Source organism: Commensalibacter sp. A3DC, assembly GCF_047307945.1.
In the GTDB taxonomy this organism is placed as follows: domain Bacteria; phylum Pseudomonadota; class Alphaproteobacteria; order Acetobacterales; family Acetobacteraceae; genus Commensalibacter; species Commensalibacter melissae.
On sequence record NZ_JAXOQA010000011.1, the window covers coordinates 1 to 41,535 of the forward strand.

42 protein-coding genes and 3 tRNA genes are annotated in these 41,535 nt (G+C 38.6%); 23 read left to right on the top strand and 22 right to left on the bottom strand.

The window, feature by feature from the left end; genetic code table 11:
* Nucleotides 1-269 precede the first annotated feature (269 nt).
* The gene (locus tag U0839_RS02290) at nucleotides 270-2,546 is read left to right on the top strand and encodes a Hint domain-containing protein (RefSeq protein ID WP_413550001.1); all 2,277 of its coding nucleotides are present in this window, start codon (nucleotides 270-272) and stop codon (nucleotides 2,544-2,546) included.
* A 53-nt stretch (nucleotides 2,547-2,599) separates the two neighbouring features.
* On the opposite strand, the gene U0839_RS02295 is transcribed toward U0839_RS02290, so the two are convergent.
* Complete coding sequence (locus U0839_RS02295; protein ID WP_370533577.1) at nucleotides 2,600-3,559, bottom strand: SDR family NAD(P)-dependent oxidoreductase; 960 nt, start codon at nucleotides 3,557-3,559, stop codon at nucleotides 2,600-2,602.
* 234 nt (nucleotides 3,560-3,793) lie between these two features.
* Between U0839_RS02295 and dps the strand changes: the two genes are divergently transcribed.
* Nucleotides 3,794-4,312 carry a DNA starvation/stationary phase protection protein Dps gene (gene dps / locus U0839_RS02300; RefSeq protein ID WP_155564929.1) on the top strand — a complete coding sequence of 173 codons (519 nt, stop codon included), beginning with the start codon at nucleotides 3,794-3,796 and terminating at the stop codon, nucleotides 4,310-4,312.
* 88 nt (nucleotides 4,313-4,400) lie between these two features.
* Here dps and U0839_RS02305 read toward each other — a convergent pair whose 3' ends face one another.
* Together U0839_RS02305 and U0839_RS02310 are read right to left on the bottom strand one after the other, a co-directional pair.
* The gene (locus tag U0839_RS02305; protein ID WP_155564935.1) at nucleotides 4,401-4,880 is read right to left on the bottom strand and encodes a DUF192 domain-containing protein; all 480 of its coding nucleotides are present in this window, start codon (nucleotides 4,878-4,880) and stop codon (nucleotides 4,401-4,403) included.
* Nucleotides 4,881-4,961: 81 nt separating this feature from the next.
* On the bottom strand, nucleotides 4,962-5,624 hold the full coding sequence (locus U0839_RS02310) for an MBL fold metallo-hydrolase (RefSeq protein WP_155564928.1): 663 nt from the start codon (nucleotides 5,622-5,624) through the stop codon (nucleotides 4,962-4,964).
* A 263-nt stretch (nucleotides 5,625-5,887) separates the two neighbouring features.
* Between U0839_RS02310 and U0839_RS02315 the strand changes: the two genes are divergently transcribed.
* Nucleotides 5,888-6,649 (top strand): CHAP domain-containing protein, encoded by a 762-nt coding sequence (locus tag U0839_RS02315; protein WP_155564927.1) that lies wholly within the window; start codon nucleotides 5,888-5,890, stop codon nucleotides 6,647-6,649.
* 1 nt (nucleotide 6,650) lies between these two features.
* On the opposite strand, the gene U0839_RS02320 is transcribed toward U0839_RS02315, so the two are convergent.
* Genes U0839_RS02320 through U0839_RS02350 form a run of 7 tightly spaced genes read right to left on the bottom strand, consistent with a single transcriptional unit; the run spans nucleotide 6,651 to nucleotide 11,847 of the window.
* A complete protein-coding gene (locus tag U0839_RS02320) occupies nucleotides 6,651-7,109 on the bottom strand; it encodes a 23S rRNA (pseudouridine(1915)-N(3))-methyltransferase RlmH (RefSeq protein WP_155564926.1) in 459 nt (152 codons plus the stop codon).
* A 7-nt stretch (nucleotides 7,110-7,116) separates the two neighbouring features.
* Nucleotides 7,117-7,545 (bottom strand): ribosome silencing factor, encoded by a 429-nt coding sequence (gene rsfS, locus U0839_RS02325; protein ID WP_110439582.1) that lies wholly within the window; start codon nucleotides 7,543-7,545, stop codon nucleotides 7,117-7,119.
* A 41-nt stretch (nucleotides 7,546-7,586) separates the two neighbouring features.
* Nucleotides 7,587-8,195, bottom strand: coding sequence for a nicotinate-nucleotide adenylyltransferase (locus U0839_RS02330; protein WP_155564925.1), 609 nt, complete (start codon nucleotides 8,193-8,195; stop codon nucleotides 7,587-7,589).
* Nucleotides 8,192-9,460 (bottom strand): glutamate-5-semialdehyde dehydrogenase, encoded by a 1,269-nt coding sequence (locus U0839_RS02335; RefSeq protein WP_370533576.1) that lies wholly within the window; start codon nucleotides 9,458-9,460, stop codon nucleotides 8,192-8,194. The genes U0839_RS02330 and U0839_RS02335 overlap by 4 nt, the downstream gene beginning before the upstream one ends.
* Before the next feature lie 44 nt (nucleotides 9,461-9,504).
* Nucleotides 9,505-10,599 carry a redox-regulated ATPase YchF gene (gene ychF / locus U0839_RS02340; RefSeq protein ID WP_413550005.1) on the bottom strand — a complete coding sequence of 365 codons (1,095 nt, stop codon included), beginning with the start codon at nucleotides 10,597-10,599 and terminating at the stop codon, nucleotides 9,505-9,507.
* 8 nt (nucleotides 10,600-10,607) lie between these two features.
* The gene (gene pth, locus U0839_RS02345) at nucleotides 10,608-11,180 is read right to left on the bottom strand and encodes an aminoacyl-tRNA hydrolase (RefSeq protein WP_155564923.1); all 573 of its coding nucleotides are present in this window, start codon (nucleotides 11,178-11,180) and stop codon (nucleotides 10,608-10,610) included.
* Between the two features lie 19 nt (nucleotides 11,181-11,199).
* Nucleotides 11,200-11,847, bottom strand: a complete 648-nt coding sequence (locus U0839_RS02350) for a 50S ribosomal protein L25/general stress protein Ctc (RefSeq protein WP_255412384.1) — start codon at nucleotides 11,845-11,847, stop codon at nucleotides 11,200-11,202.
* Between the two features lie 204 nt (nucleotides 11,848-12,051).
* Between U0839_RS02350 and U0839_RS02355 the strand changes: the two genes are divergently transcribed.
* Nucleotides 12,052-14,199, top strand: coding sequence for a TonB-dependent siderophore receptor (locus U0839_RS02355; RefSeq protein ID WP_413550007.1), 2,148 nt, complete (start codon nucleotides 12,052-12,054; stop codon nucleotides 14,197-14,199).
* Between the two features lie 42 nt (nucleotides 14,200-14,241).
* Complete coding sequence (locus U0839_RS02360; protein ID WP_155564921.1) at nucleotides 14,242-15,186, top strand: alpha/beta hydrolase; 945 nt, start codon at nucleotides 14,242-14,244, stop codon at nucleotides 15,184-15,186.
* 52 nt (nucleotides 15,187-15,238) lie between these two features.
* Here the strand turns inward: U0839_RS02360 and U0839_RS02365 are convergent, their stop codons facing one another.
* The 7 genes from U0839_RS02365 to rfaD all read right to left on the bottom strand — a co-directional run bounded on the left by U0839_RS02365 (nucleotide 15,239) and on the right by rfaD (nucleotide 21,558).
* Entirely contained in the window at nucleotides 15,239-15,853 is a 615-nt protein-coding gene (locus U0839_RS02365) for a histidine phosphatase family protein (RefSeq protein WP_155564920.1), read from the bottom strand.
* Between the two features lie 21 nt (nucleotides 15,854-15,874).
* Nucleotides 15,875-16,810, bottom strand: coding sequence for a ribose-phosphate pyrophosphokinase (locus U0839_RS02370; RefSeq protein ID WP_110439573.1), 936 nt, complete (start codon nucleotides 16,808-16,810; stop codon nucleotides 15,875-15,877).
* A 55-nt stretch (nucleotides 16,811-16,865) separates the two neighbouring features.
* A complete protein-coding gene (locus tag U0839_RS02375; protein WP_155564919.1) occupies nucleotides 16,866-17,840 on the bottom strand; it encodes a hypothetical protein in 975 nt (324 codons plus the stop codon).
* Nucleotides 17,841-17,854: 14 nt separating this feature from the next.
* Entirely contained in the window at nucleotides 17,855-18,631 is a 777-nt protein-coding gene (gene pgeF, locus U0839_RS02380; protein WP_155564918.1) for a peptidoglycan editing factor PgeF, read from the bottom strand.
* A gap of 63 nt (nucleotides 18,632-18,694) precedes the next feature.
* Nucleotides 18,695-19,708: a class I SAM-dependent methyltransferase gene (locus tag U0839_RS02385; RefSeq protein WP_155564917.1), complete on the bottom strand. Its 1,014-nt coding sequence runs from the start codon at nucleotides 19,706-19,708 to the stop codon at nucleotides 18,695-18,697.
* Between the two features lie 8 nt (nucleotides 19,709-19,716).
* On the bottom strand, nucleotides 19,717-20,544 hold the full coding sequence (lgt, locus tag U0839_RS02390; RefSeq protein WP_155564916.1) for a prolipoprotein diacylglyceryl transferase: 828 nt from the start codon (nucleotides 20,542-20,544) through the stop codon (nucleotides 19,717-19,719).
* Nucleotides 20,545-20,574: 30 nt separating this feature from the next.
* Nucleotides 20,575-21,558, bottom strand: coding sequence for an ADP-glyceromanno-heptose 6-epimerase (gene rfaD, locus U0839_RS02395; RefSeq protein ID WP_155564915.1), 984 nt, complete (start codon nucleotides 21,556-21,558; stop codon nucleotides 20,575-20,577).
* A 118-nt stretch (nucleotides 21,559-21,676) separates the two neighbouring features.
* On the opposite strand from rfaD, the gene U0839_RS02400 reads away from it, so the two are divergent.
* The 8 genes from U0839_RS02400 (at nucleotide 21,677) to U0839_RS02435 (ending at nucleotide 25,828) form a co-directional block, all read left to right on the top strand.
* A complete protein-coding gene (locus U0839_RS02400; RefSeq protein WP_122122936.1) occupies nucleotides 21,677-21,946 on the top strand; it encodes an accessory factor UbiK family protein in 270 nt (89 codons plus the stop codon).
* Between the two features lie 69 nt (nucleotides 21,947-22,015).
* Nucleotides 22,016-22,348, top strand: coding sequence for a tRNA-binding protein (locus tag U0839_RS02405; RefSeq protein WP_155564914.1), 333 nt, complete (start codon nucleotides 22,016-22,018; stop codon nucleotides 22,346-22,348).
* 81 nt (nucleotides 22,349-22,429) lie between these two features.
* Entirely contained in the window at nucleotides 22,430-23,326 is an 897-nt protein-coding gene (locus U0839_RS02410; protein ID WP_155564913.1) for an arginase family protein, read from the top strand.
* 166 nt (nucleotides 23,327-23,492) lie between these two features.
* Entirely contained in the window at nucleotides 23,493-24,290 is a 798-nt protein-coding gene (proC, locus tag U0839_RS02415) for a pyrroline-5-carboxylate reductase (protein WP_155564912.1), read from the top strand.
* A 23-nt stretch (nucleotides 24,291-24,313) separates the two neighbouring features.
* Nucleotides 24,314-24,958 (top strand): TetR/AcrR family transcriptional regulator, encoded by a 645-nt coding sequence (locus U0839_RS02420; RefSeq protein WP_155564911.1) that lies wholly within the window; start codon nucleotides 24,314-24,316, stop codon nucleotides 24,956-24,958.
* Nucleotides 24,959-25,030: 72 nt separating this feature from the next.
* Nucleotides 25,031-25,105 (top strand) — tRNA-Gln (locus tag U0839_RS02425).
* Between the two features lie 44 nt (nucleotides 25,106-25,149).
* Nucleotides 25,150-25,611, top strand: coding sequence for a YgjP-like metallopeptidase domain-containing protein (locus U0839_RS02430; protein ID WP_196424821.1), 462 nt, complete (start codon nucleotides 25,150-25,152; stop codon nucleotides 25,609-25,611).
* A gap of 34 nt (nucleotides 25,612-25,645) precedes the next feature.
* Nucleotides 25,646-25,828, top strand: a complete 183-nt coding sequence (locus U0839_RS02435) for a M48 family metallopeptidase (protein ID WP_196424897.1) — start codon at nucleotides 25,646-25,648, stop codon at nucleotides 25,826-25,828.
* A gap of 72 nt (nucleotides 25,829-25,900) precedes the next feature.
* Here U0839_RS02435 and U0839_RS02440 read toward each other — a convergent pair whose 3' ends face one another.
* On the bottom strand, nucleotides 25,901-26,458 hold the full coding sequence (locus U0839_RS02440; protein ID WP_155564910.1) for a DUF4385 domain-containing protein: 558 nt from the start codon (nucleotides 26,456-26,458) through the stop codon (nucleotides 25,901-25,903).
* Between the two features lie 148 nt (nucleotides 26,459-26,606).
* Here U0839_RS02440 and U0839_RS02445 point away from each other — a divergent pair, with 148 nt between their 5' ends.
* On the top strand, nucleotides 26,607-27,503 hold the full coding sequence (locus U0839_RS02445) for a D-hexose-6-phosphate mutarotase (RefSeq protein ID WP_155564909.1): 897 nt from the start codon (nucleotides 26,607-26,609) through the stop codon (nucleotides 27,501-27,503).
* A gap of 281 nt (nucleotides 27,504-27,784) precedes the next feature.
* Here U0839_RS02445 and U0839_RS02450 read toward each other — a convergent pair.
* Nucleotides 27,785-27,860 (bottom strand) — tRNA-Asn (locus tag U0839_RS02450).
* A gap of 94 nt (nucleotides 27,861-27,954) precedes the next feature.
* Between U0839_RS02450 and U0839_RS02455 the strand changes: the two genes are divergently transcribed.
* Nucleotides 27,955-28,998, top strand: coding sequence for an ABC transporter substrate-binding protein (locus tag U0839_RS02455; RefSeq protein WP_413550010.1), 1,044 nt, complete (start codon nucleotides 27,955-27,957; stop codon nucleotides 28,996-28,998).
* Nucleotides 28,999-29,038: 40 nt separating this feature from the next.
* Here the strand turns inward: U0839_RS02455 and U0839_RS02460 are convergent, their stop codons facing one another.
* Together U0839_RS02460 and U0839_RS02465 are read right to left on the bottom strand one after the other, a co-directional pair.
* Entirely contained in the window at nucleotides 29,039-30,031 is a 993-nt protein-coding gene (locus tag U0839_RS02460; RefSeq protein ID WP_413550011.1) for a ferritin-like domain-containing protein, read from the bottom strand.
* A 43-nt stretch (nucleotides 30,032-30,074) separates the two neighbouring features.
* The gene (locus U0839_RS02465; RefSeq protein WP_110439590.1) at nucleotides 30,075-30,719 is read right to left on the bottom strand and encodes an ATP-dependent Clp protease proteolytic subunit; all 645 of its coding nucleotides are present in this window, start codon (nucleotides 30,717-30,719) and stop codon (nucleotides 30,075-30,077) included.
* Between the two features lie 403 nt (nucleotides 30,720-31,122).
* Between U0839_RS02465 and U0839_RS02470 the strand changes: the two genes are divergently transcribed.
* The 7 genes from U0839_RS02470 to U0839_RS02500 all read left to right on the top strand — a co-directional run bounded on the left by U0839_RS02470 (nucleotide 31,123) and on the right by U0839_RS02500 (nucleotide 38,671).
* Nucleotides 31,123-32,058 (top strand): hypothetical protein, encoded by a 936-nt coding sequence (locus U0839_RS02470; protein WP_413550012.1) that lies wholly within the window; start codon nucleotides 31,123-31,125, stop codon nucleotides 32,056-32,058.
* Between the two features lie 48 nt (nucleotides 32,059-32,106).
* Nucleotides 32,107-33,291: an LL-diaminopimelate aminotransferase gene (locus U0839_RS02475; RefSeq protein ID WP_198185541.1), complete on the top strand. Its 1,185-nt coding sequence runs from the start codon at nucleotides 32,107-32,109 to the stop codon at nucleotides 33,289-33,291.
* A gap of 51 nt (nucleotides 33,292-33,342) precedes the next feature.
* On the top strand, nucleotides 33,343-34,665 hold the full coding sequence (locus tag U0839_RS02480) for a homoserine dehydrogenase (RefSeq protein ID WP_198196889.1): 1,323 nt from the start codon (nucleotides 33,343-33,345) through the stop codon (nucleotides 34,663-34,665).
* Nucleotides 34,666-34,692: 27 nt separating this feature from the next.
* Nucleotides 34,693-35,688 carry a class II fructose-bisphosphatase gene (gene glpX, locus U0839_RS02485; RefSeq protein WP_198196888.1) on the top strand — a complete coding sequence of 332 codons (996 nt, stop codon included), beginning with the start codon at nucleotides 34,693-34,695 and terminating at the stop codon, nucleotides 35,686-35,688.
* A gap of 15 nt (nucleotides 35,689-35,703) precedes the next feature.
* Nucleotides 35,704-37,509, top strand: coding sequence for a single-stranded-DNA-specific exonuclease RecJ (recJ, locus tag U0839_RS02490; RefSeq protein WP_155564902.1), 1,806 nt, complete (start codon nucleotides 35,704-35,706; stop codon nucleotides 37,507-37,509).
* A 55-nt stretch (nucleotides 37,510-37,564) separates the two neighbouring features.
* Nucleotides 37,565-37,640 (top strand) — tRNA-Glu (locus tag U0839_RS02495).
* 140 nt (nucleotides 37,641-37,780) lie between these two features.
* Entirely contained in the window at nucleotides 37,781-38,671 is an 891-nt protein-coding gene (locus U0839_RS02500) for a glycosyltransferase (RefSeq protein ID WP_155564901.1), read from the top strand.
* Nucleotides 38,672-38,774: 103 nt separating this feature from the next.
* Here the strand turns inward: U0839_RS02500 and ilvD are convergent, their stop codons facing one another.
* Nucleotides 38,775-40,610, bottom strand: a complete 1,836-nt coding sequence (ilvD, locus tag U0839_RS02505) for a dihydroxy-acid dehydratase (RefSeq protein WP_155564900.1) — start codon at nucleotides 40,608-40,610, stop codon at nucleotides 38,775-38,777.
* Between the two features lie 271 nt (nucleotides 40,611-40,881).
* Between ilvD and U0839_RS02510 the strand changes: the two genes are divergently transcribed.
* Nucleotides 40,882-41,418, top strand: coding sequence for a D-glycero-alpha-D-manno-heptose-1,7-bisphosphate 7-phosphatase (locus U0839_RS02510; RefSeq protein ID WP_155564899.1), 537 nt, complete (start codon nucleotides 40,882-40,884; stop codon nucleotides 41,416-41,418).
* The last annotated feature ends 117 nt before the right edge of the window (nucleotides 41,419-41,535 follow it).

The following is a 41,535-nucleotide window of genomic DNA, read 5'->3' on the forward strand; positions in this document are numbered from 1 at the left end:
TAACTCTCAATTTTATTAAATTATTTTTTTAAAAATTTTATTAATATTCATAATGTTATAAGAAACTACACTTACAGAATCAAATAAATGCCAAGCCTTTTATAAAGTAACCATGTTTTTTTAAATATATATGCCTTTAATAATTATTATTCTGTTTACAAAATGTTATAAATACGTAAATATTACTTATAAAGAATTATAAATATTAAATAAACTGCAACGATATTGCAGAAATTGTTTCGAAACATTTTAGAAAGAATTAATATATAATGGCAGACAATAATAAATCCTCAAAAATAGAGGAAGAAATTATACAAGATAGAAATTATCATATTACTCGTAGAATGGTAACCATTCATAACCAGAATACCACCTTCGTCAATGCGACAATTCATGCTTATTATGACCAGGCAACCGGAAAAACCATGTACAAAGTCACCGGTGCTGATACTTGTTTTGGCGCACCTGATGGTATTTATGAAGGACCCATCAATATATCTGGAGGTAAATTAATTGTAGAGAATGGTGCGGTTGCCACTGATTTGATAGTAATTACCAGTGATGGGCAATGGCCAACCGTTGACATTCAAAATGGTGGAATACTTCAAAATTCAAATGTTTATAACGCCTGGTTAAATATTGAAGATGGTGGTTTATCTCAAAACAACACGTATACATCAATAAATATGGCAGACATATGCAAGGGTATCCAAGGCATTTCAAAAAATGATACTTTTGGTGGATATAATAACGGGCAGATTTATGATTCACATCTTATCTCTGCGAATGGTGCCTATCATTTTACACCTGACAATGGCATTGTCAGTGGGTTCAATTTACTGAATAATGCCAAAATAATAAATCCTATTATCAAAGGTGAACCAACGGTTGGTAATTTCACATTAAATGGCGGTACAGAATTTGGAAATATAGATGTAAAAAATAATTATATAAATAATATAAACCAAACATTGGTAAGATTGAATGAAAATCCTGTTTTTATCGGTGGAGACTGGGTTGCAAGCCTGGATCCGGATACTGGAAGAACAGTTTATACAAATAATATCACGAAAATTATCGTTGAAGGCCCTATCAATCTTGTGGACATTAATTCCTTGACCATCAATAAAGGAGCTATTGTTGAACATCTCAGGGTAACAATAAATACAAGATCAGCTGATTCCACTATTAACAATTATGGGACTCTTAAAGATTCCATATTATCAAACAGCACCATTAATAATCACGTTGGCGCAGTAACAGAAAATAACACCTTTTATTCCATAAATTACAATGGCGCAAAAGGCTCTGTTACTAAGCATGATTTTTTCTATCAGTCTGCCACCGCTCCTTTTTGCGCATCAGATTCGAACGGTCAGAACCGAGTTGTCGATTTAACACAAGGGGGTGTTTTTGATGGATCTTATGTTGGTGTTGACAAGGGTGCCGGAACATACCAGGTATTGGTAAACGGTGGTATAATCAACAACCAGGACAATTCCGATCCTTGTTTCTTGGAAGGCACAATGATAGCCAGCCCTAAAGGTTTAATAGCCGTTGAACATATTAAAGAGGGGGACCAAATAATCACCTATCTTGACGGTAAAGAAAAACCGTCTCCTGTTATTTGGGTAGGTCATCGTACAATCAAAGTCAAAACAACCCTTAATGACGAGAATGCCGGATATCCTGTACGTATTATCAAAAATGCGATCACTGATGGTGTTCCTTTTAAGGATATGTTGATTACAGCCGAACATTGCATGTTCTTTAAGAATCATTTCATTCCGGTTCGCATGCTGATTAATGGATCCACCATCTTTTATGATCATTCAATTAAAGAATATACCTATTATCACATTGAAACTGAAGAACACGCAATCATCAAAGCTGATGGCGCTCTGACTGAAAGCTATCTGGATACAGGACATCGCTCCGTATTCAATCACGACCAAAAAGTGATCAGCATTATCAATCGGGGAAAAAGCTGGAATATTGATTCAGCAGCTCCCTTGGGAACAACAAAGGAATTGGTTGAGCCTATTTTCAGTCAGTTAATGAATAGGGCTAAAGATTTAGGTTATAAAATTGAACTGCCTGAAAAAAGCATCACCAATGACAGTGCATTGCGCCTGGTAACCAATACTGGAACAACTTTGACCAAACTATATCAAAAAGAAGGATATGTTGCTTTTAAGATTCCACCAGACACCGTATATGTACGTTTAGTTTCTCGTGCGAGCTGCCCAAACCGGGTTATCGGTCCCTACATTGATGACCGTCGCATACTCGGTGTTTTAATTGGAAATGTGACGCTTTTGCGTAAAAACCAAGCATTCTCCCTAACAGAGCACCTCTCCTCTCATACCTTGGATGGCTGGCATACACGGGAAAATGCCAATGCTCGCTGGACTAATGGTAATGCTGTAATAAATATTGACAATGGCAAAGCTGACAAACCCGGCATATTGATAATCCAAGTACTATCCCATGATTATTATATTAATGAAAAATCAGAGTATCAACAACAATTACATATAGCCTGATTTATTTAGAGTTTAAGATTTGGACAATAATTCAGTCCAAATCTTAATCGATATTAAATATACCCCTTGAACCATCTGACAAAATATTCGACACCGTTTTTTAGGTTTGTTTTGGGTAACCAGCCCGTTTTTTGTTTGATTTTGCCAATATCTGAAAGTGTCGCCTCAATATCCGTATTAGGGCGAGTTACATAATTGATCAATGCTTTCTTACCAAGATAATTTTCCAAATATACAATAAGTTTTTCAACCCGTTCCTGACAATTATTCCCGATATTATATACGTCATAATCCTCCAGGGTGGAACAATCAAATAAACTTGTTAATGCACCCACTACATCATCAATGTAGGTAAAATCACGTGAAAGATTATCCCCTGTATATAATGTGATTGGCTGTTGATGTTCAATTGCCCTTGCAAATATATAGTATGCCATATCAGGTCTACCCCATGGACCATATACTGTAAAAAACCGTAATCCCGTTTGTTTCAGGCCATAAACATGACTGTAACTATAGGACAATAATTCGGCAGACCTTTTGGAAGCCGCGTAAACCGAACCCGGTTTATCGACGCGATCTTTTTCACTGAAAGGAATCTTTTTATTCAACCCGTAGACAGAAGAAGATGAAGCATAAAAAATGCGCTCCAGTTTTTCCAATCTACGTGCTTCCTCTAATATAACCAACTGTCCTGTAACATTAGTCTGGATATAGGCAAAAGGATTTTTCAGGGAATATCTTACCCCCGCTTGTGCGGCTAAATGAACTATATAATTAATATCTCTATATTTGTCGAATAATAAGGTTATCGCCTCTTGATCAGAAATATCAACTTGATGAAAAATAAAATTTTTATATTCTTTTAATCTGTCACATCGAGCATTTTTTAAACCGATGGAATAGTAATCATTAAGATTATCCAAACCAATAACCGTTTCACCACGTTCTAACAATTTTTTTGAAATATGAAAACCGATAAATCCTGCCGCACCCGTAATCAAAAAAATCACTTTTGAGCTCTTGTCACTTAAAATTATAAAAAACGGATTATAATCAGAATTTTCCCAGATCTTCAAGTCTGAAGCCCTGCTTAATTATTTTCTAAAAACTTAACTTTACCATAAATAAATATTAATTAATTATTAAATATAATCGACAACTCATAATTAAAAATAAACTATTATTGTATCATTACTTAAAATATTTTATAATTCTTACAAATAATTATTTTAGGAGATAGTCTAATGACCAAAACAAAATACCCGCTACATCCTACTCGTAATAATTTGCATTCCAATACTAAAACCGTTGTTATCCAACTATTAAATGCCCGTCTTGCGGATGGTCTTGATATCGCGCTTATTACCAAACAGGCCCACTGGAATATGAAAGGACACAATTTTATAGGCGTTCATAAAATGATGGATGATTTCCGCAGTGAACAAAACGAGCTGAATGATAAAATGGCTGAAAGAATTGCCGCCATCGGTGGAACAGCCTTGGGAACAACTCAGGAAATCGCCAAGAATTCAAGCATTGCTGAATATCCAACAGATATCATCAGTGTCGATGACCATCTGACCGCACTTTCTGAACGATTTGCAATCTATGCCAATGCCCTTCGCAAAGCTATTGATGAAGCTGATGAGGCTGGTGATGCGGATACTTCTGACTTGTTTACCGAGGTGTCCCGTGCAATGGATCAACAACTATGGTTCCTGGAGGCACATAAACCCTATCCATCCAAGTTACACGCCAAGTAGCTTTTATCTGAAATTTTGTTTTACATAATTTGTTTTATAATCTGCTGGTATTTTTTCCAGCAGATTTTTTTATTTTCTAAAACTGTTATTATTGATTTTGTACAGATTTTTTTTCATTTGATATGGAATTATCAAAAATTGCACTATCAACCACATCCCCTACCTTGATCCCCAATTTTTCTGTTATCCCACCTTTCAACTCCAAGGTGGCGATGACCGGACCCTGGCTACTGACAGGAGCCAAACTATATGGAACCGTATTTTCAGCAATTGCTTGAATATGATGATCTACACCAATAAAAACCATATCCAGGGAAACAAGTGTATTTTTCATCCACATCATGCTACGTTGCGGGGCTGGCCACATAAACAACATTCCGCCATTTTCAGGAATTGAAGTTCTAAACATCTCCCCTACCTCTTGCTCTTTAGGGGTTTTCGCAACTTCTATTATAAAACTATGCTTTCTTCCATCTTTAGAGGAAATTGTCAGAGGTTCTTTTGCCAATTCAGCCTGCGCTTTATTTATTACATGATCGGGATTTTCTGCAACAACCTCCCGGCTCATTCCTGTAAATAATCCTACAATTCCTATTAATACTGAACTATAGCGGAAAAAAAATTTTTTCATTTTAGACATCCTGAATTTTTAAGTTAATAATGGATTAGTCTTTTTTTCAACACCAATGGTGCTACCCATTCCATGTCCGGGTATAAAGTAAATATCATCTCCCAATGTTAATAAACGCTCTTTGATGCTTTTGATCAACAGAGCTCCATTACCATATTCCCAATCAGAACGTCCTATCGTGCCCTTAAAAAGAGTATCTCCGGTAATTAACAAACGTGCAGAAGGTTCAAAATAAACTATATGACCTGGCGTATGACCAGGAATATGAATAACTTCAAAATTTATTCCATCAAATGTCAAACGCTCTTTATCCTTTAAAAAACGCGATGGTTTAACATCTCGAATCTCTGAAGTGGGAAAACCGAAATGGTTACAGTTTTCAACAACTTTACTTAACAAGAACAAATCCTCTTTTGATGGACCAAGAAGAGGAACTGCCCTATTATATATTTGCCCAAGTTTTTCCTGTAACAACATAGCCCCACCAACATGATCAAAATGACCATGCGTTAACAAAATAGCCTGTATATCTATATGATTGGTTTGAATTGCAGAAAGAATCGTATCAACATATGCACCCGGATCTATTGCAACTCCAATATTATTATCCTTGTTCCAAACTAGTGTACAATTTTGATAGATGGGTGTAACTGGAATAATTTCTATTTTCAAACTGGACATTTCTAAAAACAAAGCGTGTTCACCCTCAATATTTATAGCTTGTTACTTCAACAATATTCATTCTTTATACAAATATAAATAAATATTCAAATAATAACCTTAACCATACGATCGTTGCTATTTTGCACCATAACAGAACACATTTGGAGAAATTTTTCTAAAAAAATAAAAAACTCCCAAATTAATATTGCCCTTGATATACAGATCAGTATAAGTAAATTTTGTTCGTCGTAAAATCCAAGCCCTAACCTACCAGGATTCCAATGGAAAAGATTCAACCAGTTATTCCCAGAAGAATTAAAATTCTACTTTTTTCCCTTGTATCTTTTTACACTGTGTCAACAAATGTCGAGGCACGTTCCCCTGTTCATCATACACATAAAAGAATCCATAAAAAAGCGAATGTTCACAAGGTTTCTGCCACTCATCATACAAGAAATTCACATTTCAGAACCCGAACCTATAAATTCAAACACAAATCTTATGGTCATGTCATCCAGTGTGTCGCTTTTGCCCGGTCCGCTTCTGACATTCAGCTGAAGGGAAATGCAAGGGACTGGTGGAATAATGCGGAAGGCGTCTATAAACGTGGAAACACTCCGGAAGCAAATAGTGTTTTGAGTTTTCGTCCAACCAGAAGAATGCCCCTGGGACATGTTGCCGTCGTAAAACAAGTGGTTGATTCGCGAACAATCATAATCGACCAATCTCATTGGGCGCAAAGAGGCATCAGTCATAATACACCTGTCATAGACGTATCCGCAAACAATGACTGGTCAGCCGTTCGTGTGGCTTTAAATGGCAATAAAAATGCCTTTGGAAGTATCTATCCTACTCATGGATTTATATATCCATCCACTCAGGAAACAACCCACCCTATTATTCGTGAAAATACAAAAGGAAATATACGGACGTGGACAGCTGACGCCGCTACAGCAAAAACAACAACTGAAGTTGCATTGGCGCCAAACATTTCTGACAGTGATCTCTTTGGATCTGACGCCCCTAACCGCTCTTTAAAATAGCCTACGGACGACCCTGTCGGTGATAGGGGTGTCCCGACAAGATCATTTGAGCCCTGTAGATTTGTTCAGTTAACAAGATTCTGGCGATCATATGAGGCCAGGTTAACTTTCCCAAGGAAATAACAGAGTGAGAGGTCTTGATTGCAGAAGCGTGCAATCCCTCTGCCCCGCCAATTAAAAATGAAATTGATTTAGATAATTCCAAACACTTTTGCATATGCATTGCAAAATCAAAACTGTTATAACTTTTTCCACCCTCATCCAAACTAATGATCAAGGATTTTTCTGGAACTGCCTTCAAAAGATTTTGAGCGTCCTTTATCTTGGTCTCAATAGGCTGACCTTTGCTTTCATTAATTTCGATTAGATCCAAACTGGGACGAATACGTTTGGCATAACGATTGAATAAATCCAGTTCTGCCTTATCCCGCATTTTGCCAATGGCAATAATTGAAAACATAGAAAAATTAGACTTGATCAGGTTCAGAAAATTCAGGAATTTCAACCCCCCAAATACGTTCAATATTATAATATTCTCTTGCCTCTGCTCGAAACAAATGAACTATAATATCTCCTGTATCTAATAAAACCCAATCACTGCTTTTTTCTATTGCGATCTTTCTTATTCCCTGTTCATACAAAATCTTGTCAAGATGTTCAGCCATCGCCATGATCTGGCGATCCACCATACCTGTTGCAATAACCATACGATCTGCAAATGAAGCTTTTCCCACCAAATCAATGACAACAATATTCTCCGCCTTATCTCCTTCCAAAGATTCAATAATCAAATTGACGCATTTCTGCAATTTTTCGATATCTATAATCGTTTTGTCATTGATATTATGTTGTTGTCTGTTTTGTTGTAATGTTTCCGATAAATTATTTTGATTCATTAATAACTCTATTTCTATTGTTTAATATTTACATGTAACCGTTATAAACCTGATCTTCCTTGAGCCCTTAAAGCTGTGGCTGAAATTTTGTTTTCTGGAGATGGAACAAATACCCAAGCTGGCGGCTTATAACTGGCCAAAACCGAAGCTTTCTGTGAGGGCAATCGATATGAGCGGGCCCATTGTGCAGCCTTTCCGTTTAAAGCCTTATAAATATAAGGAGGGCGTGGAAAAATTGCTATAGGCACGAGCCGTAAAATCTTTTGCCATCTTGACCAGAATACCATTTGTGACAATCCATCAGCGCCCATCAGCCAAACAAATTTACAATTTGGGAAGCGCTGATATAATTTTTTCAACGTATCGTAACTATACCGTGTATGTAACCGGCTTTCTATATCTGTCGCAATGATATGCCGACCATCAACGCATTTTTGTACCCCTTGAAAACGTTCCGAAAAAGAAGCCATTTCTTTTCCGGTTTTCAAAGGATTCCCCGGAGATACCATCAACCATACCTGATCCAATTGTAAAATTGTAAAAGCCCGACGAGCCAGTTGTAAATGACCACTATGAACAGGATTAAAGGATCCGCCTAATAATCCAACCTTTATATTTCTATGATCACCCCATGTCGGTATTGATATCATACAGGTCTCACCTGTCCATTTCCAATAACTTCATAACGATAACTTGTTAATTGTTCAACTCCAACAGGTCCTCGTGCATGTAAACGACCTGTAGCAATGCCAATTTCGGCTCCAAACCCAAATTCACCTCCATCACAAAATTGCGTGGAGGCATTCCACATAACAACAGCACTCTCAACATGATCCATAAAATAACGAGCAGCCTCTTTATCCTCGGTTAAAATAGCCTCGGTATGCCCACTACCATATTTTAATATATGCTGAATTGCCTGATAAATATTTTTAACTACCTTAACTGATAACACCGAATCCAGCCATTCTGTGGCAAAATCATTTTCTTTTGCCACACCGATACGGGAATCAATTTTCACTGCCATAGTGTCTCCGACCAGACGGCATCCCAACTCAATTAAATCATCGGCTAATTTAGGTAAATATTGTCTGGCTACAGCTTGATCAATCAATAAAGTTTCAGTGGCACCACAAATCCCTGTTCGACGCATTTTTGCATTTATTAAAACAGCACGTGCTTTCTCGAAATCCGCTAACCCATGTATATAGGTGTGACATAATCCAGCTGCATGAGCCAAAACAGGTATACGGGCCTCTTTCTGAATAAATTCAACAAGGGATCGTCCCCCACGAGGGATTAAAACATCAATTAATCCAACGGCCTGCAACATGTCTTTCACATGTTGACGATTATTATCCGGTGCCATGGCTATTATATCAGGATCAAGGCCGGCCTCCTGAACACCCTTTTGCATGGCCTGATGGATTAGAATTGCCGTTTGATAGCATTCGGAACCACCTCGTAATATAACACCATTACCAGATTTGATACAAATCCCTGCCGCATCAGCACCAACATTCGGACGACTTTCATAAATCATGCCAATAACACCCAGAGGAACGGTAACTCGTCTAATTTCTAGTCCATTTGGTCTTGTCCAGCAAGCCTGCTCTTTTCCTAAAGGATCAGGTAACGTCGCAATCGCCTCCAAGCCCTGCGCCATTGCCTCCAACCGGTTTTCATTCAATGTCATACGATCCTTAAAGGCTTCACCAACTTCTGTTTTCTCCACTTCCTCGGAATTAACAGACAGGATGGCATTCATTGAAGCACGCAGCGCTTCTGCTGCACAAAGCAAAGCTTTGTTACGCTGTTGAAATGAACTGTGAGCCAATGAATAAGAAGCTTTTTTAACCTTTCTAGCCAATTGTTGGATCGAGTTCGATTGAGATAAGGTAGAATTACGATTCACTCCACCTACTCCTTAATAATTTTAAACAAATAAATTATTGCAGATTATACATTAAATCTGAACAATAAAATATCTCCATCATGAACGATATAGTCTTTTCCTTCAATTCGAACTTTACCGGCCTCTTTTGCTCCAGCTTCCCCCTTATATTTAACATAATCATCATAAGCGATCGTTTCACAGGCAATAAATCCCCGTTCAAAGTCATTGTGAATAACTGCCGCCGCTTGCGGGGCCTTGGTTCCTTCTGAAATTGTCCAAGCACGGGTTTCTTTTGGACCACATGTAAAATAGGTAATCAGATTTAACAATCTGTATCCTGCAGCAATAACACGATCGAGACCACTATTTTCCAAACCCAGACCCGATAAAAATTCTGTCTGATCCTCTTTACCCAACTGACTGACCTCTGCCTCGATGTCAGCAGAAACAATAACAACTTCAGCCCCCTGTTTTCTTGCCATTTCAATAACCTGCCGAGAATACTCATTCCCAGTTGCAACGGCTTCTTCGTTAACATTACACACATATAAAACAGGTTTGCTCGTTAGAAGCTGTAATCGGGCGATGGCCTTCTCCTCGCCAACAGGAATGACATCCCTAACCGGCTTACCATCCTGCAGGGCCTTGATCAAAGGTTCAATTAATTCAAGAGTGGCCTGAGCCTCTTTATCATTTCCTCTGGCTTTTTTCTGTAAAGCAACCGTTCTTTTTTCTAAACTTTCCAAATCTGCAATCATCAACTCTGTCTCGATAATTTCAGCATCCCGAATAGGATTCACAGACCCTTCAACATGCGTGATATCATCGTTTTCAAAACAACGCAGAACATGGATAATTGCATCAACCTCTCGGATATTCGCCAAAAACTGGTTTCCGAGCCCTTCTCCACGTGAAGCTCCCTTAACCAGACCTGCAATATCAACAAATTCCAAGCTTGTGGGAATAATTCTTTGAGAATGCGTAATTTCTGATAAAATAGTCAGACGCGGGTCGGGGACAGAAACCCGTCCAACATTAGGTTCAATGGTGCAAAATGGATAATTCGCCGATTGAGCGGCAACCGTTGCCGTTAACGCATTAAATAATGTTGATTTTCCAACATTAGGCAATCCAACAATACCACAATTAAACCCCATATCTTTTTTTATCCTTTTAACAATAAAGCCACTTTGGATAGATAAGCGTCCATTTTTCGTTCAGTTAACAATGATGCCTTTTCCGCAACTGCATCAATAAATGGATCAAGCCATTCCCTATCCTGTTTTGAAAAATCTCCCAAGACATAACGTACAACTTGAGATCTGTCTTCTGGATGCCCTATTCCCAAGCGCACACGCCAATAGTCCTGACTGCCAAGCATTTTATCCGTAGAACGCAAACCATTATGACCAGCCGCCCCTCCCCCTTTTTTAATCCGTATCTTGGCAGGGACCAAATCCATTTCATCATGAAATACAAAAAGGTTATCAAGTGGAATTTTATAAAAAGCGATACAAGGCTGAATACTTTCACCAGAAAGATTCATATAGGTCATAGGTTTTAGTAAAAGGATTTTTTCACCCTTTATAATACCTTCGGCAATTTCGCCCTTAAACCGCTTACGCCATGGAGAAAATCCATGACGTTCAGCAATTCGATCTATCGCCATAAAACCGATATTATGACGATTTGCCTGCATCCCAGGCTCGGGATTTCCAAGCCCAGCCCACAGTAACATGATCTATTCTTTCGTTAAACTATTCTTCAGTAGAAACTTCGGCCGTTTTTTCTTCAGATGTTTCTTCCGAGGTTTCTTCACTTGTTTCAACTGCAACGGTTGGCGGCGCAATAGTTGCAATTACAAAATCTTCTTCATGCTGATTTGTATGCGTAACTTTATCCGCGCCTTTTAAATCAGACCAACGAATATTATCGTGAATATCCAATTTGGAAAGATCGGCAATAAAGGCTTCTGGAATATGTTCAACGTCACAGTTTACTTCAACAGAATGTTGAACGATATTTACAACACCGCCACGTTTTACACCAGGGGCGATTTCTTCACCTTCAAAAGTGACCGGAATTTCAACGCGAATATGCTGACCAGCAACCATACGTTGGAAATCTACATGTAATGGTCGATCGGTTACGGGATGTAATTGCACGGCACGCATCAAGGCAACTGTTCTCTTATCATCAACCATTAATTGATACAGTTGAGAGCGCCATCCTGATTTTCCCAATTCACGCATAACAAGACGCGGATCAAGGGCAATCATGGCTGGTTCTGATTTGCCACCATATACAACAGCAGGGACCAGTCCCTCACGACGGGTTGCGCGCGCTGCCCCCTTACCAGCCTTCGCACGCATCGATACTTTTAATTCAACAAAATTTCTTGCCACGTTATAACTCCTAGTAAATAAGGCAAAACTGAAACATCAACCTCCAGGGGTGTTGATGCACTATTCTCTTTACCTAATAAACTGGAAAAGTGCAAATATCTTTCTAAATTAATTGAAGATTTTAAGTAAAATACAAATTGATTTTCTTTCTTGTTGAAAATAATAATTACAATCATTCTCAAATTATGCAAGAAAATCTGATCTATGCGATTTAATCATTTTACCGTAACATTCTCTTTATTAATCGTTTCTACAACAATTTTTGCAGACCCAATAGCCTATTCCAAGGAAGATCAAGAAAACAAGGATAATGAAAAAATAACCGTCGTTGGCAAACGCAATTACAATCCATTCGTTGAAACCAATTCTGATGTTGCTACCAAGACAAACAGTCCATTAAGAAAAGTTCCCCAATCCATTACCGTCATCACCCGCAAACAGATGGATGACCAAAATGCCAGGACCGTTTCGGATGCACTTGCATATAGTGCGGGTATTTCTGCAGGAAGTCGGCCAGGCGGACGGTTTGATAGTATCTATTTAAGAGGGTTTGGAGGATTTGGGGGAAATGCCAATTATGTCCAGTTCCTTGATGGTCTTCGTCTTTTACGTGGCATGTCATATGCCGTTCCTTCCTTTGATGAATATTTAATGCAAAGCGTTGAAGTCCTGCGCGGACCCGCCTCCGTACTTTATGGACAGGCCAGCCCAGGCGGTTTTGTAAATATGACCATGAAACAAGCACGTCCCGTAGACTCTTATGAAATGAGGGCAAGTGGTGCCTCCTTTAATTATGGAGACATTATGGGTGATGCTGGCGGTTCTTTAAACAAAGACAAGACACTTTCCTATAGGGTAACAGCTGTGGGACGGTATGGAGATACACAGGTTGATTTTGCCAAGGAACGCCATATCGCCATTATGCCCCAGATCAGTTGGCAAGCCACTGATGATACTTCTGTATCCATGCGGTTCTTATATCAGTATAATCCAAATAGCCTTTATGGTATCGCACTTCCCGCGTCAGGTACAGTTCTGCCAAATCGACATGGAAAGATTTCAACACATCTTAACACCAGTGAACCTGGTTTTGATCAGTATCATCGTTCTCAATATATGTTTGAATACAATCTAACCCATGATTTTACGGATTTTATTCAATTCAATCAGAAATTCAGATACCTGCATCTTGATTCAGATTTCCGATCCATTTCTATCAAGGGACTTGCCAGTGATCAGGCAACTGTATCAAGAATGGCGACAATATCAAATGAACATTTGAACAGTTATAATATCGACAGTAACCTTCAGTTTCATGTTGATACAGGGAATGTAAAACATATACTGATTACAGGAATTGATTATCTGCTTGCAGATTCCAAACGTGCCTTGGGCAATACGGCCATTCCAAGCCTTGATTTGTTCAATCCTGTTTATGGCGCACGTTTTACACCCCTAATCACTTCATACGGAACACAATCCCAGAACCAGTTGGGTGTTTACATTCAAGATCAAGCAAATTATAGAAACTGGTCGTTTATTATGGGTGGGCGATATGACTGGGTCGGCACCTCGACCAATTTCAAATATGGCGGAAAATCAGCCTCTAATTTTGATCGAGCTGTAACCTATCGCGGCGGTATTGTTTACAATTTTCAAAATGGAATTTCACCCTATTTCTCCTATTCCACCTCTTTCATGCCTACACCCGGGACAACCTTTGCAGGTAAGGCTTTTAAACCTACTAAGGGAGATCAATATGAAGTCGGGATCAAATACCAGCCTAATAACAATATCATGGTGACAGGTTCTGCCTATACCATTTCACAAGAAAATGTAACCACAACCGATCCGGAACATACAACCTACAATATTCAGACTGGCAGAACACGATCCCGCGGCTTTGAATTGGAAGCTCGCGCTATATTATTGCCGGGACTGAATCTTATCGCCAGCTATGCCTACAATGATATCCAGATCCGTGCGGACACAAATAAAAACAATATCGGTAACCGCCCTTTGGGAGCTCCTGCCAATCTGGTTTCTGGATGGATAACATATGATCTGCAACAGAGTATGTTCAAGGGTGTTGGAATTGGCGGTGGCATTCGTTACAATGGTTATACATTCGGGGATAATGCCAACAGTTTTAAGGTCCCAAGCTTTGTCATTGGTGATATGCAGGTACATTATGACCTTAAAAACAGCTTTCCCACAATTAACAGCACCTTATTACAGCTGAATATAACCAATATTGCTGATAAAAAATATGTTGTTGCTTGCGCATCAAAAGTTAACTGTTTTTATGGAACACGTCGCGTTATAATGGGACAGGTAAGAGCACAATGGTAATATGTTCTTTTCATTATCAAATAATATAATGGATATAATCTTATGATACGCCTCTGGTTCTATCTGACACTAGTCTGTCTGAATTTCCTGTTATTCAGTCCGGTAAAGGCAATTAACAGTAATTCTCCCCTTGCTGGCCTTTCCACCGAACCCTTAACAATCAACGATACCATCACTTTTAACCTGCAAAATAAAAAAACATCACAAATTTATAAGATTTTTGCCTCTATTCCAAAAGAACCACCCCCAGAAGATGGTTATCCAATCATTTATATCACAGATGCCAACAGTATTTTTGACACGGTTCGCGAAGCAATAAGATCCTATGAAAAGCGTCCGGATAACATCCATAAAAATCATGCTGTTCTTGTTGGAATTGGCTATCCTCCAGATCAAAATATTCTTAAATTGCGAACTTATGATTTAACACCACCGCAAAATACCTTGATCCCCATTTTATACAAAACTGGAGGGGCTGATTATTTTTATCATTTCATCCAAGATGATCTGAAACCCCTACTGGATAAACATCTTAAAATTAATCACCATAAACAAGCCATCTTCGGTCACTCTTTTGGTGGATTATTTACAATATATAATCTTATCTATCATCCAGATTCCTATCAGATTTATATAGCCGCAAGTCCTTCTTTATGGCTTGATCCAAGCATTATTGACAAGCATACCCAATCTTTTAAATCCAGTCTTGACGTTCATAAACTACATCCAACCCTATCCTTATCCGTTGGAGAGTATGAACAGAAATTTCCTGATTATTGGCAATCAATTCCTCAAGTCGCAAAAATAAAACAACAGCTTCTTAGAAAACAGCAAGTTTCTCGTATTCTGGCAGCTTGTGAAACATTTAAAAAAATAGATGATCTTTCAACAACATGCACAGAATTTGAAAATGAAGATCATCAAAGTGTAATTCCCGCGTCAATCGGGCGAGCCGTTGCAATCATCTTTCGATCATTTGCACAATAAATACCCTATCCAGGAAAGAAAAAATTGTATCACCCTTTCCAGTCCAACTCTATCAGGCTTCCAGAGAAACAGGATCCAAAGACCAGGACTTACCTCCCTGAAAGGGAGGACAAGCACATAAAGGTTGTGCATTGGCCAATCTTACATTAGGTTTTAATCCCATCATATAACGCAAGGAACGAAAAACACCTCCATGCGCAATAATCAAAACATGACCATCACCAGCTTTCAGTATAGAACGGTTTACAGCGTCGCTAATCCTTTTACATAAAACATGAAAAGGCTCGGCACCTTTTGGCGTAAATTCACCTGAAATCCATTTGTCATACCATGGTCCCATAGGTTTTTGCTCCTCTTCACCAAAACACACCTCCTTGAGCCCATCATCCAATTCCAATGGTAATTGGACACCAACTTTGTCATGAATGATTGATTTCACAATATCTGCTGTACGTCTTGCCCTTCCAAGAGGTGAACTTATAATCTGAGTAATGGATAATTCTAAATTGTTCCAGTTTCTAGCCAACGCATTCCCTGCGGTTATGGCCTGTTTAATGCCGGTATTATTCAAAGGTATATCTGTTCTACCCTGAGACAGATTTAATACATTCCAATCTGTTTGCCCATGACGAAGATACCAGTAGGGCCGATGCAGTAAAGGAGACATAACGATATACCTTTCAAATAATTAATCAAATAAAGAAGAAACGGAGCTTTCATCCGCTACGGCACGAATGGCCCGACCAATCAAATTATTCAAACTAATCTGACGAATTTTACGAACGGAACGCACTGCATCTGTCATTTTAATACTGTCGGTGATGACTAACTCTCCAATAACCGAATCTTCAACACGTTGTGCGGCACTGCCGGATAAAACCCCATGAGTCACATATGCGTCAATTCCAGTTGCCCCCGCATCCATCAAAGCTTGTGCCGCATTACAAAGTGAACCGCCACTATCGATAATGTCATCGACCAATAGACAGTGACGTCCCTTAACGCGACCAATAACATTCATAACCTCGGAAACACCGGCACGCTCACGTCTCTTATCAATAATTGCCAAATCAACATCAAGTCTTTTTGCCAATTGACGTGCTCTTACAACTCCGCCAACGTCAGGAGAAACAACCATTAAATTCGATTTACCAGCATGTTTGTGTTTAATATCACGTGTGAATAGAGGTGCCGCATATAAATTATCTACAGGAATATCAAAAAAACCCTGAATCTGTCCTGCATGCAAATCGAGTGTTAAAATACGATTCGCTCCTGCTTCAACCAAAAGATTGGCAACAAGCTTCGCGCTTATGGGCGTTCTTGGACCCGATTTGCGATCTTGCCGGGCATAGCCAAAATAGGGCATAACAGCTGTAATTCGTCGTGCAGACCCTCTACGCAAGGCATCCAACATAATCAATAATTCCATAAGATTATCATTGGTTGGATAACTCGTGCTTTGTACAGCAAAAATATCTTCACCCCTTACATTTTCGTAGATTTCCACAAAAACTTCCTTGTCCGAAAAACGTTGTACGGACGCATCACATAAAGGCATTTTCAACTCTGCCGCAATCGCCTCTGCCAATGGACGGTTACTATTCCCTGCAATAATTTTCATCAACGAACTCCAACACACAGAACCAGTTAAAACGATCTATACCATAAAAAACATATTATTTATGTTGCATCTGAATATTTTTCAATTCTGGTGCATTAGAAGAAGCGGACTCTTTTGCATTATTTGCAGGCAAAGGCTGATTATCACGACCAGAATAATTAGTGATGACCTGCCTAACCCCACCAGCAGCCTCTTCTCCAACCGCAGAGCCAATATCACCCCAATAGTGATCAAGACGATGCGCAGGAACATCATTGATTTGTGAAACTTTACCCGCCTCTTTTCCCTTGCTATCGGTCACCCGCCAAATAATTTCAACATGTTGTACCGGATTACCACGTGTCCCCTGCGCACCATCTGTTACACTGACATGACAATCCACAGTATAATCTGCCTGGTCAGGTTTATATTGAATAGCATTTGCCTTGTCCGCAAACGAAATAGCAAATTGCTGAGCAATAATTTTATTTCCGTCTCCAGGAGCCCCAAAAACACCCTTGAAATAAATTTTGGCTGCCCGATGTTTTAAACTATGTGGATCAGCCGCCATCTGCCGAGCTTGTAATCCTGTCAATACCTGATTGATTATTGGCGCAGATTGTTCTGAAACATCATGAAAAATGCTTTGCTGTCCACTTATCCAATCCTTTTTTGAAACGGGCATTCCTTTTCTCACCGCTTCGACTTTTCCATTAGGGGCAATAATTGTAAAAGAAGGAATAATCATATCTTCTTCTGATCTCACCTTGGTCAATAAAATCCAGTCCCCCTTTTGAGCAGGTCGTGCAACTGCGGGAACCGTCTGTCCCAACATTGCCTTTGCCATTTCCTCGGCAAATCCCTGGGCGTTTTTATCATTTAACATTGAATTAGAAGGTGGTGGAACAATTAACCTTGACGGAGGAGGTGTCGTCAATGATGTGGTTTTGTTTTTTTCAAATGGATGTGGAACCTGGATGCAACCTATTAAAGATAAAACACCTAAAAAACTGAATCCAATCTTAAAAGACTTTGAACTTTTAAATTGCATCTTTATGATTTCCCTTACGAATATTGACGGCAGGCAATTGTTGAAATTTGATGTCCTAACACCGCTTTCCGTTCCATGACACGTCTACGATTACTAAAAAAATGAGTGGTATCCATAAATGTATCCCTTCCTGTTATAGCCGCAATACCCACATGTTTACGTCTTAACCGGTCAACACAATAACGACCCAAATCAAACAAATAATATCCTTCACGAACGGGGGTAAAAAAAACTCTTCCATCTGGATCCTGTCTCAAAACCTCATTACGCATGTCTTCCCGCACTTCATAATGTGTCACGGCAATACAGGGTCCTACAACAGCAATGATATCCTGTCTATCCGCACCCAAAGCCTCCATTTGATCCACGACATTTTCTAAAATTCCACATGCTGCGCCCCGCCAGCCTGCATGGGCTGCCCCAACAATATCACCAGTTTTTGTACTAAATAATACAGGGGCACAGTCAGCTGTAACAACACTAATAGCAATATCAGGATCGGTCGTCACGGCTCCATCCCCCTCAACAGGTATACAATTCGATTTTGTAATCCATAAAACTTTATTGCTGTGAATCTGTAACCCTCCCCACAAATAATTCGGGGATACCTTCATATACTCAGCAACAATTTTACGGTTCTCCATAATTAAATGAGGGTTATCACCTGATTTCAAACCACAATTTAACGAAGTATATTCTCCTTGAGAAACCCCACCTATTCTTGTAAAAAAACCATGCCGAACAATATTCGACAATAAGGAATGCTGAATGGCCAATGGTTTACAGTTCATGAAATTTATAACCCTTTTAAATTAGCCTTGTTTTTGAAATATAAAAAAGTATAGTGTGTTTTCCTAAAAACCCGGTGGAGCACATAACTCAGCGTTACAAATTGCCATAACTTTAAACAAATCCCCCATTTCTGTAGGGTCAATCAAACGTTGTACAGAAGACCGAATTTCATTTCGTTGTTCTATCGGTACATGATCCAATAAGATTTTTTCCCTTATCAGTATGCCAAGCTGCTTTAAAAAAGCACCTTGTGTTTGTATCCCGTAAACAGTCACATTCTGTTTTTCTGCAATTTCTTTCAAGGAAGGAAAATCTATATGAGCGGTTAGATCAGCCTCTCCGGGCGGAACAAAAGGAGAGACTTTTTCTCGGTTTGCAATTGCCTGTAAACTGTCTCCCCAAACCTGGGAAGAATACCCATAATCAATAAATAAAGCCGCCCCCCCATAATGACAGATATGTGCTGAAACATATTGTACAATATCCTGTCCAGCTTCATTTACCTCTACAGTGTCACCAACCTTTATAGGGCGCTGGAATACAGGTGAAAAAGGCAATTGGAATATGGGTTTATGAAACACATTTCCTTGGGAAACATAATTCTCATCCCATTTTTTTCCGCCCCTGTAAATAAACTGACGAATAGGTAAAGCGTCAAGAAATTCATTCGCCACCATAATCAGGGGTAAAGTCGGGATATCATAAACAGAATCAAGCCATTGAATTTCAATTTCATAATTTTTCAATGTATTTTCTTGAATTTGACGTAAACGCGACGAGGTTTCAATCAGAAAAACCTTACAATATTGGCAGATATCAGGAGCCGAACGGAATAAAACTCTTAAAATATCCATCATGAGCGTCCCCCGGCCCGGCCCGGCCTCCACGATTGCCAATTTGTCTGGTTTGGGCATAGACCGAATAACCGTAATGATCCAAACCGCGATCAATTCACCAAAAATCTGTGAAATTTCAGGTGCAGTAATAAAATCAGAAAATGGATCCCTTTTTTCATAATAGGCGGCATTTGCCTTTTCCATAAATTGATCCAATCGCATTTCTGAACAATTCTTCATTTCTGCCTTTACTTTTCAGAAACTGTCAAATTTTGCAATTTCGGCAATTGATAAGACTGCCAAATGAAATATATCCCGGCAATCGCCATTGGGATACATAAAATTTGCCCCATCGTCAAACCAAAAGCAAAGTAACCCAAAAAAGCATCTGGCTCACGAAACAACTCACAAACACTTCGTGCCATGGCATACCCCAATAGAAACACACCGGAAAGAAATCCTGGCCGCTCTCGAATGGCTTTACATTGAATCAAACAAAGCATAATAAAAAATAGCAACACACCTTCTGAAAAACATTCATATAATTCAGATGGATGTCTTGCACCTTCAACACCGGGATAAATCATACGCCAGGGTAGCCAGTCCGGAGCTTCACGACCCACTAGCTCCCCATTAATAAAATTTGCCAATCTTCCAAATCCTAGTCCCATAGGCACTACGGTTGTGACACGATCAGAAAAACCAAGAAAACTTAAACGGTTATAACGGGTGAATATTATTAAGGCGAATATAACCCCCAAAGCACCACCATGAAAGGACATTCCTCCATGCCATACCTGGATGATCTGTAATGGATGCGTTAAATAATAAGCAGGCTGATAAAAGCAAACATATCCCAAACGTCCCCCCAAAATAACGCCCAACGTCGCCCAAGTTAAAAAATCATCAACTTGTGTAACAGTTGCAACCACGGGTTCCCTTTGAACCAATCGTCTTACCAAAAACCAACCGGCAAGCAATGCTGCTATATAGGCCATAGCGTACCAACGTATCGATAAGGGGCCGATATGCAACATAACAGGATCAAAATTAGGATAATACAAGGGAGATGACATAAAACCTGTCTTTCATTAAAAAATATGACCTTATAAATAAGGGTCTGGCCGTAAAAGATAACCCTGAATATATTTTGAAATACCTTCTTCCAATGAGGTAAATGCCCGTTGATATCCGGCAACTTTCAAACGTGTCATGTCAGCTTGGGTAAAATATTGATATTGTCCCTGCAAACTCTGGGGCATATCTATAAATTCAACCTCTCTTTTACAGCCAACCGCATCACAGACGGCATATGCCAAATCAAGATAGGTTCTAGCTTGTCCGGTACCACAATTATATATTCCATTTACATCGGGATTGTTTAAAAGCCATAAAATAATTTCAATAACATCCCCAACCCAAATAAAATCACGGGCCTGGGCACCGTCTGTCAAACCATCGCGATCAGACTTGAATAAACGGGGAACACCTCCCTTCTGAATATCATCAAATTTGACCTTTACAACTGAAATCATCTTGCCCTTGTGATATTCATTTGGTCCATATACATTAAAAAATTTTAATCCGGCCCATTGCGGGGGGACAGGTTGATGATTCCTAACCTGTTCCAATACAAATCGATCAAAAACCTGTTTGGACCACCCATACAAATTCAAGGGTTTTAAATCTGCAATATGGTTGGGTTCATCTGTAAATTCCTCCAGCTGATTGGCTCCCCCATAGGTTGCGGCAGATGAAGCATAAATGAATCTTACCTGATTCAAAGCGCACCAATGCCATAATTTTTTTGACAAATTGACATTGGTTTTCCAAACCAGATCCCCATCACGGGCCGTTGTTTCACTAATTGCACCCAAATGAATGACAGCCCTTATTACTTTGCAATGCTGCACCAGAAAATCATCAATATATTCAGGAAAAATTAAATCTGTTGGCACATGATTTGCAATATTGCGCCATTTTCCCTCATCCCCCAACCAGTCAATTACAACCGTCTTCTCTTTCAAATCATAGAGTCTGGCCTGTAAACAAGAACCGATAAACCCTGTTGCACCAGTGATAATAATCATATTGTTTTCATACACATAAATTATAAATTAAAAAAAACATGCTATATTATAACTTTGATAACGTATTAGATTAACTTATACTAATTTACTAATTTTGAAATAATAATAAGGAAAAATCATGCCTAATCCAAAAAAAATATTTGACGATGCCTCTCATGCTTCTGGCAGTGTATTTTCTGTTTTCAGTGGTATCAAGGAAGAGATTGCTGCCATTGTCAAGGGACGGGTTGATGAGGTTTTGTCAACCCTTCAACTGGTCAGACGTGATGAATTTGAAATTGTTACAGAAATTGCCAGCCGTACCCGTGCCGCTCAAGAAAAGTTAGAAGAACATGTCAAAAAACTTGAGGAAAAAATCGCAGAATTAGAAAAAAAAGCAAATATTTAATCGTAAATATTTTAACAGGGGGATATTTCAAACCCCTTTTATATTGATCAATCTAGGGAAATTTTATTGATGGATTTAATAGAATGGGAAGATTTTGAAAAAATTTTAATGGTAATTGGAACTATTATAAAAATAGAAAAATTTCCTGAAGCCCGTAAACCCGCCTATAAAATATGGGTTGATTTTGGACACTATGGCAAGCTTAAAACAAGCGCTCAACTGGTTAAACTCTACCAGCCCGAGGATTTAATTCATAAACAAATTATAGGAATTATTAATTTTCCTGAAAAACAAATTGGTCCTTTTCGTTCGCAATTCTTACTAACAGGTTTTGAAACAGAAGATGGAATCGTTATTACAACCGTGGAACGCCCCGTGCCTAACGGTACAAAAATAACTTGAATTCTAGCTATCTTGTTGATCCATAATTTCTTTTTGCTCAATAATTTAATTCCATTGAATTTTCAGACAAGAAAAATAATTATGATTTATAAAACTGAACATTGCAAAACCCTAAGACTTCTAATTCCAGAATGGCAAAGTGGAGATTATGACAATCAACCCTCCGGCGAGATCTACCCCCTAGGAGCTCGTCTGTTAGCTTTCTTAGCTCCCCAAAATAATACATCCCCGATTGTTGAAGTTCCCATTGAACCTTATCATCAACAACAAAGAACCAGGGAAAATGGTGTTGTTTGGCAAGATGTCATTATTCATCAATTAAAAGCAACGCAAAAAATTATAGATGAACACGAACCTGATCGGATTATTACATTCGGCGGTACTTGTATTGTTAGCCAGGCGCCTTTTGCCTATCTCAATAGACATTATAACGGAAAAATAGGGTTGTTATGGATTGATTCCCATCCCGATATTTCCACCCCCAAACATTTTGATCGAGAACATGCAATGGTTTTGGGAAATTTATTGGGAAAAGGTGATCCATATCTTGCAAATGAAGTCAGATTACCTTTTAAAGCCAACCAGGTTTTAATCATTGGCATTCATAATTATAACAATGCCTATGAAAAAAAAATTGTACATGATTTAGGATTGCAAACCATTGCCAGTCCTGATCTTACCCCAGATAATCAAGCCATTTTGGCATGGATTAGAAAAAACAATTTTGAGCATCTTGCAATACATGTGGACGTTGATGTCCTTAATCCCCGATCTTTTTATTCGCAATTTTCAAATAATCCCATCTCACCACAAACCTTTAATAACGTAAAAGGAGAAATGACCATCCCCCAATTGAGCAAAATCATCCAGGATGTTTCCCTCATAACGGATATAGCCGGAATAACTTTTGCAGAACACATGCCTTGGGACGCACTTAACTTAAAAAAAATGATGGGACAATTTTCTTTCATGAAATAAAATATTAAAGTTTATACTAATTATTTAATACTAATTTTTGTTAAATACATATGCTTTTTCTGACAATGTACAAATATTTTTATATTGGACATTTTTATGTTAGAATTCTTACAATCATATACAAAAAACAATCCTATTTTATTCACTATTGATCGAGGAATTCATTATGTCATCACTTCCCTCCCTTTTAATGATTGGCTGCGGGCATATGGGGAAAGCCATGTTAAAAGGCTGGATAAAAAAAGGCTTGAATCATTCTTTCATTGTTAATCGACATGATTTCGATCTAGTTACTCCACATCAATTGGCACATACTATTCAGGATGTTCCAAAAACGTTTCAACCAGAAGCTGTTGTACTTGCCGTCAAACCGGATCAAGCTGCCGAACTTATCCCCCATTTAAAACCATGGTGTAAAAATATACCTGTTATTTCCGTTCTTGGCGGGAAAACGCTTGCCTGGTTACAACAACAATTCGGAGATCATCAGTCTATTATCAGAGTTATGCCTAATACCCCTTCAGAATTAGGATTAGGTATGACCAGCATGATTGCCAACTCCCAAACGCAATCGGATCAAAAACAAATTGCAGAACGATTGTTTAATGCCATTGGTAAAACCGCATGGCTTGATACAGAACAGGAAATTGACATCGCCACAGCAATTGCTGGATGTGGGCCCGCCTATATATTCCTATTAGCGGAATTGTTGCAAAAGATAGGACAAGAGAAAGGATTGTCAGAAGACCTGGCACGTCTTTTAGCCAGACAAACCGTAATTGGCTCTGCCGCATTATTGAATCATTCCCCGGAAGAGGCGGAAACACTAAGAAAAAATGTTGCGACCCCTAACGGGATAACAGAACAAGCTGTTAATGTTCTAATTCAACCCGATGCATGGCCCCATATTCTTTCTAAGGCCCTGCAGGCAGCTGCAGATCGTTCCAGAGCTTTATCTTCATAAAATAAAAGCAATATAGGAGATTGATGATGTCTGATGAAGAAATACGCCACCGTATTTTAAAAAATTCCATGGATCTGGCGGCAGAACAAGGATGGAACGCCATGTCATTAAGTGACGCGGCACGACGCTGTAATGTTTCGCTTGATATGGCACGAAAATTATTCCCTTGCAAATCCTCCCTTTTACTTTATCTGAACCGTCTCGCCGATCAGGCTGCATTGAAACAATCCTACCAGCATCAACCCGTTCCTGAATATTTATTCGATCTTTTTATGGAACGGTTTGATACGTTCCAACAATATCGACAAGGTTTGATTTCTGCAATTCATTCCTTACCCCTTAACCCTCCATTAGCATTTCTTCTACAGATAGCCATTCAAAACAGTATGAAATGGCTAGCTGAAGCAGCGGAAATCAACACAAGCGGCCTACGTGGAATTACTTGTATAAAGGGGCTGACAGCCATTTGGGCGCTAAATATGCGTATCTGGTTAAAAGATGAAAGCTCAGATTTATCCCAAACCATGGCTTCATTAGATAAAAGCTTTAAAAAAGCTGGGAAATTTGCTCGTTATTGTGTTCAAAGAACTGTAACAGATCAAAATGGAAAAAAGAAGAATCAAGTGGATAATTCCTATTATTCAGATAAAGATGGAAACCAACAATAAATTTTAAAAATTTTTTTATTTTTCCTCTTTACGAAACCTAATAACTCCTTTAAAAGATGCTTTAACAAACCTTGGGGTGTAGCCAAGCGGTAAGGCAGCGGATTTTGATTCCGCCATGCGGAGGTTCGAATCCTCCCACCCCAGCCATCTTGTATTATGATATAATTGTCCCCTTCAAAATCTGTTTTATTTTGGATTATCCTGTCAAACATTTTGATTTTTCTTGTAAAAATCAAAAATTCAACTGTCAGCTTCATCTAACTCATAATCATAATAGGAACAGAATTACCCTTGAAATCACTACAGATAAAATTATCAAAATAAAGGCTCATCCATCTGTTTCCCATCAGCGTGTTCTTGAAATTCTGGATTATCATAAGAACTGGATTTACACCAATCCTATATTTCAAGAATCCCATTACCAGTATATCAATCATGAAAAACATCTTTATTTAGGACACCTTTATCCTTTAAAAATTCTTAAAATAACCAATCAGGCACAAACTATCCAGTTAATTGATCATCATATTGCAATAACAGTTCGAGAGAATTTTCCGTCAAGAATCTATAGCATGCTTCAAAACTGGTATAAATTTGAGGCTTTAAAGGTTTTTTCTGAACGTCTTTCCCTTTTAAAATCAAGAATTTGTTGAATTGATTGGCAAAATAAACCACCTTTGTTACGAATTGAAAAATCAATGGGGTAGTTATAATCAAAAAAATAATGTGATCATTACCTTAACTCAACATCTAATCAAGGCAAATCCCGCCGCCATTGATTATGTTATCCTCCATGAGCTGTGCCATGCAGCTGAATTTAACCACAGTAAAAAAATTTACCAAATAGTTACCATGATTATGCCAAATTGAAAAATATTGGTATACCTACTTAAAACAAAATGGTTATATTCTTGGAAAAGAGCAAAAAACCTTTATAATACCTTAATTATTGACCGCTGTTTTTGAAACTTTTTTTACAAAATTCTCTTTCAAACTTTTATATTTTGAATGTTCTCTTGCCTGTTTCCATTTCTGTTTAAAAACTGATGCCGCTTTTGCCTTAATCGGATCCTCAAAACCTTTGGGTAACTCCTGACGACCATAAGATCCACTCAAACCCTTTTTATCTTTGGGAACAAATCCATTATATTTTTTGCCACCTTTATGATTAGCATAACGTCGGGCACGCGTATAACCCATCTGCAGAAATTTACGCGCCATATCAGCCCCAACAAAATCTTCTTGTTTCAAATACTGCAAAAATAATTGATATATCTTTTCACTGCTTTCCCTTGCCTTTTCAACAGTCGCAAATTGCCAATAAGGCAATATTTCTGACTTGTATGGCTCGACCAGCAATACTCCTTGCTCTCCCTTGCCAATGCGATAATATTCAGGATGTTTGCGAAAATCTATTTTTCCAAAATTCAAGGAGTAATCAAAACTGGACGAAACGACACGATTTTTACAACATGGAATCAAATCACTTCTTTTGTTCATTTATTCCACCCAAATTCTGCATCATTAAAAAACAACCATTATATGTTTTGGCTTATAGATTTATTAGGACTATAAACCTAAATTGTCTTATTTGTTTTTTATAGCAAGTAGGTCATTTTAATCATCAATATTATTTCAATGGAAGAAAATGAAAATTGAAAAAATTCAATATGGTCCCTATGAAGCCTTACGTTTACATTTTTTAGACAGATTTCTTGATTATATTCCTAAAAGAGCTCAGATAATACGTTATGGATCTCTTAAAAAGCCGGATATTTTATGGGGAAATTCAAAGGCTACCTATCAGGATGGCAAAGCCATAAGAAGTGGCATCCCGTTATGCTGGCCCTGGTTCGGTCATCTTAAAGCCAATCCTTCAATAGTCCAAAATATGCATAGCCTAACTCATCCCGCATTATCGCATGGTTTTGCACGTTGCATTGAATGGAAAAATCATCAGCTCGATGCATCAAAATCAGGGATCATTATCATTAATAGTCTACAAACCTCACCAACATTAACTCCGGAATGGCCACATGAAACGGAATTGAAATTCATTATATGTTTTAATGAGATTTTAAGCATACAACTTCATATTGAAAACAAGAGTAACCAGGATATGGCCATAACTCAGGCTTTACATAACTATTTCCATGTCAGTGATATCCGTAATATCCATATCCATGGATTGGAAAATCTAACCTATACAGAACAAAATGCATTGGGTCAGCAAAAATCAGGCATACAAAAATTCTTTCACCATTTAACTGGTCCCGTTGATCGAATTTACAGTGATGTTCCCTTTGAAATAACTATTATTGATCCTATATGGAAAAGAAACATTATCATCCGAGCTCCTTTCTCACATTCTGCCGTGTTATGGACACCTTGGAAAGAACAAGCCAAAACCTTAGATCAATTTCCTGCATCATTATGGAATCAAGTGATGTGCCTTGAGGTTGGAACACTATTGGATCAAATGCAAATTATTAAACCCAAGACAAAAGACATGATAGAAATGTCTATACATGTTACAGAGCACTAATAACTTTCAATGATTCAATAAGTGGGTATATATTTTAAATTTATGATCTTCATTTAATATCCATTAATGAATAATACAAATTCATGCCCACTGCATTCAATAACCCATGATACTATTTAATAATAGTATCATTATTAATTATCGTCTAACTTTTAAACAGGTTTGACAATTGACTCTGCTCTAAATTATCAACATTAAAAACAATAGCCAATTTTACAGGAATAATATTTATTAGGTGATATAATTTATCAACTTATTTTTTGCACATCTTTTAAATTAGATGGCTCCCGAAGTAGGACTCGAACCTACGACCGAGCGATTAACAGTCGCTTGCTCTACCAACTGAGCTATTCGGGATCATTTGGTAGACTTTGTATACCTAATTTAAAATTAATGGTAAAGTATTTTTTTATATAAAATCCAATTTTTTTCATTTTCTAGAATTTGCTCTATGACCCCTTTTTCAAATAAAACAAAAAAATCTTTTAATCGCCGTAATTTACTGGTTGGACTAGGGGCAATAGGCTCTTTAACAGGAATGGGATTATATCATTCCATCAACAAACATGATCCCGAGATAATGCCTCAGGATATCTCACCACAAATGATTCGTATTGCATACCTAAAGAATGAAGAAAACCAGCTTCTCACCATTGCCCAGACAAAAGGTTTTCTGAAACATTACAAAATAAGCCTTGATCCCATTGCCAATATTAAAAATAAAACCCAGATTTTCGATCTACTCAAGACCAATCAGTGTGATGCGGCTATTTTATCCATTCTGGACTGGCTGCCACAACTTCTTAAATCCCACTCTGAAGGTGGAAAATTAATGATTGGTTTAAATGGTGGGGATTTTCGGTTATTGGTTACACATAAACAAAAAATCCAAAGATTGATGGATTTGGCAAATCTATCCATTGGAATTCAACCTCATTCCGAAAAAGAAAAACTATTCTTTTCTATTCTTCTAAGACGTAAAGGCATAAATCCGGATTTGAATGTTAAATGGGTTGAACTGGAAAAAGATGAATTACTTCCCGCTCTTTTATCAGGTCAAATACAGGCATTAATTGGCTCTGACCCTTTTATCTGGCGAATTCTTCATCATAACAATAAAAAATTGTTCCAACTTGCCGGGAGCCAGACAGGTAGCTGGAGTCAAAGAATCAATTATGTTTTGGGAATCTCAAATCATTTTCAACAATCCAATCCACTTGCACTCAAATATCTTGCCACAGCAATTCGAAATGCCTCCGTATGGCAATCACAGCATATTCAGGAAGCCAGTCAAATCCTAACTGATGAATGGCAGAAAATGAGGCCTGAAGAAATATTAAAAATGTTTTTAAATGAAAACAGAAATATGGCCATAATAAATGATAACTTGTGGGAGCAGGTTGCCCAATATATCGATGAATTCAAACTTTTGGGTCAAGTCCCCAACAGCCTGAAATCGGGTCGTATCGCCAAGCAGTTTTGTGTAACACTTTAATGCCTCCTTAAAATAATGAGGCATTAACCCAGACCAACGTTCAGCCAACCAATTGTTTATTAAGCAGCTTTTTAGGAAGAAGCCAAAGAGCCATTTTTGTCAAAAAGGGTGCTGTTTCTGGACGTAATAAACGACGGTCATAACCAGAAAAACGACGATCATCTTCTGAAAGACATAAACGAAGAAAATCAGCAAGGGTCGTTTTTTCATTACCCAGCTCAGCAACTCCGTTAATCGTGAAATTATTATCTTGGAAATGCTCCTCTCCCTCTGCATCCATCGTTTTAATCAAACCGATCCGTTCGTAAACCAAAAATGCATGAACAGCGATAACTTTTAGTTCAAACAAGATACGTTTTATCCAGGGCAAATTCGCACGATGCCAAGCCAACCAGTTTGCAAATAGAAGGATATGGCGACATTCTTCCTGCATAACAGGCTCAAAGGTTTCAATCAGTTCTTTCGTGAAAAATCCAGACTTTTCTGCGATTGCAAACAAACCGAAGGCATAAAAACTATCCCAACATTCACTAAATCCTGTTACCAAATAGGCCCATTCCGGATCTTTTGGGACCGAATAAGGGGACTCTGATGCAAGGGGGATACCATAAAACCTGACCAAATCAGAAAGAACTTCCTTATGACGATTTTCCTCCCACGCATTCCGTGCAATGGCATCAGCCCATTCTGGATCCACAATTTCTTTGACATAGGCAGCCATCCTCAAACGGGCCTTGCCCTCTGTCTGCACAGCGATATCCCAAATAGGCAACGATTTTAAACGATCAATTTCCTGATCGGTAAGCTTTGGCCAGTCCATAAAAGTTGGTCTGTAAGGATTAAAAGTCTCACGGAACATCTGACATACCATTTGCCTATGCTCTTTACTACCGATTTTAATCGAGCCTGGAATATTACTCATCCAATGGCGCACTCGATAATTCATCTCCTCGAGCTCTTTATCTGATTTTGGCTGAGGCAAGGTATGTAAATCTTCAGGTAATTGCGTATAAATTGCTTTCAAGTCAGACATTTCCAAATCGACTCCTTACTTTTAAAATCATTAATTTTTTAAATCATTTCAGTTCTGATAATTTATGAATGATACGGTTAACAAGCCCATATTTGATGGCTTCCTGGGCAGACATCCAATAATTTCTATCGGTATCTTTGGCAATTTTATCATAAGAATGTCCAGTCTCTTTTGCAAAAATTGCATTCAAACGTTCACGCATTTTTATAATTTCCCTGGCCTCGATATCAATGTCCGTCGCCGGTCCTCTGACCCCACCCATTGGCTGATGCAATAAGAAACGTGTATTGGCTAAACAGAAACGTCGTTCTTTACGTCCTGCGGCATAAATCAGGGCCCCTGCCGATGCGACCCATCCTGTACCAATCATGTTAATCGGTGCATGGCTGTCCACAAAACGGATCATATCATGAATTGTATCACCACTTTCCACATGACCGCCAGGCGAATTGACATAAATATTGATCGGCTTAGACGACTCATAAGCCAGGGCCAACAAACGCCCGCTTATTTCCCTTGCAAGCTTGTCATTCACTTCACCAAAAATTAGAATTGTACGTTCTTTGAAAAGTTTATTTTCCAATTCATTATTTGCACCAGCCTCAGGAAAATTTTTATCCTCCTTTTTCTCTTCATCATCTGGATCACTATCACTGAAATGTTTTTGTCCACCATCTGAAAGCTGCATAAGCTTCACCAATATTTTCCTTCAAATTATCTTTTCAAAAAAACAATTTTTATTTTATTTACTCTATTTTTTATACACCCTACATTGATAAATGAAAATTTTTTTTATTCACTGATCAGTTTTTTATATATGCCTGTAAAATTATCATTTTTACACAACAAAACTTATTATGATCTGCAATTTATCTTATAAATCAGGGGGAAAAGATTATTTATCTATATTATGGAAACAAAATAGCGTATTAAGAAAAAACCTATAAACACTATAAAATTCATCAAATATGTTTTTATTTTATAAATTAAGGGTATAGAAGGGTATAGATAGAGTGTCTTCCATCCAGCAGCCAATTTTACGATATTTCTTATTTTTTAATCTCTTCTGTCTGGGGGGATGCTCCCAATCTGTGTTTATTAAAGCCCCCGTAAACGCATATCATGATATAGAAGGCGGCATTGTATCTCAACCCAGGCTGCCTGTTCCGGGAAATGATCAGAAATATCCCTATGTAGGGTTGACACCAACAGCCTCCCCTCCTCTGCCCTCCCAAGATTTACGCAATGCAATCACAGATTCTCTCTCACAGGATAGAAATGAGACACAGTGGCAAAATGTAAAAAACCCAATTATTATTCCTGATATTCCTCCATTACCTGCACAGCAGAATAACCCACCTGCAAAATCGTCCGTTCAAACCAAACCTGTCAATAATCAACCTGGTCAGAACACCAACATGCAACCTGCGGAAAATCTCGCATCCTCTGCGAATTTTAATGCGGCAGGAGAGCCACCTCAACCAAACCAGAACTCGAATATTCACAACACGATCAATCAAAAAGAAAAATCGGTTAAACCAGTCGAGACTGTCGAATCCCATAAAACCGAACCCGTGGTTATGCCAGAACTTAGGGCAAAAATTGATGAACAAAATGTTGTAATTCCCTCTATTCCCGTCAATCCTCCCCCTCCATCCCACTTCCCTGATTTTGATGTCCCACCGGACATCAACCTTCCCCCTCCATCCCATCCTTCAGGTTTATCCTTTAAGGAACCAACAGGAACGCTTATACGTTTTCCGATTGATTCCGACACGCCTTATGCCAAACAAGAAGATATAATAAATAATATTGCCTGGCAAAGAAAAGGCAGAACCGTTTTTGTTCACGGATATGGTGACACAACCTCTCTTGATCCCGATGCACAAACTGCGGCGGTTTCACTTGCCTTGCTACGTGCAAAAACAGTTGCAAAATTATTAATCGCCCATAATGTACCAGAATCCGCTATTGTAATCCGGGCCTATGCATTTGGACACGGTGTTCGGATTCGTATGGACAATTAGTATTTTCTTTTTTAATTTTAATTTATTCTATTCAAACGAGCCTATGTCATGACAGAAGAATTCCATCGTATTCGTCGCCTGCCACCTTATGTATTTGCTGAAGTAAATGCCGCTAAAAAGGCCGCACGAGCACGTGGAGAAGATATTATAGATCTGGGTATGGGAAATCCAGATAGCCGTCCCCCTGAACATGTTATCCAAAAATTAATTGAAACAACCTCTGCTCCCCGTGTCCACGGTTATTCCGTCAGTCGTGGAATTGCCGGTCTACGCAAAGCCCTTGCAAATTATTATCAAAGACGTTTTAATATCACCCTTGACCCTGAACATGAAACAATCGTGACTTTGGGATCAAAGGAAGGATTGGCAAACCTGGCTTCTGCAATCACCAGTCCTGGCGATACTATTCTTGTTCCCAATCCTTCCTATCCCATTCATCAATTTGGATTTATTATCGCTGGTGCTGCAATTCGCTCAATTCCTGCAAAACCAGATGAACATATGCTGGAGGCACTGCATCGTGCTGTTAAACATTCCATTCCGAAACCCACCGCCCTTATCGTCAATTTTCCTTCAAATCCCACCGCCTATTTGGCAGATCTGGATTTTTATCGTGAGCTCGTTCAGTTTGCAAAAAAAGAATCAATCTGGATTCTCTCTGATTTGGCTTATGCTGAAATTTATTTTGGTGAGAAAATTCCACCCTCCATTTTGGAAATACCAGGAGCAAAAGATATCGCTGTCGAATTTACTTCCATGTCTAAAACCTACTCAATGGCTGGCTGGCGTATCGGTTTTGCCGCCGGTAACAGAAAACTTATTGCTGCACTAACCCGAATCAAATCGTATTTAGATTATGGGGCCTTCACACCAGTTCAAGTTGCCGCAACAGCAGCCCTGAACAATCCCCAGGATTATGTAGAAAAAATTCGGACCCTATATAAAGAAAGAAGGGATACCATAATCAAAGGGTTGCATTCAGCTGGATGGAATGTTCCTTCCCCTGAAGCCTCCATGTTTGCATGGGCCCCCATTCCTGAACAGTTTAAATCAATGGGAAGTGTTGAATTTTCCAAACTTCTTCTCAAGGAAGCCCAGGTTGCTGTCGCCCCTGGTCTTGGTTTTGGTGAATATGGTGACGATCATGTTCGAATTGGTCTGGTGGAAAATACCCAAAGATTGAGACAAGCCTGCCGTTCAATAAAACATTTCATGCAGGCTTATTCTAAATAGCCCAACTATCTTTATTTAAGAAAAAATATATATCTTGCTCGGAGAAATTTTATGGATAATCCTTCGGTTAATAAACCCTTAAACCTTGGAATCGCTGGTCTTGGAACCGTAGGAATTGGCGTGTTACGATTATTGCAAAATAATCAAAAAACTATAACGAACCGTGCTGGACGCCCGATCCGCATCCATGCCGTGAATGCCAAAAACCGCCATAAAAATCGAAATATTGATTTAACAACTTTTAAATGGTACGAAGATCCGTTAGATCTTGCAACTGATCCTGATATAGATGTTGTTGTTGAATTGATCGGCGGTGCAAATGGAGCGGCTTATGAACTTGTCTGTGAAGCAATAAAAAATAAAAAGGCTGTTGTTACAGCAAATAAGGCCCTGATTGCTCTGCACGGTAACGAACTTGCCAAAATGGCTGCCAGTCAAAATGTTCCATTACTTTTTGAAGCTGCCGTTGCAGGTGGAATTCCAATTATTAAAACCATCAAAGAAGCCTTGGCGGCAGATCGCCTGATTGAAATTGGCGGAATCTTAAACGGAACCTGTAACTACATGTTGACCACCATGACAAGAACTGGACGAGGTTTTGAAGACATCCTAAAGGAAACTCAGCAACTTGGATATGCCGAAGCTGATCCATCCACCGATATTGATGGACTTGATGCCGCCCATAAACTTGCCATTCTGGCAAGCCTTGGTTTTGGGTATACTTTCAATTTCAAAGATATTTTTGTTGAAGGAATTCGAAACATCTCTCCACATGATATCCATTATGCCCAAGAATTGGGTTACACGATTAAATTGGTGGGTATGGCACAATATCATTCAGAAAACAAACTGGAATTACGTGTTCATCCCGCACTTTTGCCTCAGTCCTCTCCCTTGGCCCGTGTTAATGGCGTAATTAATGCCATCAGAACAAAAGGCGAATTTTCAGGTTATCTGATGCTTGAAGGTGCCGGAGCTGGCGAAGGCCCAACCGCCACGGCTGTTTGCGCTGATATCATCGATATCGCCAGAGGCAATACAATACCCATGTGGGGAACGGACTGGAATGAACTCCGTCCCGCAACACTTGTCCCCAACTCGGATTTTAACAAAGCCTATTATATACGTCTTATTGTTGAGGATAAACCAGGTGTTGTGGCTGATATTGCAACCATTTTCAAAGAAAACAATGTTTCCCTACGAAGCCTGTTGCAACATAAAAATCATATGACTACTGATTCTGAAAATACGGTTCCTATCGTACTTGTGACTCATAAAAACAAGGAAAGTTCTTTATTAAAGTCATTAAAAGCAATTTATGACCTTCCTGCAATTCTGGAAAAACCCATCATGATCCGCATTGAAGAGCCATAATCATTACATACAAGGAAATTTTAAATCATGAATAAACCTCCTTTTCAATCTGGTTATACCGTCTCTGATCGGAACTTGGCGCTTGAACTCGTACGCGTGACGGAAGCTGCAGCACTTAAGTCCTTTCACTGGATTGGACTTGGCAAGAAAAACGAAGCTGATGCAGCAGCCGTTCAAGGCATGCGGCAAGCTTTTGATACTGTTGCCATTTCAGGCACCGTCGTAATCGGTGAAGGTGAAATGGATGAGGCTCCCATGCTTTATATTGGTGAAAAAGTTGGGGCTGGCGGACCCGAAATGGATATTGCTGTCGATCCATTGGAAGGAACAAATCTCGTTGCCAAGAATCTGCCCAATGCGATCACTGTCGTTGCATTGGCGGAAAAGGGGAACTTTCTTCATGCCCCTGATATCTACATGGACAAAATTGCCATTGGTCCGGGCTACCCCGAAGGTGTCATTGACATAGATAATAATGTTAAAACTAATTTAATGAACCTTGCAAAAGCGAAAAAAGTTGATGTTTCTGATTTAACTCTCAGCATTTTGGAAAGAGAGCGTCATGAGGAAATTATTGCCAAAGCCCGTGAAGCCGGCGCTCATGTCAAACTAGTTTCTGATGGCGATGTTGCCAGCATTATCTCAACCTGTCTCCCAAAAAGTAATGTTGATATTGTCATAGGATCAGGTGGTGCCCCAGAAGGCGTTCTTGCTGCTGCGGCATTACGTTGTTTTGATGGGCAAATGCAGGGCAGACTGCTTTTTGAAAATAAAGAGCAGATTGATCGTGCCAGAAAGATGAATCCCCTTGATCCGCAACGCAAACTTTCCCTTCATGACATGGCCAATGGAAATGTCTTATTTTCGGCAACAGGGGTTACAAATGGTGATATCCTTAAAGGTGTGCGCTGGAAAGGAAATCATGTATGGACAAATTCAATAGTTACGAGATCAGTATCAAAAACCATCCGTTTCATTAACGCTTGCCACGACCCGCGTAACAAACCTCAAACAACTATTTAAATTCCTCAAATCTCCATGTCGGAAACCTCTTCTCTAGTCCTTAATGTCAGTCAAAGTCTTTCAGGACGCCAATGGGTATGGCGTCATTCTTCTCTGGATCAGCATTTTCTGGATCGTCAGGCACAAGCGATTGCTCAGAAAGCTTCCCTTTTCGAGGTTGTTGGTCGCATGATGGCATTAAGAGGGGTTTCCGCGGAAAATTTGCCTTTTTTTTTATCCCCAACCCTTAAAGCATTACTCCCCAATCCCTCTTGTTTAAAAGATATGGACAAAGCGGCAGCACGTATTGCCGATGCCATAATTAACCATGAGAAAATTGCCATATTTGGCGATTACGATGTAGATGGTGGCTGTGCCACAGCCCTGTTTAGCGACTTTTTTTCCATGCTGGGAAATCAAGCCATTTCATACATTCCAGATCGCTTCAAGGAAGGTTATGGTCCAAATGTGCAAGCGCTGGAACAGCTTATTCAACAAGGGGCAACCCTTATCATCTGTGTCGATTGTGGAACCGCAGCTCATTCCGTTTTTGATCAGATTAATCAGGAAAAAACAGACTTTATCGTTTTTGACCACCATAAATCAGAGAACGTTCCCAATATTTATGCAACCGTCAATCCTAATCGTTTAGACTGCACATCCAGACTAGGCAATCTTTGTGCCGGTGGAGTAAGCTTTATTGCATCCATTGCAATTACCCGAAATCTGCGGGAAAAAAATTATTTTCAAACCAACCCTGAACCTAATCTTTTTAAATTAATGGATCTCGTCGCTTTATCGACAATTTGTGACGTTATGCCTTTGACAGGCTTAAATAGAGCCTTTGTCACGCAAGGCTTGAAAATCCTAGCAAAACGTGAACGTATAGGGTTGGCTGCCTTATTGGATGTTGCTGGAATTACGCAAGTACCCAACGCCTTTAGTTGCGGATTCGCATTAGGTCCGAGAATTAATGCTGGTGGACGTATTTCCGAAGCAAGTCTTGGATTACAGCTTTTAACGAACTCTAACCCCTTTGATGCAAGACTGATTGCCGAGCGTCTGGATACCATCAATAAACAACGGCAGAATATTGAAAAAGATGTATTGGATCAGGCCACCGAACAAGCAATGGAACAATATAGACAAGGTAATGCCGTCATTATGCTTAGCAATCCAAAATGGCATTCCGGTATCGTTGGCATTGTTGCCGGTCGCATCAAGGAACAAATCAACCGTCCAATTTTAATCGGGACAGAACTACAGGATGGCACCGTCAAAGGCTCTGGCCGGTCTGTTCCTGGCCTAGATTTGGGAGCCGCTATTATCGCAGCAAAACAGGCTGATTTATTGATCCAGGGAGGAGGTCATACAATGGCAGCCGGTTATTGCTATCATAAAGACAAAAGCCAGAAATTACACGATTTTCTTAATCATTATTTAAACCAGGCCACTCATTATCCGGCTGTCGCAGATTTAGAAATTGAAACCGTCATCACTCCAGCAGGAGCCTCAGTTGAACTGGCCAAACAGATTGAAAATCTGGCTCCCTTTGGAAATGGAAATGAAGAACCCCTCATTGTCCTGTCTTATGTACACATTATCCGTACGGACAGGATAGGCAAAGATGGGAATACCTTACGGTTAATCATTCAGGGAGAAGAAAGACAATCCTTAAAAGCCCTTCTCTTCCGTGCAGATCAGAATCCGATAACTGTATTCTTAGAAGATTCTCAAAACCGGCGACCTGTTCATTTGGCAGGATGGTTACGTAACAATCAATGGAATGGACAGGAAAATACAACTTTTTTTATAAAAGATGCAAGTTTTATAAAAAATTAATATTTTTTACTTGACCAAGAGATCACACCCATGTATTAAAACCTTCATTGCCTCTGTCCCGTTCGTCTAGAGGCCTAGGACATCGCCCTTTCACGGCGGCAACACGGGTTCGACTCCCGTACGGGACGCCAATAATTTATTGCATAAATTATTTGCATCGAATATTATTCATATCTAGTCTGAAGTTAAATAACCATTTGTTATTTTAACTTATTCTATTGTTTTATGCTATATAAAGAAATATGTATTCTTTTAAATGGCTCTCCCATAAATGAAATGTGCTGCTCTCATTGTAACTTACAATCGGCTGAATAAATTACAATTATGTTTACGCGCAACTTTTGCCCTTAAATTTGATACAATAATAGTCATTGACAATGCATCCACAGATGGTACAGAACAATGGCTATCCTCTCTAAAAGAATCCCGCCTACAAATCTTGCGCATGAAAAATAATATTGGGGGTGCGGGTGGATTTAAATACGGTGCCCAATATATTGCGTCTTTAGACATAGACTGGATTTTTTTCTTTGATGATGATGCCTATCCAGCTGAGAATTTGCTTGATAATTTTATCCAGTTCAAAAAAGACAATTATCAAATTTTTTGCTGCAGGGTATTAACCCCTGATTATAAAATATGTTCCATGAACATACCCTTTAAAAAAATACCTTCAACTTTACTGGCCACAATACATTATAAAATAAACCCAAAACAGTTTTTACCGCAGTCTGATGCAATCTGTGAGGTACAAACCTTTTCGTTTGTAGGAACCATTATTCATAAAAACATTTTAAAAAAATACGCCCATATAATAATAGATGATCTGTTTATTTATTTTGACGATTTGGCTTTTTCATATTACTTGTCACAAAAAAATAATAAAATTCTGTATGTTCCAGATTTTATTTTTGTACATGATGTTATTTTACATTCCCAAATTTTTTCAAATAAGAAATTATATTATCTTGTACGTAACCTGATCATTACCCATAAAATTTACAGGAACAAACCTTTTTTTACTTTGCCTTCAACTTTATGCAGAATTATGACATGTTTCCTTTTATGCATGATTCAAAAAAATAGAGTCCAATCCTTAAGATATTTGTTTAATGGAATAAAAGATGGATTTAGTTATAAAGTTAAAAATATTCTTATTTAAATAAAATCCTATATTGCATTTTCAAAACACATTTTTTTACGAAATAATACGCTTTCAATAAAATAATGAAACAATTATCCCACTAAAAGCGTAGTTGTTTTAATCAATCAAATAATTTTCTATTTCTAACCGCCCCCTTGTCCGCACTGGTTGCCATCATCGCATAGGATTTCAAGGCCATACTAACTTTACGTGCTCTTGCCCTGACAGGTTTCCAGCCCTTTTGATCCTGTTCATTTCGGCGTTGTTTCAGGATCTCATCCGATACCTGCAAATGAATGAAGCGATTAGGAATATCAATCTTAATTGTATCCCCGTCTTTAACTAGGCCAATTGTTCCTTTGTCGGCAGCCTCTGGAGATACATGACCAATTGATAAACCGGATGTTCCACCTGAAAAGCGTCCATCTGTCAATAACGCACAAAGTTTCCCAAGATTTTTTGATTTCAAATAACTGGTTGGATAAAGCATTTCCTGCATTCCGGGACCTCCCTTAGGTCCTTCATAACGAATAACAACAATGTCCCCAGGTTCAATTTGGTCTGATAAAATGCTTTCAACTGCGCTATCCTGGCTTTCAAAAACACGTGCCTTGCCTTCAAATACCAAAATTGATTGATCAACACCGGCTGTTTTTACAACACACCCATCTTCGGCTAAATTACCATACAAAACAGCCAGCCCACCATCTTTGGAATATGCATGTTCAATATCACGGATACAGCCGCCAACACGATCCTGATCCAACGTTTTCCAACGCTGATTTTGACTGAAGGCCTGTTGAGAAGGAATACCACCGGGAGCGGCTTTAAAAAAATCCAAAACAGATTTTTCATGTGTTGAAATAATATCCCAATGAAGAATAGCATCCTTTAAACTATCTGAATGGACTGTGATTGTATTTAGATGCAATAAATTTGCTTTAGCCAGTTCACCCAGAATTCCGTAAACACCTCCGGCCCGATGCACATCCTCAATATGATAGAGCTGAGTATTCGGGGCCACTTTACATAATTGTGGTATTTTACGAGATAAACGGTCTATATCCTGTAATGTAAAAGGAACTTCCCCTTCTTGTGCTATAGCCAAAAGATGTAAAATCGTATTCGTTGACCCCCCCATAGCAATATCCAAGGCCATCGCATTTTCAAAGGCCTCTTTCGTTGCAATGGAACGTGGCAATATTTTATCATTACCATCCCTATAATAAGAATTACAAAGTTCAACAATTCTTTTGCCCGCCCTTCTGAATAAAAACTGGCGATCTTTATGCGTAGCCAACAAAGTGCCATTACCAGGAAAGGAAAAACCCAAAACTTCGGTTAGACAATTCATGGAATTGGCCGTAAACATACCAGAACAGGAACCACAGGTTGGACAGGCGTTTCGTTCATATTCCGTTACCTGACTATCTTGAACATTATCATCACCGGCGGCAATCATCGCATCAATCAGATCCAGTTTATGATTAGCCAGATGACTTTTACCCGCTTCCATTGGACCACCGGACACAAAAACAGCAGGGATGTTCAAACGCATTGCAGCCATTAGCATCCCAGGAGTTATCTTATCACAATTCGAAATACAAACCATTGCATCTGCACAATGCGCATTCACCATATATTCAACTGAATCAGCAATAATCTCTCGACTTGGTAAGGAATATAGCATTCCATCATGCCCCATCGCAATTCCGTCATCAATCGCAATTGTGTTAAATTCTTTTGCCACGCCACCGGCATTTTCAATTTCTTTTGCAACCATCTGGCCCAAATCCTTTAAATGAACATGGCCGGGAACAAATTGGGTAAAAGAATTAACCACAGCAATAATTGGTTTATGAAAATCATCATCTTTCATTCCAGTTGCACGCCATAAAGCACGTGCACCAGCCATATTACGACCATGAGTAGAAATGTATGAACGATATTGAGGCATCCGTTAACCCTTGCATGAAAAAATTAAAATAAATTGTGATTAAAATTAATTCCTATTGAATTAGTTCACTATTCTGTAAAAGCAATTTTATACATGATTTTTTTAATAAATTATTATTATATCTTACAATCAACCGCTTTCTTTATTTGAAATCATCATAAATCTTTAAACATGATAAGAAAACTTTTAAATTGATTTCTGTTTCATAACCGGTCAAAACGAATTGATTATTTTATTTAACAATCGTCAATGAAATAGAAAATATTCTCGAATGTCCCGTTTTTTATCAAAAATTATAAAACCCGCAATCTTTTTTGACCGGGATGGTGTTATCAATATCGATACGAACTATCCTTATCGTCTGGAAGATTTAATTTTGGTTGAAGGGGTTGAAGAGGCTATTTGTCAAGCCAAGAAACTCGGTTTCCTTACCGTCGTAGTAACCAACCAATCTGGGGTTGCACGCGGCTTTTTCACAGAACGGGACGTCCAGAACTTTCATCACTATATTCAAGAAAAACTAAAAAAATATAATACCGCTATTGATGCCTTTTATTATTGTCCCTACCATCCAGAAGCCAAGATTAAAAAGTATCGACAGGATCACCCTGATCGTAAACCGCATGCAGGAATGATTGAACATGCAATTCATGATTTATTCATTGATCGTCAGCATTCTTTTTTGATTGGTGATAAATTGACTGATTTACAGGCTGCAGAAAATGCAAATATTGCAGGATATCTTTTTAAAGAGAAAAATCTTGCATCTTTTTTGAATAAAATAATTAAAAAACAATTAAAATATTAATTTAAGTTCGTTATAAATTCTTTTTTACAATTAAAAATCAATTTTCTATATATATTAACATTATTACAAATCAATTAATACCTCTTAAAATCTTTTCAATTACAATCAAACTTATTC

What these genes read in the sequence shown, in the direction of transcription:
- pgeF (WP_155564918.1), bottom strand. Translation starts at nt 18,631, where the DNA reads ATGAACTGTAAACCATTGGCCATTCAGCATTCCTTATTGTCGAATATT.
- rfaD (WP_155564915.1), bottom strand. Translation starts at nt 21,558, where the DNA reads ATGATTATTATCACTGGTGCAACAGGGTTTATCGGTTCTTGTTTACAG.
- U0839_RS02445 (WP_155564909.1), top strand. Translation starts at nt 26,607, where the DNA reads ATGAAAATTGAAAAAATTCAATATGGTCCCTATGAAGCCTTACGTTTA.
- U0839_RS02365 (WP_155564920.1), bottom strand. Translation starts at nt 15,853, where the DNA reads ATGTCTCCTTTACTGCATCGGCCCTACTGGTATCTTCGTCATGGGCAA.
- lgt (WP_155564916.1), bottom strand. Translation starts at nt 20,544, where the DNA reads ATGTCATCTCCCTTGTATTATCCTAATTTTGATCCTGTTATGTTGCAT.
- U0839_RS02375 (WP_155564919.1), bottom strand. Translation starts at nt 17,840, where the DNA reads ATGCAATTTAAAAGTTCAAAGTCTTTTAAGATTGGATTCAGTTTTTTA.
- pth (WP_155564923.1), bottom strand. Translation starts at nt 11,180, where the DNA reads ATGTTACTGTGGGCTGGGCTTGGAAATCCCGAGCCTGGGATGCAGGCA.
- ychF (WP_413550005.1), bottom strand. Translation starts at nt 10,599, where the DNA reads ATGGGGTTTAATTGTGGTATTGTTGGATTGCCTAATGTTGGAAAATCA.
- glpX (WP_198196888.1), top strand. Translation starts at nt 34,693, where the DNA reads ATGAATAAACCTCCTTTTCAATCTGGTTATACCGTCTCTGATCGGAAC.
- U0839_RS02385 (WP_155564917.1), bottom strand. Translation starts at nt 19,708, where the DNA reads ATGAAGAATTGTTCAGAAATGCGATTGGATCAATTTATGGAAAAGGCA.
- U0839_RS02330 (WP_155564925.1), bottom strand. Translation starts at nt 8,195, where the DNA reads ATGATATCAATACCGACATGGGGTGATCATAGAAATATAAAGGTTGGA.
- U0839_RS02510 (WP_155564899.1), top strand. Translation starts at nt 40,882, where the DNA reads ATGTCCCGTTTTTTATCAAAAATTATAAAACCCGCAATCTTTTTTGAC.
- U0839_RS02460 (WP_413550011.1), bottom strand. Translation starts at nt 30,031, where the DNA reads ATGTCTGACTTGAAAGCAATTTATACGCAATTACCTGAAGATTTACAT.
- U0839_RS02370 (WP_110439573.1), bottom strand. Translation starts at nt 16,810, where the DNA reads ATGAAAATTATTGCAGGGAATAGTAACCGTCCATTGGCAGAGGCGATT.
- U0839_RS02420 (WP_155564911.1), top strand. Translation starts at nt 24,314, where the DNA reads ATGATGTCTGATGAAGAAATACGCCACCGTATTTTAAAAAATTCCATG.
- U0839_RS02440 (WP_155564910.1), bottom strand. Translation starts at nt 26,458, where the DNA reads ATGAACAAAAGAAGTGATTTGATTCCATGTTGTAAAAATCGTGTCGTT.
- recJ (WP_155564902.1), top strand. Translation starts at nt 35,704, where the DNA reads ATGTCGGAAACCTCTTCTCTAGTCCTTAATGTCAGTCAAAGTCTTTCA.
- U0839_RS02315 (WP_155564927.1), top strand. Translation starts at nt 5,888, where the DNA reads ATGGAAAAGATTCAACCAGTTATTCCCAGAAGAATTAAAATTCTACTT.
- U0839_RS02355 (WP_413550007.1), top strand. Translation starts at nt 12,052, where the DNA reads ATGCGATTTAATCATTTTACCGTAACATTCTCTTTATTAATCGTTTCT.
- U0839_RS02465 (WP_110439590.1), bottom strand. Translation starts at nt 30,719, where the DNA reads ATGCAGCTTTCAGATGGTGGACAAAAACATTTCAGTGATAGTGATCCA.
- U0839_RS02500 (WP_155564901.1), top strand. Translation starts at nt 37,781, where the DNA reads ATGAAATGTGCTGCTCTCATTGTAACTTACAATCGGCTGAATAAATTA.
- U0839_RS02310 (WP_155564928.1), bottom strand. Translation starts at nt 5,624, where the DNA reads ATGTCCAGTTTGAAAATAGAAATTATTCCAGTTACACCCATCTATCAA.
- ilvD (WP_155564900.1), bottom strand. Translation starts at nt 40,610, where the DNA reads ATGCCTCAATATCGTTCATACATTTCTACTCATGGTCGTAATATGGCT.
- U0839_RS02290 (WP_413550001.1), top strand. Translation starts at nt 270, where the DNA reads ATGGCAGACAATAATAAATCCTCAAAAATAGAGGAAGAAATTATACAA.
- U0839_RS02320 (WP_155564926.1), bottom strand. Translation starts at nt 7,109, where the DNA reads ATGTTTTCAATTATTGCCATTGGCAAAATGCGGGATAAGGCAGAACTG.
- U0839_RS02360 (WP_155564921.1), top strand. Translation starts at nt 14,242, where the DNA reads ATGATACGCCTCTGGTTCTATCTGACACTAGTCTGTCTGAATTTCCTG.
- U0839_RS02455 (WP_413550010.1), top strand. Translation starts at nt 27,955, where the DNA reads ATGACCCCTTTTTCAAATAAAACAAAAAAATCTTTTAATCGCCGTAAT.
- U0839_RS02400 (WP_122122936.1), top strand. Translation starts at nt 21,677, where the DNA reads ATGCCTAATCCAAAAAAAATATTTGACGATGCCTCTCATGCTTCTGGC.
- dps (WP_155564929.1), top strand. Translation starts at nt 3,794, where the DNA reads ATGACCAAAACAAAATACCCGCTACATCCTACTCGTAATAATTTGCAT.
- rsfS (WP_110439582.1), bottom strand. Translation starts at nt 7,545, where the DNA reads ATGAATCAAAATAATTTATCGGAAACATTACAACAAAACAGACAACAA.
- U0839_RS02410 (WP_155564913.1), top strand. Translation starts at nt 22,430, where the DNA reads ATGATTTATAAAACTGAACATTGCAAAACCCTAAGACTTCTAATTCCA.
- U0839_RS02305 (WP_155564935.1), bottom strand. Translation starts at nt 4,880, where the DNA reads ATGAGCCGGGAGGTTGTTGCAGAAAATCCCGATCATGTAATAAATAAA.
- U0839_RS02480 (WP_198196889.1), top strand. Translation starts at nt 33,343, where the DNA reads ATGGATAATCCTTCGGTTAATAAACCCTTAAACCTTGGAATCGCTGGT.
- U0839_RS02475 (WP_198185541.1), top strand. Translation starts at nt 32,107, where the DNA reads ATGACAGAAGAATTCCATCGTATTCGTCGCCTGCCACCTTATGTATTT.
- U0839_RS02405 (WP_155564914.1), top strand. Translation starts at nt 22,016, where the DNA reads ATGGATTTAATAGAATGGGAAGATTTTGAAAAAATTTTAATGGTAATT.
- proC (WP_155564912.1), top strand. Translation starts at nt 23,493, where the DNA reads ATGTCATCACTTCCCTCCCTTTTAATGATTGGCTGCGGGCATATGGGG.